General features: G+C 39.5%; 47 protein-coding genes and 6 pseudogenes (2 of these 53 running past the window's edge). 24 read left to right on the top strand and 29 right to left on the bottom strand.

All coding sequences use genetic code 11. The features are described 5' to 3' along the window. The 8 genes from gdhA to AWM76_RS05325 all read left to right on the top strand — a co-directional run. On the top strand, positions 1 to 794 hold the 3' portion of the coding sequence (gdhA, locus tag AWM76_RS05290; protein WP_003142687.1) for an NADP-specific glutamate dehydrogenase. It extends 550 nt beyond the left edge of the window; the window shows 794 of its 1,344 coding nt (coding positions 551–1,344); its start codon lies off the left edge, out of view; its stop codon occupies positions 792 to 794. A gap of 116 nt (positions 795 to 910) precedes the next feature. After that, positions 911 to 1,804: an NAD(P)H-hydrate dehydratase gene (locus AWM76_RS05295; RefSeq protein ID WP_003142685.1), complete on the top strand. Its 894-nt coding sequence runs from the start codon at positions 911 to 913 to the stop codon at positions 1,802 to 1,804. A gap of 25 nt (positions 1,805 to 1,829) precedes the next feature. After that, positions 1,830 to 2,300, top strand: a complete 471-nt coding sequence (locus tag AWM76_RS05300; RefSeq protein WP_003142683.1) for an NUDIX hydrolase — start codon at positions 1,830 to 1,832, stop codon at positions 2,298 to 2,300. A 172-nt stretch (positions 2,301 to 2,472) separates the two neighbouring features. Then, positions 2,473 to 3,243, top strand: a complete 771-nt coding sequence (locus AWM76_RS05305; RefSeq protein ID WP_003142681.1) for a DeoR/GlpR family DNA-binding transcription regulator — start codon at positions 2,473 to 2,475, stop codon at positions 3,241 to 3,243. After that, complete coding sequence (pfkB, locus tag AWM76_RS05310; protein ID WP_003142680.1) at positions 3,240 to 4,157, top strand: 1-phosphofructokinase; 918 nt, start codon at positions 3,240 to 3,242, stop codon at positions 4,155 to 4,157. The genes AWM76_RS05305 and pfkB overlap by 4 nt, the downstream gene beginning before the upstream one ends. A 30-nt stretch (positions 4,158 to 4,187) precedes the next feature. After that, positions 4,188 to 6,101 carry a PTS fructose transporter subunit IIABC gene (locus tag AWM76_RS05315; protein WP_039935692.1) on the top strand — a complete coding sequence of 638 codons (1,914 nt, stop codon included), beginning with the start codon at positions 4,188 to 4,190 and terminating at the stop codon, positions 6,099 to 6,101. 284 nt (positions 6,102 to 6,385) lie between these two features. After that, positions 6,386 to 8,095 carry an ABC transporter ATP-binding protein gene (locus AWM76_RS05320; protein ID WP_003142675.1) on the top strand — a complete coding sequence of 570 codons (1,710 nt, stop codon included), beginning with the start codon at positions 6,386 to 6,388 and terminating at the stop codon, positions 8,093 to 8,095. A gap of 3 nt (positions 8,096 to 8,098) precedes the next feature. Then, positions 8,099 to 9,838: an ABC transporter ATP-binding protein gene (locus tag AWM76_RS05325; RefSeq protein ID WP_003142674.1), complete on the top strand. Its 1,740-nt coding sequence runs from the start codon at positions 8,099 to 8,101 to the stop codon at positions 9,836 to 9,838. A 71-nt stretch (positions 9,839 to 9,909) separates the two neighbouring features. Here the strand turns inward: AWM76_RS05325 and AWM76_RS05330 are convergent, their stop codons facing one another. After that, positions 9,910 to 10,671 carry a CBS domain-containing protein gene (locus AWM76_RS05330; RefSeq protein ID WP_003142673.1) on the bottom strand — a complete coding sequence of 254 codons (762 nt, stop codon included), beginning with the start codon at positions 10,669 to 10,671 and terminating at the stop codon, positions 9,910 to 9,912. Between the two features lie 116 nt (positions 10,672 to 10,787). Here AWM76_RS05330 and AWM76_RS05335 point away from each other — a divergent pair. From AWM76_RS05335 to dexB, 6 genes and pseudogenes are all read left to right on the top strand, one after another. After that, a pseudogene (locus tag AWM76_RS05335) lies at positions 10,788 to 11,539 on the top strand (amino acid ABC transporter ATP-binding protein). Positions 11,540 to 11,717: 178 nt separating this feature from the next. Continuing rightward, positions 11,718 to 12,314, top strand: a complete 597-nt coding sequence (locus AWM76_RS05340) for a nitroreductase family protein (protein WP_003142669.1) — start codon at positions 11,718 to 11,720, stop codon at positions 12,312 to 12,314. A 68-nt stretch (positions 12,315 to 12,382) separates the two neighbouring features. Then, positions 12,383 to 12,562 (top strand): annotated as a pseudogene (locus AWM76_RS05345) (sugar ABC transporter substrate-binding protein); the annotation flags it as partial. A 55-nt stretch (positions 12,563 to 12,617) separates the two neighbouring features. Continuing rightward, a pseudogene (locus AWM76_RS10885) lies at positions 12,618 to 12,866 on the top strand (carbohydrate ABC transporter permease); the annotation flags it as partial. Between the two features lie 4 nt (positions 12,867 to 12,870). Then, a pseudogene (locus AWM76_RS10890) lies at positions 12,871 to 13,209 on the top strand (TOBE domain-containing protein); the annotation flags it as partial. 124 nt (positions 13,210 to 13,333) lie between these two features. Then, the gene (gene dexB, locus AWM76_RS05355; RefSeq protein WP_003142666.1) at positions 13,334 to 14,947 is read left to right on the top strand and encodes a glucan 1,6-alpha-glucosidase DexB; all 1,614 of its coding nucleotides are present in this window, start codon (positions 13,334 to 13,336) and stop codon (positions 14,945 to 14,947) included. Between the two features lie 56 nt (positions 14,948 to 15,003). On the opposite strand, the gene AWM76_RS05360 is transcribed toward dexB, so the two are convergent. Further along, positions 15,004 to 15,918: a substrate-binding domain-containing protein gene (locus AWM76_RS05360; protein ID WP_003142665.1), complete on the bottom strand. Its 915-nt coding sequence runs from the start codon at positions 15,916 to 15,918 to the stop codon at positions 15,004 to 15,006. Here AWM76_RS05360 and AWM76_RS05365 point away from each other — a divergent pair. The 3 genes and pseudogenes from AWM76_RS05365 to AWM76_RS05375 all read left to right on the top strand — a co-directional run. Beyond that, positions 15,855 to 16,205: pseudogene (locus AWM76_RS05365) on the top strand (galactokinase); the annotation flags it as partial. The gene AWM76_RS05360 and the pseudogene AWM76_RS05365 sit on opposite strands and share 64 nt — an antisense overlap. A 4-nt stretch (positions 16,206 to 16,209) precedes the next feature. After that, positions 16,210 to 17,677, top strand: a pseudogene (gene galT / locus AWM76_RS05370) (UDP-glucose--hexose-1-phosphate uridylyltransferase). A 109-nt stretch (positions 17,678 to 17,786) separates the two neighbouring features. After that, positions 17,787 to 18,704, top strand: a complete 918-nt coding sequence (locus tag AWM76_RS05375) for an alpha/beta hydrolase (protein ID WP_003142661.1) — start codon at positions 17,787 to 17,789, stop codon at positions 18,702 to 18,704. Positions 18,705 to 18,757: 53 nt separating this feature from the next. Here the strand turns inward: AWM76_RS05375 and AWM76_RS05380 are convergent, their stop codons facing one another. Then, a complete protein-coding gene (locus AWM76_RS05380; RefSeq protein WP_039935686.1) occupies positions 18,758 to 19,036 on the bottom strand; it encodes a chorismate mutase in 279 nt (92 codons plus the stop codon). Positions 19,037 to 19,362: 326 nt separating this feature from the next. Here AWM76_RS05380 and AWM76_RS05385 point away from each other — a divergent pair, with 326 nt between their 5' ends. Both AWM76_RS05385 and AWM76_RS05390 read left to right on the top strand, forming a co-directional pair. Continuing rightward, positions 19,363 to 20,715 (top strand): D-serine ammonia-lyase, encoded by a 1,353-nt coding sequence (locus tag AWM76_RS05385; RefSeq protein WP_003142658.1) that lies wholly within the window; start codon positions 19,363 to 19,365, stop codon positions 20,713 to 20,715. A 46-nt stretch (positions 20,716 to 20,761) separates the two neighbouring features. Further along, positions 20,762 to 21,259 (top strand): MFS transporter, encoded by a 498-nt coding sequence (locus tag AWM76_RS05390; RefSeq protein WP_003142656.1) that lies wholly within the window; start codon positions 20,762 to 20,764, stop codon positions 21,257 to 21,259. Positions 21,260 to 21,314: 55 nt separating this feature from the next. Here AWM76_RS05390 and AWM76_RS05395 read toward each other — a convergent pair whose 3' ends face one another. From AWM76_RS05395 to AWM76_RS05405, 3 genes are read right to left on the bottom strand one after another with little or no spacing between them, the layout of a single operon-like run. Further along, positions 21,315 to 21,902, bottom strand: coding sequence for a Crp/Fnr family transcriptional regulator (locus AWM76_RS05395; RefSeq protein WP_335338908.1), 588 nt, complete (start codon positions 21,900 to 21,902; stop codon positions 21,315 to 21,317). Then, the gene (locus AWM76_RS05400) at positions 21,868 to 22,200 is read right to left on the bottom strand and encodes a DUF3307 domain-containing protein (RefSeq protein WP_003142652.1); all 333 of its coding nucleotides are present in this window, start codon (positions 22,198 to 22,200) and stop codon (positions 21,868 to 21,870) included. The genes AWM76_RS05395 and AWM76_RS05400 overlap by 35 nt, the downstream gene beginning before the upstream one ends. Beyond that, positions 22,184 to 22,849, bottom strand: coding sequence for a SatD family protein (locus AWM76_RS05405; RefSeq protein ID WP_003142651.1), 666 nt, complete (start codon positions 22,847 to 22,849; stop codon positions 22,184 to 22,186). The genes AWM76_RS05400 and AWM76_RS05405 overlap by 17 nt, the downstream gene beginning before the upstream one ends. Before the next feature lie 307 nt (positions 22,850 to 23,156). Between AWM76_RS05405 and AWM76_RS05410 the strand changes: the two genes are divergently transcribed. Both AWM76_RS05410 and AWM76_RS05415 read left to right on the top strand, forming a co-directional pair. Beyond that, complete coding sequence (locus AWM76_RS05410) at positions 23,157 to 24,395, top strand: dicarboxylate/amino acid:cation symporter (RefSeq protein WP_039935682.1); 1,239 nt, start codon at positions 23,157 to 23,159, stop codon at positions 24,393 to 24,395. After that, positions 24,392 to 25,324, top strand: a complete 933-nt coding sequence (locus AWM76_RS05415) for an ATP-grasp domain-containing protein (RefSeq protein WP_003142648.1) — start codon at positions 24,392 to 24,394, stop codon at positions 25,322 to 25,324. The genes AWM76_RS05410 and AWM76_RS05415 overlap by 4 nt, the downstream gene beginning before the upstream one ends. Before the next feature lie 189 nt (positions 25,325 to 25,513). On the opposite strand, the gene AWM76_RS05420 is transcribed toward AWM76_RS05415, so the two are convergent. Continuing rightward, positions 25,514 to 26,584, bottom strand: coding sequence for a tyrosine-type recombinase/integrase (locus AWM76_RS05420; protein WP_003142647.1), 1,071 nt, complete (start codon positions 26,582 to 26,584; stop codon positions 25,514 to 25,516). A gap of 475 nt (positions 26,585 to 27,059) precedes the next feature. On the opposite strand from AWM76_RS05420, the gene AWM76_RS05425 reads away from it, so the two are divergent. Then, positions 27,060 to 27,620 carry a GNAT family N-acetyltransferase gene (locus AWM76_RS05425; RefSeq protein ID WP_003142645.1) on the top strand — a complete coding sequence of 187 codons (561 nt, stop codon included), beginning with the start codon at positions 27,060 to 27,062 and terminating at the stop codon, positions 27,618 to 27,620. 68 nt (positions 27,621 to 27,688) lie between these two features. On the opposite strand, the gene AWM76_RS05430 is transcribed toward AWM76_RS05425, so the two are convergent. The 8 genes from AWM76_RS05430 to AWM76_RS05465 all read right to left on the bottom strand — a co-directional run bounded on the left by AWM76_RS05430 (position 27,689) and on the right by AWM76_RS05465 (position 38,231). Then, positions 27,689 to 28,393 (bottom strand): MIP/aquaporin family protein, encoded by a 705-nt coding sequence (locus tag AWM76_RS05430; protein ID WP_003142643.1) that lies wholly within the window; start codon positions 28,391 to 28,393, stop codon positions 27,689 to 27,691. A 68-nt stretch (positions 28,394 to 28,461) separates the two neighbouring features. Then, positions 28,462 to 30,297, bottom strand: a complete 1,836-nt coding sequence (glpO, locus tag AWM76_RS05435; protein ID WP_003142642.1) for a type 1 glycerol-3-phosphate oxidase — start codon at positions 30,295 to 30,297, stop codon at positions 28,462 to 28,464. A gap of 21 nt (positions 30,298 to 30,318) precedes the next feature. Further along, positions 30,319 to 31,845 carry a glycerol kinase GlpK gene (glpK, locus tag AWM76_RS05440; RefSeq protein WP_003142641.1) on the bottom strand — a complete coding sequence of 509 codons (1,527 nt, stop codon included), beginning with the start codon at positions 31,843 to 31,845 and terminating at the stop codon, positions 30,319 to 30,321. A 238-nt stretch (positions 31,846 to 32,083) separates the two neighbouring features. Next, the gene (locus AWM76_RS05445; RefSeq protein WP_003142640.1) at positions 32,084 to 33,535 is read right to left on the bottom strand and encodes a TrkH family potassium uptake protein; all 1,452 of its coding nucleotides are present in this window, start codon (positions 33,533 to 33,535) and stop codon (positions 32,084 to 32,086) included. Further along, on the bottom strand, positions 33,532 to 34,911 hold the full coding sequence (gene trkA, locus AWM76_RS05450) for a Trk system potassium transporter TrkA (protein ID WP_003142639.1): 1,380 nt from the start codon (positions 34,909 to 34,911) through the stop codon (positions 33,532 to 33,534). Before trkA ends, AWM76_RS05445 begins: the two co-directional genes overlap by 4 nt. Positions 34,912 to 35,015: 104 nt before the next feature. Then, entirely contained in the window at positions 35,016 to 35,945 is a 930-nt protein-coding gene (locus AWM76_RS05455; protein ID WP_003142637.1) for a manganese-dependent inorganic pyrophosphatase, read from the bottom strand. A gap of 132 nt (positions 35,946 to 36,077) precedes the next feature. Further along, positions 36,078 to 36,929: an aldo/keto reductase gene (locus tag AWM76_RS05460; protein ID WP_003142636.1), complete on the bottom strand. Its 852-nt coding sequence runs from the start codon at positions 36,927 to 36,929 to the stop codon at positions 36,078 to 36,080. Positions 36,930 to 37,049: 120 nt separating this feature from the next. Then, positions 37,050 to 38,231 (bottom strand): acetyl-CoA C-acetyltransferase, encoded by a 1,182-nt coding sequence (locus AWM76_RS05465; protein WP_003142634.1) that lies wholly within the window; start codon positions 38,229 to 38,231, stop codon positions 37,050 to 37,052. A gap of 305 nt (positions 38,232 to 38,536) precedes the next feature. Between AWM76_RS05465 and AWM76_RS05470 the strand changes: the two genes are divergently transcribed. Then, positions 38,537 to 39,886: an ISL3 family transposase gene (locus AWM76_RS05470; RefSeq protein WP_060779354.1), complete on the top strand. Its 1,350-nt coding sequence runs from the start codon at positions 38,537 to 38,539 to the stop codon at positions 39,884 to 39,886. A 483-nt stretch (positions 39,887 to 40,369) separates the two neighbouring features. Here AWM76_RS05470 and AWM76_RS05475 read toward each other — a convergent pair whose 3' ends face one another. From AWM76_RS05475 to parE, 3 genes are all read right to left on the bottom strand, one after another. Beyond that, positions 40,370 to 41,689: an IS1380 family transposase gene (locus AWM76_RS05475; RefSeq protein WP_060779355.1), complete on the bottom strand. Its 1,320-nt coding sequence runs from the start codon at positions 41,687 to 41,689 to the stop codon at positions 40,370 to 40,372. 265 nt (positions 41,690 to 41,954) lie between these two features. Continuing rightward, positions 41,955 to 44,417: a DNA topoisomerase IV subunit A gene (gene parC, locus AWM76_RS05480; protein ID WP_003140851.1), complete on the bottom strand. Its 2,463-nt coding sequence runs from the start codon at positions 44,415 to 44,417 to the stop codon at positions 41,955 to 41,957. Further along, on the bottom strand, positions 44,417 to 46,540 hold the full coding sequence (parE, locus tag AWM76_RS05485) for a DNA topoisomerase IV subunit B (RefSeq protein ID WP_003140853.1): 2,124 nt from the start codon (positions 46,538 to 46,540) through the stop codon (positions 44,417 to 44,419). The genes parC and parE overlap by 1 nt, the downstream gene beginning before the upstream one ends. A 238-nt stretch (positions 46,541 to 46,778) precedes the next feature. Between parE and plsY the strand changes: the two genes are divergently transcribed. Next, entirely contained in the window at positions 46,779 to 47,381 is a 603-nt protein-coding gene (gene plsY / locus AWM76_RS05490) for a glycerol-3-phosphate 1-O-acyltransferase PlsY (protein WP_003140854.1), read from the top strand. A 53-nt stretch (positions 47,382 to 47,434) separates the two neighbouring features. Here the strand turns inward: plsY and xerC are convergent, their stop codons facing one another. The 11 genes from xerC to AWM76_RS05545 form a co-directional block, all read right to left on the bottom strand. After that, entirely contained in the window at positions 47,435 to 48,370 is a 936-nt protein-coding gene (gene xerC / locus AWM76_RS05495; RefSeq protein ID WP_003140855.1) for a tyrosine recombinase XerC, read from the bottom strand. An 83-nt stretch (positions 48,371 to 48,453) separates the two neighbouring features. Continuing rightward, the gene (topA, locus tag AWM76_RS05500) at positions 48,454 to 50,532 is read right to left on the bottom strand and encodes a type I DNA topoisomerase (protein ID WP_003140856.1); all 2,079 of its coding nucleotides are present in this window, start codon (positions 50,530 to 50,532) and stop codon (positions 48,454 to 48,456) included. A gap of 195 nt (positions 50,533 to 50,727) precedes the next feature. Beyond that, a complete protein-coding gene (gene dprA / locus AWM76_RS05505) occupies positions 50,728 to 51,648 on the bottom strand; it encodes a DNA-processing protein DprA (protein WP_106427257.1) in 921 nt (306 codons plus the stop codon). Positions 51,649 to 51,715: 67 nt separating this feature from the next. After that, complete coding sequence (locus tag AWM76_RS05510; RefSeq protein ID WP_003140860.1) at positions 51,716 to 52,525, bottom strand: ribonuclease HII; 810 nt, start codon at positions 52,523 to 52,525, stop codon at positions 51,716 to 51,718. Then, the gene (gene ylqF, locus AWM76_RS05515; protein ID WP_003140861.1) at positions 52,526 to 53,401 is read right to left on the bottom strand and encodes a ribosome biogenesis GTPase YlqF; all 876 of its coding nucleotides are present in this window, start codon (positions 53,399 to 53,401) and stop codon (positions 52,526 to 52,528) included. Between the two features lie 86 nt (positions 53,402 to 53,487). Further along, positions 53,488 to 54,048, bottom strand: coding sequence for a signal peptidase I (gene lepB / locus AWM76_RS05520; protein ID WP_003140863.1), 561 nt, complete (start codon positions 54,046 to 54,048; stop codon positions 53,488 to 53,490). Between the two features lie 94 nt (positions 54,049 to 54,142). Next, positions 54,143 to 55,714 (bottom strand): S41 family peptidase, encoded by a 1,572-nt coding sequence (locus AWM76_RS05525; RefSeq protein WP_003140864.1) that lies wholly within the window; start codon positions 55,712 to 55,714, stop codon positions 54,143 to 54,145. Positions 55,715 to 55,772: 58 nt separating this feature from the next. Continuing rightward, positions 55,773 to 56,006, bottom strand: a complete 234-nt coding sequence (locus AWM76_RS05530) for a YozE family protein (protein ID WP_003140866.1) — start codon at positions 56,004 to 56,006, stop codon at positions 55,773 to 55,775. 24 nt (positions 56,007 to 56,030) lie between these two features. Further along, positions 56,031 to 56,684 (bottom strand): DUF2140 family protein, encoded by a 654-nt coding sequence (locus AWM76_RS05535; RefSeq protein WP_106427258.1) that lies wholly within the window; start codon positions 56,682 to 56,684, stop codon positions 56,031 to 56,033. A gap of 17 nt (positions 56,685 to 56,701) precedes the next feature. Next, positions 56,702 to 57,205 carry a dihydrofolate reductase gene (locus tag AWM76_RS05540; RefSeq protein WP_003140871.1) on the bottom strand — a complete coding sequence of 168 codons (504 nt, stop codon included), beginning with the start codon at positions 57,203 to 57,205 and terminating at the stop codon, positions 56,702 to 56,704. Between the two features lie 55 nt (positions 57,206 to 57,260). Further along, positions 57,261 to 57,671 carry the end of a thymidylate synthase gene (locus tag AWM76_RS05545; RefSeq protein ID WP_003140872.1) on the bottom strand. It continues 543 nt past the right edge of the window, so 411 of the gene's 954 nt are visible here — the last part of the coding sequence; its start codon lies off the right edge, out of view; the stop codon is at positions 57,261 to 57,263.

The following is a 57,671-nucleotide window of genomic DNA, read 5'->3' on the forward strand; positions in this document are numbered from 1 at the left end:
AAAAATTACGTGGCTTTGAAAATGGTGTCTTAACTGGTAAACCATTATTATATGGTGGATCATTAGCACGTACTGAAGCAACTGGATACGGTGCTGTATACTTCTTAAACGAGATGTTACAAGCTAAAAACGATACAATTGAAGGTAAACGCGCGATTATTTCTGGTGCGGGTAACGTAGCTATCTACGCTGCTGAAAAACTTCAAGAACTTGGCGGTATAGCGATTTCAGTATCAGATTCAACAGGTTACATCATTGATGAAACTGGTATTGACGTAGCCCTTTTACGTGATGTAAAAGAAGTTCGTCGTGAGCGTTTAACTGCATATGCAGAAGCTAAATCTACAGCAAGCTACTTTGAAGGTTCTGTTTGGGACCACGAAATTGCAGCTGACTTAGCAATTCCTGCAGCAACACAAAATGAAGTGAAAAAAACACAAGCTGATCAATTAGTTAAAAATGGCGTGAAATTCATTTCTGAAGGTGCTAACATGCCTTTAGATGCACCAGCAACAGAAACATTATTAGCGAATGATGTTTACATTGGACCAGCGAAAGCTGCCAATGCCGGTGGTGTAGCAGTTTCTGCCCTAGAAATGGCACAAAATAGCCAACGTCAAAGCTGGACTTTTGAAGAAGTTGACGGCATGTTACAAGATATCATGAAAAATATCTTCAGCGAGTCTAAAGAAGCTGCAAGCACATACGGTAAAGAAGATAACTTAATTGCCGGTGCAAATATTGCTGGTTTCAAAAAAGTTGCAGATGCAATGATTTCTCAAGGTTTAGTATAATTCAAATACACTACACACGATGTGTAAGCAAGAGGTTGGCTAATATGGCCAACCTTTTTGTGTGTAAAGGGTTAGGCATATGCTTTTACAAGTGCTAGAATGAAAGAAAAGGGGTGATGGTTGTGACATTATCAAAGGTTGATTTGAATTTAACGGCTATTAAAAGTCTCATACCAGTTCGTGACAAGGACGCCTACAAGAACCTGTTTGGTCATGTCCTGATTATTGGAGGGAACCATGCCATGGGTGGAGCTACCCAAATGGCGACCATGGCTACAGTCAATTCGGGCGCAGGTTTAACCACAATTGCAACTGATTCAGCTAACTTGCCCGCTATCCATACTGTTTTGCCGGAAGCCATGATCATGGATTGGACGGATGTGTCAGCTATCCAGCAAATGATTGAAAAAGTGGAAGTGCTATTGGTTGGACCTGGATTCGGGATGGATAACCTGGACCTATGGCAGCTAATCAAAACCACAATTGCATCCTCTAAACACTCGTTGAGGATTATCTTAGACGCAGATGCTTTAAATCTACTAGCGGCAGATTTAGCAGAAGAAGACAAGACAATTCAAGAATTACTTTCCCCAGATAATCAACATGAAATCATTTTGACACCCCATCAAGGAGAATGGCGTAGGCTATCTGCAGGCAAAGTCCCGGCCGATGACCAAGCGAGGGTTCAAAATTGGGTAGACCAAGCGGGTGCTATCCTAATATTGAAAGGGTCATCAACAGAAATTTATGTGCCAAATGAGCTGGTCATTTACCGAAATCCTGGGGGTAATCCCGGCATGGCGACTGGCGGTATGGGGGATACGCTAGCGGGGATGATTGCTGGTTTAGCAGGTCAATTAAACAAAACGGCAGATGCTGTTAAGCTGGCAGTTTTCTTACATTCCTACATTGGTGACCAGCTGTATGAAGACCATTATGTGGTCCTACCTAGTCAAATTAGCAAACGAATTCCTTATACAATGAAAGAAATCTCAAAGAAAGAAATTTGAAAGCAGAATCAGAAAGTGTGATGAAATGGCAAGTGAAAAAATGCGATATACCAACCCCTCAGCGGGCATATTAATTTTAACCCGGAAATTGGATGGGCAAAAGCAAGTTCTGTTACAACAAAGAGGGCAAACGGAAATGTTAGCGAATAAGTGGGATTGTATATCTGGGCATGTTGAAGCACAGGAAACGGTACGCCAAGCCATGGTTCGAGAAGTATATGAAGAATTGGGCGTTTATATTCAGGCAGATGATTTAGCATTTGTGGGTTTAACCCACCTACGTTTAGACGATGAAACGACTTACTATAATATTTATTTGACGACCGATCGATTTGTAGGCACACCGCAAATTATGGAAACCGATAAACATGATGATTTAAAATGGGTGAACTTGACTGATTTACCAACCATGGCGAATGAAATCGTCCAAAATCGCTATGAAGCCATCCAACATTTGGGGCAACCACCATTTTATTCAGAAGAAGGATTTACGTAAAAAGGGGCAATCATAAGCACTTTATATGGAAAAAGGACATGAATTTAACTGTTCTATTTTTTTGAAAGAAAATGATTGATTCTGGATGTTTTTGCGTGTATAATGGTTGTGGTATCGAGTAAGCGTTTGCATTCCCTTTACAAAATATTTACGTGAAAGGAGTTCAAAAAAAGTGTTATTAGAAGAAAGAAAAACCATCATCTTAGATCACCTAAACCAGCATCATATGGTCGATTTGCAGACCTTAGTCACTATGACTGGTGCCAGCGAGTCAACCTTGCGTCGTGATTTAGATAGTATGGAAGATGAAGGACTCTTAATTCGCGTCCATGGTGGCGCGAAATTGAAGAAGGGTGCTAATCCTGTAATTGGAGAAGAACCCCGATTTAGTGATAAGGTACTCAATAATGCAAATGAGAAGCGAATCATTGCTCAACATGCAGTGGGTCTGATAGAAAAAGGCGAAACTATTTATCTAGATGCCGGTACAACGACCTTACTAATGCTTGACTTCATCACACCGGACATGCAATTAAACATCGTCACGAATGGTGTCGATCAAGCGATTGTTGCAGCTGGTAAAGGCTTGAATATCCAATTATTAGGGGGCACCTTACGGGCGAATACCCAAGCAATTGTTGGTCAAAGCGCTCATAAGCAATTAAAGAAATACCATTTTCACCATGTGTTTTTAGGGATGAATGGGATTGATTTAGATGATGGACTGACGACAACTGACGAAGCGGAAGCCTTTTTGAAAGAACAGGCAGCCAGTCAAAGTATAGACGTTCATGTCATGATTGACCAAAGTAAGTTTGAGAGAACTTATCCAATCACGGTTACCTTAGATTGTGAATTCCAAGTTGTTACAAATATTTTTAAAGACCGACATGCAAAAGAAGATTTTACTCAAGTATATAAAATAAAGGAGGTCAACAATTGATTTATACACTAACGTTAAATCCCTCAATCGATTACTTAATGTATATTGATGAGATCCAAGCAGGAAAGACGAATAGATCAACGCGTGAACAGATGTTACCAGGTGGGAAAGGGATTAATGTATCTCGAATCCTAAACCAATTTGAAGTACCCAATATTGCCTTAGGTTTTGTAGGTGGTTTCTCAGGGGACTTTATTCGCGAATGGTTGGAAAAAGAGGGGTCATCTACTCAATTTATAGAAATTTCTAGTCCAACACGTATCAATGTGAAGACAAAAGGAACGAGCGAAACAGAAATTAATGGTGCAGGGCCTGTCATTGATGAAGAAGCGATTAACCAATTGCGCCAACAAATTCAAATGATGACTTCAGAAGACTTGATAGTTCTATCAGGTAGTAAAGCACAAGGCTTACCGGAGGATTTCTATTTAAGCTTAATTAGCTTATTGAAAGAACGCGGTATTCCATTCATCTTCGATACAGCAAGCCAAGAATTGATCGAAGCCTTACCAATGGCACCACTTTTAGTCAAACCAAACCAGGATGAATTAGGTGACTTATTTGGTGTTGAAATTAATTCACTAGATGACGTTGTTTTATATGGTAAGAAGTTACAAGAATTAGGTGCAGAAAACGTCGTTGTATCACTAGGTGGTGACGGTGCCTTATTTATTGACAAAGACCGTATTGTTAAGGCTGATGCACCTCAAGGTAAAGTCATCAATACAGTTGGGTCTGGTGACTCAATGATTGCCGGATTTGTTGCTGGATTACAGCAAGGTTTACCAGCTTCTCAAGCTTTCGTGCTAGCGGTACAAAGTGGGAGTGCCACAGCATTTAAAGAAGACTTGGCGGAGAAAGAAGACATTGATGCCTTAAACGGGGCAGTCGGTCTATCATTTTTACATAAATAAAGTTTACAGTCGTAAATGAAGGAGATAGATATGAAAATTACGGATATTTTACGTGAAGAGTTAATGATTCTTGATGTGAAGGCAGATAACAAAGCTGCTATTTTAGACGAAATGGCGCAAAAATTAGTGGATACTGGTGCAGTGAGCGACTTTGATAGTTTCCGTTCAGACATCCAAAAACGTGAAGATACTATGAGTACTGGTCTAGGTAATGGTATCGCTATGCCTCACGCGAAAAATGAGGCAGTTACCAAAACTTCAGTTGTATTTGCTAAAAAACCAGGCGGTTTAGACTTCGAATCTTTAGATGGCCAACCAGCTGAATTGTTCTTTATGATCGCTGCTGAAGGTGGCTCTGCGGACACGCATTTACAAGTACTTGCTGAACTTTCTAAGTTACTAATGAACGAAGACTTCATTGCTGCTTTAAAAGGTGCCCAAGATACTGCAGCTGTTACAGGTATTTTAAACTTAGCACAAGCACAATTAGACGCAGAAAACAAAGAAGAAGAATCTTCTACTGATGTTTCTGCAGCTGACGTTGACGAAAAGCAACCATATATCATTGCGGTAACTGCTTGTCCAACTGGTATTGCCCACACCTATATGGCTGAAGATGCTTTGAAGAAAAAAGCAAAAGAACTAGGCGTACAAATTAAAGTTGAAACACGTGGATCTGAAGGCGTTAAACATGGTTTAACTAAAGAAGACATCGACAAAGCTGACGGAATCATTGTTGCGGTAAGTAAAAATGTCCCAATGGGTCGTTTTAACGGTAAAAAAGTGGTTGAACGTCCAGTTGCTGACGGTATCAACAAAACTGAAGAATTGATTAATTTAGCCTTATCTGGCGACGCTCCAGTTTACACGACTAATCGTCAAGATGAAGATGATGCTTCAAGTGAAGACGGTGCGGGTTCAGGTCGTTTCAACTTCAAGTCATTATACAAAGACTTAATGAACGGTATCTCAGCAATGTTACCATTTGTTATCGCTGGTGGTATCATTATTGCCATTTCATTCTTAATTGAACGATTTGCCGGTAGCGAATCTGCCTTATTCTTAGGGTTCAACGGTATCGGTTCTGCAGCCTTTGCTTTCTTAATTCCAGTATTAGCTGGTAATATCGCTAAATCTATCGGGGGTCAACCAGCCTTAGTAGCCGGATTCTCTGCTGGTGCTTTAGCCAATACTGCTGGTGCCGGATTCCTAGGTGGTTTAGTTGGTGGTTTCCTTGCTGGTTATGTGACAATCTTAGTCATTGAAATGCTTAAAGGGTTACCAAAATCACTTGCAGGTACTAGAACAATCTTATTCTACCCAGTACTTACGTTATTAATTACTGGTGTTATCATGTACTTTGTATTAGGGCCAATTTTTGCTGGTATCAATACCGGTATGTTGAACTTCCTTGAAAGTTTAGGTACTGCTAACTTAGTATTACTAGGTGGCTTACTTGGTGGTATGATGGCAATCGACATGGGTGGTCCATTCAATAAAGCAGCTTATGCCTTCTCTATCGGTATCTTTACAGATACTGGTGATGGTAAATTCATGGCGGCAGTTATGGCCGGTGGTATGGTGCCACCATTAGCAATCGCTTTGGCGTCCGTTTTATTTAAAAATAAATTTACTAAGACAGAAAAACAATCAGGTTTAACAAACTTTATTATGGGTCTAACATTCATCACAGAAGGTGCTATCCCATTTGCTGCTGCTGATCCATTACGTGTGATTACTTCTAGTGTCCTAGGTGCTGCTGTTGCTGGTGGTTTAACACAATTCTGGACAACTAATGTACCTGCACCACATGGTGGTATCATCACTATGGTGGCGTTAGGGAACCAACCATTACTGCTAATCTTAGCGGTCATTATCGGTTCAATTATCTCAGCCTTAGTTTTAGGTTTCTGGAAAAAACCAGTAGCTGAAGAAGACAGATAATCATTTAAAATAAAAAAATGCACGAAATTGCCGAAAGGTGAGTTTCGTGCATTTTTTTGCTTAATAATCTCATGTATTGCAAAATTAGAAAACGAATCTGCTATACGAGACTAAATCACATATCTTTTAAAGCAGTCCTAGTGATTATCCTGTTTTTGTATTTTTTTAAAATAAATCAGTAAAAAATTGTTTAAGAAAGTTGATGGTGGCTTAATTATGCCAACTAATCAAAAATTAATGGTAAGATATTTTAGAATGAAAATAATCGTGCTAGGAGAGAGTTTATGCGGGTTAAAGATATATTACTTAAAAATAAAGGCCAAGCCTTTTTGGCATTTATGGCTAAAGTAGCCGAAGCCATTTTAGAGTTATTAGTGCCTATCGTGATGGCTAGATTGATTAACATGGGGATTAATCAAGACAATCCATCAGTTATCATCAGACAAGGGATCTTGTTAGCAGTATTGCCTTTACTAGGTTATTTAACGGCCTTGGTTTGTCAATATTTGGCTTCTAAAGTTGCCCAGGATATTGGGACTGAAGTGCGGCTAGAAATGTTTAAAACATTAAACCGTATGGATAGAAAGCAATTGGATAGTATTACAGCTTCGTCAGTGGTTCTAAGAATCGAAAACGATACACAAAACTTACAATTGGCCATTGCCTTAATGATTCGACTGGGTTCTCGTGTGCCAGTTTTATTAATCGGTTCAATTGTGATGGCCTTTTATGTGAGTCCAACCTTGGCGCCTATATTTATCATCGGTGGATTGGTCATTGGTGCTATTTTGATATACATTAATATTTTTACCAATAAACAAAATGGCCAAATCCAACGTCGTATGGATCAATTATCACGTATCGTGCGTGAAAACTTTTCAGGCATCCGGGACATTCGTGCTTTCGCCAACGAAAAACATGAAGTCAATCGTTTCGAAAAACAAAACCTGACTTTAAGAGGCGAGCAATTAACCATGGGCGCCTTCCAAGCGCTGGCTAACCCCTCAAGTCTTTTCTTAGTCAACTTAGCCATTGCTTTTATCTTGTTCTTCGGAGGTAGACTGGTAAATAATGGTCAGTTTATGCAAGGGGATGTGGTTGCCTTGGTTCAATATATGAATAATATCCTCTTGGCTTTAAATGTACTGGTGAATATCTTACTTGTATTTAGTCGCGGGATTGCTGGGATTAACCGAATTGATGAGGTTTTATCCATTCAACCAGAAATCTTAAGTGGTCAGGACAAACTTTCTGGAGATGAACCCTTGGCCATCCAATTTGATGATGTAACTTTTGGATATGGAGAGCGTAATACCGTTGAAAATATCACAGCTGATATCAAACCTGGTTCTTTCTTTGGGATTATCGGGGGGACGGCATCCGGTAAATCGACCTTAGTTAACTTATTGTTACGTAATGATGATGTCAACCAGGGGAAAATTATCATTAATGATAACTTGATTCAAAACTTAGACCTGAATGCTTACCGCAAAAAAATCGGACTAGTCCCTCAATCCGCATCCCTATTTACGGGGACCCTTAGAGATAATCTATTGATGGGCAAAAAGGGTATCAGTGACCAAGACTTGTGGCAAGCTTTAGAGATTGCGCAAGCCAAGGACTTTGTCGCTCAAAATGATCTGGGCTTAGACATGCCCGTTCGACAAGGTGGTAAAAATTTTTCAGGTGGACAAAAGCAAAGGCTAACGATTGCCCGTGCCTTAGTTGGCCAACCGCAAGTTTTAATACTAGATGATTCGTCAAGTGCCTTAGACTTCGCCACTGAATCGAAATTACGCCAAGCATTAAGCAAATTAAATACCACTATTATCATGATTTCACAGCGTGTATCTTCAGTACAACAGGCTGATCAAATTTTAGTCATGAATAATGGACGCAGTGCTGGTGTTGGTAGTCACGATGACTTACTAGCATCCAGTGATATATATCAAGCGATTGTTGCTTCGCAAATGCAAGAAGAAAAGGAGGATTAGCAGATGGATAAAACAACATTCTCATGGCTGATGGATTACATTAAACGTTACCGTTGGACAACAATCGGCTTATTCCTGTTTTCGACGATTACCGTCCTTTTTCAAGTTTTAATACCCATTCAAATCGGACAGGCAGTGAATGAAATCGTTGGCCTGGACCAAGTGGATTATAAAGCTCTGTGGCAGGCCATTATCTGGCTGGGTGTGTTCGCCTTAATTGCAGCCCTAGCTCAGTATATACAAAACCAGATGTCTAACCGATTAACCTACCATATTATTGCGGACTTACATAGAGACGCCTTTAATAAAATCCAAAAACTCCCTTTATCATACGTGGATAATCATTCTTTAGGGGACCTTGTTTCTCGTGTCATTAATGATGTCGATTTAGTTGGTAATGGTTTATTACAGAGTTTCAATAGCTTATTCTCTGGCGTGATTTTAATTGTCGGGGTTATCGTGATGATGTTATCCCTAGACGTTAAAATCGGACTGATCGTCATTATTTTGACACCCATTTCTGTGGTTGTATCATATATTATTGCCACTAGAACCTACCACCGCTTTACTGAACAGGTCAATTTACGTGGCAAACTCGGTGGATACGTAGATGAAATGGCTCAAGGGCAAATGATTGTCCGTGCCTTTACCTTTGAAGATGACGCCATTGAACAATTTACAAGTATTAACCAAAAAGTGCATGAGTCAGGTCTGTGGTCACAATTTTATGGGGCTTTAATTAACCCAACGTCGCGTGTTTTAAACTCCATTGTTTATGCTGTTGTGGGCGTAGTCGGTGCCTTTACTGTATTATCTGGCCAATTGAGTGTGGGGATTTTCTCTTCATTCTTAACTTATGCCAACCAATATAATAAGCCATTTAATGATATTTCTTCTATCATTAATGAAATGCAAACATCTTTAGCTGCGGCTGCTCGCGTCCATGAACTGATGGTGGCTGAGGAAGAAACGCCTTCACGTGACCAAGCAGAACTTACAACGGTTGAAGGTGCAGTTGATTTTAAAGACCTAACCTTCTATTACGATAGCCAGCGACCTTTAATTGAAGACTTAAACGTCCAAGTCAAGGCTGGGGATACGGTGGCCATTGTAGGTCCTACTGGGGCTGGGAAAACGACCCTTATCAACCTTCTGATGCGGTTTTATGACCCAGTAGCCGGCGGTATTTATATTGACGGTGTCAACACCTTAGATATGCAACGTAGCTATCTAAGACAAAACTTTGGGATGGTTTTACAGGATTCTTGGATTTTTGAAGGAACCATCTTCGATAATATTGCATACGGTAAGTCGGACTCAACCATGGAAGAAGTGGTTGCTGTGGCTAAAAAAGCCCAGATCCATGACATGATCATGCAAATGGACCAAGATTACCAGTTTAAATTAAGTGAGAACGGGGCCAACATTTCTAAAGGGCAACAACAATTAATTTGTATTGCGCGCATTATGCTGACTGACCCAGACATGTTGATATTGGATGAGGCGACATCTTCAATTGATACGATGACGGAGAAGGCGATTCAAGAAACCTTTGATGCAATGATGGTCAACCATACAACCTTTATCGTAGCCCACCGATTGTCAACGATTGAAAATGCCGACCAAATCTTATACATGGAAAACGGCCATGTCTTAGAACAAGGCAGCCATCAAAGTTTATTAGAAAAAGAGGGTAAGTACTTCAATCTATACCAATCGCAATTTGATCATCAAGCTGAATAAGTCCTTGTTGAAGAAGGCACACATCAAAAAGCTAGCGGCAATTTTCGCTAGCTTTTTTGTCTACCCTCATCTTATAAATAGTTTAGAATCGTCGTAATATCCCGTTGAGTGACAATTCCAATAATATCTTTAGGTTTTCGGACATCGTCTTCTTCCGAAATCAATAAGACTTCATTTCGGTTGTTGCGCATCAAGTCGACCATTAAATCATCTAATTCAAAAATTGGGGTATCGGGTGAGATGATTTGTTTACTGGTAATTTTCTTATGATGGCTATGATTGATGATTTGCCTTACTTGATATTTGGAGAAGTCCATATAGAACCAAGCATTTTTGGTAATTTCATCCGCAATAAATTTGGTGATGAGTTCTGCAGAAATAACGGATACCAAGCGTTCCTTATTGAAGACGGGTAATTGGGATACTTGATGGTGGTGTAAATCAGTCAAGGCTTTTTCTAGACTATCATCCATATTAATGGCAAAAACTGGTTTGATAAATTTTCTAGTTGACGGTATTTCTGTCAGTAATTTGTTGATTTCAAAGAGTTGTTGATTGGTTTCTTCAGAAGGATAAGCCAGGTTTACTTCAACCTCTGTCTTGTGGTGGGTCAACAAGTTGCGTAACTGGCGAATCTGGTCTAAAAATTGATGGTTACGTTTGATTACTTGGTTTGTTTTGGCCAATTCTTCTACACATTGGAAGAAAGTAGCATCATCATCCGCTAATAATCTCTTCATGGTTTGGTGTAAGGCGTTAAAGTGGCTAATAAAGGCGACTGTTACTGAATAGGGTTTATCCCTAGTAAATTCTTCAGAATAATGACTGGTCATCTTGGCAACCTCCTTCTATCTACTACTTTAATTATAACAAAAAGATGATGGAATAATGAATTGCAATACTCTTGAGCAAATAAATTACAACCTTAGGTGTGCTAGCTGATTCTGACATCCAAGCGATTGAAGACTTGGAAGGGAAAAAATTTGGTGATAACACTGTATTGAAGGGGATTGACTTTCAAGTGAACGAAGGGAAGTTGTCGCGATTATTGGGCCGTCAGGTTCAGGGAAATCGACCTTTTTGCGGAGTTTAAACTTACTGGAATCACCTGAATCAGGAACCATTGAAATCAACGGGGTTAAAGTCACAGCACCGGATATCAAAAAGCAAGATGCCTTTGACTTTAGACAGCAAACTGCCATGGTATTCCAACACTATAACTTGTTCAGAAATAAGACAGTATTAGAGAACGTAACTTTATCTTTAATTTCAAATAATGTCATGAAAAAAGATGAAGCTGCTGAATTTGGCGAAAAATTATTGAATCAAGTGGGCTTGTCGAAACAAAAAGACCAGTACCCAGTGACTTTATCAGGTGGACAACAACGGGTAAGTATTGCCCGGGCTCTTGCTGTACAACTTAAAGCAATTCTACTAGATGAGCCAACGTCTGCCTTAGACCCATAATTAGTGAATGAGGTACTAGAAACTATCGAACAATTGACAAAAGGACACACAACACTTGTTATCGTGACGCACGAAATGAATTTTGCCCGCAAAGTGGCAGACCGGGTTGTCTTTATGAATGATGGGGTGGTCGTTGAATCTGGACGGCCGGATGAAATCTTCACTAATCCAAAAGAAGAGAGAACCAAGCAATTCCTAAAAGAATATATTGGGGCCAATGAGTACGTTATCTAAATTGTCCTGATATGGTACCAAAATCGTACTAAATAAAGTCTTTTGATAACTTAAAAGTAGAAGATTGTACATTGATGAACTTGATAATTGACTTTTAAAAAGTAAGCATGTAGACTATAAATAGTTCTAAATGGAACTAGTCATTTAAAAAATTGAAATTTAAAGGAGTATTTAATTTATGTCACAATTTAAAGAATTATTAACTAAACGTCGTTCTCACTACGCTATCGGTGCTAACACTGATGTGACTGCTTCAGATGTAGCTGCCGCTTTAAAAGAAGTGATCTCAACTGTACCAAGTGCCTTCAACTCACAAGGTGTTCGTGTTGTTGTCGTTTCTGGTGAAAATAACCAAAAACTTTGGGACTTAATCAAAGGTGTACAAACACAAGTATTAGACGAAGGTACCTTAAACTACATGACACCAATCATGGACGGTGCGCGTGAAGCAGTTGGAACAATCTTATTCTTCGAAGACCGTGATGCTGTTGAAGCAGGTATCCCTGGTAACCCAGAACGTCGTTCAGTTTATAAAAACCACGAATCAGCAAATGCGCAATTAACAGCTTGGTTAGCATTAACTGAATTAGGTTTAGGTGCAAACTTACAACATTTCAACATTGGCTACGAGCAAGGATTTGACCGTGCTATCCGTGAATTGTTAGATTTACCTGAAGCTTGGGAATTAGTTGCTGAAATGCCATTTGGTTCTATTGAAGCACCAGCTGCAGAAAAAGAAGTTATTGCTGCTGAAGAACAAGTTATCTTAAAATAATCACGTCATATTAGACGTTAACAAAAAGGATCATTTACCTCATGGTAAGTGATCCTTTTTGTGTTCATTTAAAAGCCTTAAATGAACTAGCCTTCACTGACAAACATTATGTATGGATGGCGCAACATTGGACGAGTGAAGATGATTTCTTCACCGCAACAGCCAACTACTTAATGAGGCAAGATATAGAAGCTTTAGCGGATGAACTGAATGCCTTCTTCAATCCAATGAAAGCAGACCTAGACTAGGGGGAAAAATCACATGAAAAAAATAATTAATAAATATTGGGGTTGGGCCTTTTTAATTGCCCGGTTGTTAAATTCAAAAATCAAGGGATGCACCTTTTTTAGAGCCTAGTATTTCTTTTCAGCAGTGCTCTCCGGATTGACCGTATCGTTAATTTGTAAACAGGTATTTAACTATGGTTTACCGGCTATTGGTCAAGCATTGAATATTGGCTGGTTACAAGAGTCTCTACTAGGTTCAACTAGTGGCGCCGTATTTGCAGCTATCTTTGTCCTTTTATGGCAAGGTGTGGCTATGCCAATTATCACTTCAAGATGGTTTGGACATTGCTATACCAGAAGGCCAAGCTAAAATCTTACGTGACCGTGGTTACCTGGGTAAAGAAGTCATTTTCGGTATTCGTCCAGAAGATATTTTGGATACTAACATTGCCATTGAAGCCTACCCAGAGGATACCGTGACAGGTGAGATAGTCGTTTCTGAATTACTTGGACCTGAAACCATGTTATACCTAAAATTAGGTCAAGCTGAATACGTTGCACGTGTATCTGCTCGTGACACATTTGAAGCGGGTGACAAAGTTGCCCTAACCTTTAACATTACGAAGGGACATTTCTTCGACTTGGCAACAGAACAAGCAATTCGTTAATATGCGAAGCATATCTTAGCTGGGGACAAAACTTCCCAGCTATTTTTGATATTATTAATGCAAGCGCTTGCACAAACTGGTAGAATGGACTTAACAACATAAAACATCATAAGGAGTGCGTGAAATGGAAAAACATTGGTGGCACAAAGCAACTATCTATCAAATCTATCCTAAATCCTTTGCAGATGCGAATGGCGATGGTATTGGGGATTTAAAGGGCATTACCAGCAAATTAGACTACTTGCAAGAATTGGGCATAACTGCCATCTGGTTATCACCAGTTTATGATAGCCCTATGGACGATAACGGTTATGATATTGCGAATTATGAAGCGATAGCAGACATGTTTGGTGACATGAATGATATGGATTTGTTACTAGCCGAAGCCAATCAACGTGGTATTCGTATTATCATGGACCTCGTCGTAAACCATACATCAGATGAACATGCCTGGTTCGTGGAAGCCCGCGACAATCCGACAAGCCCAGAACGTGATTATTATATTTGGCGTGACGAACCCAATGACCTAACCTCAATATTTAGTGGCTCAGCATGGGAAAAAGATGAAGCATCTGGTCAATATTACCTGCACTTCTTCAGCAAAAGGCAACCTGATTTAAACTGGGAGAACGCCTCTTTACGTCAAAAAATTTATGATATGATGAACTTTTGGATCGATAAAGGTATCGGTGGGTTCCGTATGGATGTTATAGACATGATTGGTAAAGTTCCTGATCAAGGGATTGTCAATAATGGCCCTAAATTACACGATTACATCAAGGAAATGAATACTGCTTCCTTTGGTAAACATGATTTATTAACTGTAGGTGAGACATGGGGTGCTACGCCGGAAATTGCCCAATTATACTCAAATCCTGACAGTCATGAACTATCTATGGTATTTCAGTTCGAGCATATTGGTCTGCAACATAAGCCGGATGCAGCTAAATGGGATTTTGAAGACGAACTAGATGTACCTGCATTAAAAAAGATTTTTAATAAATGGCAGACAGAATTAGGGCTTGGTCAAGGTTGGAACTCTTTATTCTGGAACAACCATGATTTACCACGTGTCCTTTCTATTTGGGGCTCAACTGGCCCAAACCGAGTGAAATCAGCCAAGGCATTAGCCATTCTCCTACATCTGATGCGAGGTACACCTTATATTTACCAAGGTGAAGAAATAGGAATGACCAATTATCCTTTTAACAATTTAGATGAAATTGATGATATTGAATCCTTAAACTATGCACGAGAAGCTACGGCAAATGGTCAATCTATGGGACAAGTCATGGACAGTATCCGCATGATTGGTCGAGACAATGCTCGGACACCTATGCAGTGGGATGAAACGAAACATGCCGGATTCTCAAGTGGAGACACAACCTGGCTACCAGTAAATCCAAATTATCATGAAATTAACGTCAAAAACGCCTTAGCTGATCAGAACAGTATTTTTTATACTTATCAAAAATTGGTTCAATTACGCCAAACTGCAGACTGGTTAATCGATGGCGATTTTGAGCTATTAGATACTAGCGATAAAGTATTTGCCTACATCCGAAGAACACCAAGTGAAGCATACTTAGTAGTCGTGAATGTATCTGATGTAGCACAAACATTTAGTTTTAATGGTACATATGAAACAATTATTATCAGCAATCATGTGGTGCCAACCGATTTACAACAAATTACCTTGGATGCTTGGGATGCATTTTGTGTTAAGCTGACAAAATAAAAAAATAATATCAAAAAGGGTAACCGCAATCGTTTGTGGTTACCTTTTTTTGATATTTATACACTAGAATCACGTATTGTTAACCGAGTGGCAAGTCTAGTCATAGTAGGTACTACTTCCGGGTTTATCAATTGACGATTCAGGGTATCCACAGCAATTCGACCCATTTCCTCGGTAAAAACGGTCACACTGGATAGGGCGGGGAAAATCTGTTTCGTCAACGGAGTATCATTAAATGAAATAAGGCTCACCCGTTCAGGGACAGCAATACGTGCCTCCTGAAGGGCACGTAAAGCACCAATAGCTAATGTATCATTAGCTACAAAGAGAGCCTGTGGAAGGGCTTCTCCATGTTCAGTGATGGCCTGTTTCATCAAATCATACCCAGCTTGTGCTGAAAAATCACCAATATACGTATATTTTGTATGGTAAACACCAAGTTCAGATGCATAGTTTCGGAAAGTTCTGAATCGTTGATCAATTAACTGTTCCTTACCATCTGTCGTTTTCTCTTCACCGGCAATCATACCTATTGATGTTAACCCATGCTGCATAAAATAATCTAATACTTGAATCACGGCATTATTAAAATCAGTTGACACACAGGGATGACCAGCATTTAAGGTATCTGAATCCACAAAAACCAATTTGCGATTATAGGACTCTAACCGTTTAATTTGTTGATTAGAAAATTTACCGATGGCAATAATTCCAGCAATATCATCAGCAATTTGAATAATTTGATTATTGAAATAACGGACAATATCATAGGTTAAATCTTCGGCACGTTTTTCTATCCCAATCCGAATAGCGTAATAATATAAATCATTTAATTCTTCTTGCTCACTATACCATTGGACAACAGCAATTTTTTGTCGCTGTTTTGGTATATTCGTCGTCTTTTGATGTTTGGGAAAACCAACGAACGTCACTTGCACGACAAGCATTGCAAACTGGGGATCTATTAGCATTTGGTCGCTTAATGAATGCCTCCCATGTATCATTAGAACACGATTATGAAGTTACCGGAATCGAGCTAGATACCTTGGTCCATACAGCATGGGCACAGGAGGGGGTATTAGGCGCGCGTATGACGGGCGCAGGCTTTGGAGGATGTGGCATTGCCATCGTCGCAAAAGACAAGGTGGATGCTTTTAAAGAGCAAATAGGGTGTGTATATACTGAAACAATCGGCTATCCACCACAATTTTATATCGCAGAAATCTCAAGTGGCGCGCGTGTACTAACAAGGAGATGATGACATGGCAAAACTAATTGATGCCTTTGTTACACAGGTTATTGAAAATAGTGATTATACAATAGACGATCATTTTTATTTACGCAATCGAATCTTAGCATTAACTGGTGAGGCAGGTGCCAATCAAGAAACAACTAGAACCACCCTTATTTCCTTACGTGATGCCTTAGTAGATGTTGCTGTTGACAACGGAAAAGTAGGGGATTTAACAGAAGAGCGAGATACTTTAGGCGCTGCATTAATGGATTTTATCACGCCAGCCCCTAGTGTTTTAAATCAACACTTTTGGGATACCTATCAAATTTCTCCAGAAGAGGCCATCCAGGAATTTTATGCGCTGAGTCAACGTAATGACTATATTAAAGTAGGGGCCATTGCTAAGAACATTGCGTATACAAGTCAAACGGCCTATGGACCAGTGGAAATTACCATTAACCTATCAAAACCTGAAAAAGATCCCAAGGCAATCGCTGCCGCCAAAAAAGCGCAATCTTCTAGTTATCCTCTTTGCCAGCTATGCATGGAAAATGAAGGATATCAAGGCAGAATCAACCATCCGGCGCGCGCTAACCACAGAATTATTCGTCTTCAATTAGGGGTTCCAATATTCACCATATGCCTATTTCAATGAGCATAGTATTGTATTAAACACACAGCATGTCCCCATGGTCATTTCAAAACAAACATTTGAACAATTATTAGACATTGTAGCTATTTTTCCTGGATATTTTGCTGGATCTAATGCCGATTTGCCGATTGTAGGAGGTTCAATTCTAACGCATAATCATTATCAAACGGGACGTCATGATTTCCCTATGGCTAAGGCGCCCTTTGAAAGTCAATTCACGTTTGAAGGTTACCCAAACATCCAAGCTGGGATTGTCAAATGGCCCATGTCTGTGATAAGTCTACAAGGAAAAGAGCGGGGAGATTTGGTGACCCTGGCCGATAAAATCCGACTGGCTTGGCAAACATATGAAGATCCAAATCTAGATGTAATTGCATATACAGGGGACGAAGCTCATCATACAATTACACCTATCGCCCGCAAAAATGGGGACAAATTCGAACTAGATTTGGTTTTACGTGATAATCATACTTCATCACAATATCCAGATGGCGTTTATCATCCACATCAAGATGTGCAACATATTAAACAGGAAAATATCGGTTTAATTGAAGTAATGGGCTTAGCTATATTACCACCACGCTTAAAAGATGAAATCTCGGCAGTTGCTGACTATCTATTAGATAAAGAAAATAATATTGCAGCTTACCATTTAACATGGGCACAAGAATTAAAGCAAAATTATCACCATACTTTTACTCCAGATACAGTGCATACTATTTTAAAAGATGAAATTGCAAATGTTTTTGTACGCGTCTTAGAAGATGCTGGTGTGTATAAAGATACACCAGCAGGAAAAGATGGCTTTAATCGATTTATTCAATCGGTAGGTATCGTTTCTTAAACTTTTCATGCCCCCGTTTCTTGCTATTTGGAGACGGGGGTTTTCTTTTTCTCTAATGAAAATCAAATGCTATAATGGCATTAATGAAATTTAGAGGAGAGAACGTCTGATGCAAAAAGAAGTAATAAAGCTATATAATGATCGTGATGATGTGACCTTAACTAGCTACGTGATTGATCCAATCCGCACAAGTAATGTGAATATTGAACGACCGGCCGTGATTATCTGTCCCGGTGGTTCATATATGTACTGTTCAGATAGAGAAGCTGAACCAGTGGCATTGGCATTTAATGCTATGGGCTTTCACGCATTTGTCTTGCGATATTCGGTCTATGGGCAAGGGAAAACAACTGCAGAAATCATTGCAGAAGGGCAATTTCCGGTTAAACCTGATGTTATTTTCCCCCATGCGCTACAAGAAACTGCTAAGGCATTTGAAATTTTGCATCAACATGCGACTGAGTGGCGCATTGATACTGATAAGATTGGCCTAGCAGGATTTTCTGCTGGTGGTCACAATACCGGGATGTACAGTAATGTATGGCATGAAGATGTGATTCAAAATGCAACAAATTTGAAGGGCAAAGCCTTGAAACCAGCATTTAATATTTCTGCCTACGCCCTAACTGATATTGCCTATTATTATCACCAAAACATTGCCAATCCTGACCCAAATATCAAGGCCTATGCAACAGCTATATCTTTAGCTTGCTTTGGAAAACCACTACCTAGTGAAGCAGAAATTGAACGTTATTCTGTCCCAGCTACTGTGAATGAACATACTGCACCAACTTTTATTTGGGCAACACGTGAAGATGATGTTGTTAATGTACGTGATTCCTTATCACTAGCCTTAGCATTAGAAGAAAATCAAATTCCGTTTGAAATGCATATCTTCCAAGAAGGACCACACGGCCTTTCAGTGGCTAACGAGCTTTCTGCAACCACGCCCAATCAAGTGAATAAAACTGCCGCGCAATGGATACCTTTGGCAGAAGCTTGGTTAAAAGAATTGATTTTAAAATAAAACAAAAACGGCAACTCCAGCTCATTATGAAAGTTGCCGTTTTTATTTTACGATTATTTTTCTGCTTGTTTGGCCATCCAGGTTTGCTGATGACCGCGAGAAATACGCATGATTTCAGTATATAAATCAGCTAATTCTTCTTTTAGTTCAGGGTTTTCTAAGTAGCCTTGAACTCTCTCAATGACTAACGCTTCACGACCAGCATCCAAAATATCTTTATTATTGGCTAGCTTAACTTCAGCTACCTTTTCAACCAATTTCGTTCTCTCTTCAAATAATTTCACGATTTCTCGGTCAAGGCGGTCAATCTCAATACGTTCGTTTTCTAACATGTCTTTCTCCTTTAGTGGATCATTTAATTTTGTGATTTTTTGTAAGTTTAAAATGTTATATTGGGAGACGGACAACGGCTAAGTCAATATACTGGCTAGCTTGTCCCAACAGTCCGCTTTATCTAAGATATTTATTTTTCATGATATTGAATTAAACATCACTACTTCGTCTAATCCATTATAAATAAGGACCAAATCAAAAGCAATTCCAAATGAGGATTGTCTAAACTATCTGGATTTATTGACGAACGTGGAAAATATCGTTATAATTTTCGAGTTGAAAATTGTGCATTATACAAAATGAATAATATGAAGGGTGGATAGATATGTCAACAGAATCTATATATGAAACAAGAGAACAAGTGAATCAAAGAACATTAGGTGATATTCGTGACCGTAAACCGGTTTTCTGGGAGAATGATAGCCATGTACCTTTCAAGAATTTAAAGGGGCAGCTGGATGTATCAGTCCTAGAGATTAAAGACGCAGAAGCTCGATTAAAAAGATTTGCACCATTTATCAAATCCGTCTTCGAAGATACGGTTGCTTTAGATGGTCTGATTGAATCACCAATTTCTGACATTGACCAATTCAAGACAGCGTTAGAAACCAATTATGATTTTTCGTTTCCGGGTCAAATGCTCCTAAAACGAGATGACTTATTACCGATTGCCGGTACCATTAAGGCTCGCGGTGCTATTTATGAAGTCTTACGTCACGCTGAAGCATTAGCCTTTGAAGAGAAATTATTATCAGGTTATGACGATGACTATTCGAAATTTGCGACTAAGACATTCCAAGATTTCTTTAAACAGTACACTGTAGTTGTTGGGACTACAGGTAACTTAGGGATTTCTTCAGGTGTGATGTCTGCCAAAATCGGCTTCAAAGTCCAAGTCCATATGTCTCATGAAGCCAAACAATGGAAGAAAGACTACTTAAGAAGTCACGGTGTCCAAGTAATCGAACATAAGACCAACTTCACAGAAGCCGTAGACCAAGGGCGTCAATCAGCTCAATCAGATCCCTATGCTTATTTTATTGATGACGAACATTCAATTCAATTGTTCTTAGGTTATACAACTGCAGCGTCAAGACTAGAAAAACAGTTAGCTGATCAAGGAATCGTTGTCGATGAAGACCATCCACTTATGGTGTATCTACCATGTGGTGTGGGTGGTAGTCCAGGTGGTATTACTTATGGTTTGAAACAAATTTACGGGGATCATGTTCACTGCTTCTTTGCTCAACCAACTCATGTACCATCTATGTTACTAGGATTAATCTCTAAGAAATTTGCAGATATCTCAGTCTATGACTTTGGGATTGATGGCTTAACCGTTATGGACGGTCTAGCAGTACCTAGAACCTCTCAAATCGTGGCTAAATTAATGTCAGGTATCTTTGATGGTGGTTATACATTGACTGACAAAGAGTCTAATCGCCTATTAACAACACTGAAAGATGTAGAAGATATTTTTGTAGAGCCAGCAGCCACAGCAGGATTAGTTGGTCCACAAAGACTCTTCACTACTGAAGCAGGGCAAAACTATCTGCATCATAAGAACTTAACAGATAAAGTAGCTAACATGACCCATATCGCATGGGCAACTGGTGGGTCAATGGTACCAGCAGATGAGCAAGTGTTATTCTACGAAAATGGTAAAGCCAATCAATAATGTGAAACGATAAATCGAAATCACTATAGAAGAAAAGGGTAATTGAGTGTCAAAGCTCACTTACTCTTTTTATTTTGCCCAATTTTTAGCAACAATTGCCACTGCAGGTATGACTTTTAGTGCCTTATTCATCGCATCATTTGTAAGTTCAATTACGAAAAAATTTGGTAAAAAAGAAGCCGGATCATTCGCACTAATCGGTGCAGGCTTCATCTATGTCCTTGCTTTCGTATTAAGCATTCAAAATCCATTAGTATTTGCCATCTTACTTATCGTTGCGGGTATAGTTATGGGTTACTACACTATATCAATGCACGCTTACGTAACAGACGTTATTGATGACTTCTACTTCAAACGTGGTACACGTAAAGATGGTACAATCTACTCAGTTTACTCATTTACACGCAAAGTAGGTCAAGCGATTGCTGGTTTCTTAGCCGGTGCTTTACTAACACAAATTGGTTATTTTTCAGGTGCTGAACAACAAACTGCTGAAGTAGCGAATAGCATCTACTTGCAAAAAGCATCGAACCTTTCCAACTAAAGTGAAGGTTCGATGCTTATAGACGTTTATGAAGTTGAATTTAACTCAATACTTCTCAACAAAAGACTTCAATCTGATGGTTATGCCGTTCTTTAATCTTGCCTTCATCAGCTAATTGATGCAGGGACCGGCTAAGTGTTTCAGATGACATGCCTAAAAATCCTGCTAAAAACCGCTTCGTTTCCTCGTGATAGAATATTTGGTGGCCATTCACCAACTCGGCTTCCTTACAAATGAAATTGAATAACCGGTCTTTTGCGGTACAAGTAGATAACAACATGGATTGCTCTTCTGAAGCGTGTAGGCGCTGAGACAGGGCTTCAATCATCTTAAGGGATAATTGCGGGTAGTCCACCAGCAGTTGTTTAAATTGTTGATTTTCAATCAGGTAAATTTCACTTTTAACCATAGCTACGGCATGCGCCTTGCGGATACCTTCAAATAGGGCTAGTTCACCAGTAAATTCCATCGGTGCAATCATCCGGATGATTTGTTCGTTTCCCAACTCTGATAATCTAAAGATCTTTACTTTACCAGTTAATACAAAGAGAAAATAGCGGGCTTCTGTATTGGTTGCGTAGACCACTTCATTTCGTTTGTACAAGCGTTTAGTAAAATAATGAAATATGTAGCAATTGATCAATCAGATAAATATAAGGAATCGGTTCTGCCTGGAATATCCACTTCCGCTGTAGGGTCACCTTCAGTAAATCAATGATGATATGTCCTAGCCATACAGCTGAAAATAAGAGAATCATATTCGACTGCCAAGTGAGTAACCATGATATAAACAAAAGTAATCCATGGATAGCTAGGTGTCTAGCAAGAGCGGCGTGACTCTTTCTCTTGGCTTCTGACAGTTTCTCACTTTGAAAATGGTAATCACCTAGAAAGTGGGCAATTAATAATACGAGTGTGATGGCATTATGAATCAGTATCATCGACCTCCTGAATGAAACGTGCCAGCTGTTCTTTTCCAGCTAGATAGATTTTAATATTGGCTGAATTTAGTCGTTTACTTAAAGCTGAGGGTGATAATTCTAATTTTTTAGCAAGTGCTTTTTGATTAAATGATTGCTGGTAAATCCCCGTCTCTAAAAGTCCATTGAAGACATATAGCTGGGTTTTAGTCCAACTTGACCGGATAGTATCCGTCAGTAAGAGCAGGGTATTGATGGTGTCATCTTTTCCCTCTAGACCAGTAAAGACTTGACGTAAATTACCGCTGTAATCGTGTTGCTTGACTGATTCAATGGCGCTTCTAGCGTGCCAGTATGCAGGGCCATCTGCGCCTATACTGACTTCAGGATCAATCTCTGTGGCTATTGACCCGTAACCAATCCCAAAGCGAATGGGGTGGGGAATGAGTCGTTGGATGTCATCTATCATTTGAAACACTTGGTGATGAGGTTTAATCAACACTTGAAATTCATCACCTAAGGTTATCGTTAATTTTGAAGCGATGATGGCACCGTAGTTTTGGTTAATTGTAGCAAAACTTTCTAATAAGTTTTCTTGTAAGCTTTCTCGGTCAGCTGATTTTTTTGAATCAATTAAGTCACCGATAATCGCTATATAGTTTTTAGACATGAGGCACCTCCTTGATATCCATTATAACGGAAATTATATTTAATTGCCAATATTACAGAAACTAAAACGATTAAAATATCCGTTATTTAGGAAATTTATAAAAATTGTCTTTATTTCCGCCATACTTCACAATGTATGCACTACATCACATCTGTTCGGTAATTAATATGTTTCAATTTTAGACCAATAATGACCGATATTCGATTATTTACTATAAAATCTTGAGTGCTATACTACGAGACAAGCTATTAGAGACCTATTGCTAACAAACTAAAGTAGGTCTTGATAAATGATTGGAGGAATATGTATGTTTAAAAAACCTAATTTATTGGTACAGATACTCATAGTTGCCATTTTAGGTATCGCCGTTGGGTACTTTTTCCCAGGCATCAGTGGTCATTTTGGTATTCTGGGGGAACTCTTTATGAACCTCATCCAAATGCTCGTCGTGCCACTCGTTTTCCCATTAATTGTCTTATCAGTGGTAGAAATCGGTGGTGGGAATCAACTAGGGAAGGTCATCTTTAAGGCAATTGGCTACTTTTTCCTCGTAACCACCTTTTTGATCGGCTTGACCTTGGTATTTGGTAGACTAGTGAATGTTGGTGGTGATGTAGCACTTGGTGAAATCTCTACCGAATCACTTGATGGGATTGCGACTGGGATTAACTTACAAGATTTCGTCTTGAGTATTATCCCAAGCAATATCTTTCAAACTTTAGCTGATGGTAGCTTATTGCCAATCATTTTCTTTGCTATTTTCCTCGGTATAGGCCTAATCGCAATTGGTGATGAAGCAAAGCCAGTTATCGCTTTCTTTAATTCTTGGAAAACGGCCATCTTTAAAATGGTTGACTATGCCATACAATTTGCACCAATCGGGGTTTTCGGATTCCTAGCCTATGACGTTGCAATATATGGAATTTCAGGTATTTCTTCTGTATTCAGTTTCCTATTTTGGCTATACATCGCATACCTAACAGCCGCCTTAGTAATCTATCCCATCATTGCTTACTGTTTCGGGGTATCCTATATTTCATTATTTAAATCCATCTCTGACTTGAGTTTTATCGCCTTTTTTACAGGCGGTTCAAGCGTGGTATTACCTTCACTTATCGAACGTTTAGAAGAAAATAAAGTCCCAAAAGTGATCTCATCTGGCGTAACGAGCCTAGGCTACACACTAAATCTAGGTGGTGCAGCTATCTATGTATCTTTGGCTATTTCCTTTATAATGAACATATATGATGCTTCATTAACAATTTCTGATTTTGTCGTTTTAGTAGTATTTCTTACTTTTATTACTAAAACAATCGCTACAGTACCATCAGGGGCCATTGTCGTGCTTCTTGCTACGGCAAACCAATTAGGCTTACCATCTGAAGCAGTTGCCTTACTGGTATCCATTGATTTCTTCGCAAATGCAGGTAGAACAGCCTTAAATGTGGTTGGAAATGCTTTAGCAGCGACTATTATTGCCAAAACAGAAGACGCACAATTGTCAGAATTCACTAAAATTAAAAAGAAAGAAGGCGCAAAAATTTGACCGATAAGAAAGTATATATCATCCACGAAAACGATGATTGGACAAAACATTTAACTAAACGACTAGACCAACTGTCTATTCCTTATGACACTTGGTTTCTAGACACAGGGATAGTGGACATTCAAGAGACACCACCAGTAGGCGTTTTCTATAATCGGATTTCTGCTTCGTCACACACAAGAGACCACCGCTATGCACCTGAATTAACTAGTCAAGTTTTACCATGGTTAGAAAGCCATCAGGCCACAGTGGTGAACGGTAGTCGCGCAATTGAACTTGAAGTCAGCAAGATTAAGCAGTATTTAGCCTTACAAAAAGCAGGTATCCAAACGCCTAAAACGATTGCTGCAGTTGGTAAAGAAGAAATTATCCAAGCAGCTAAAAAACTCGATACTTTCCCATTTATTATTAAACACAACCGGGCAGGTAAAGGGCTTGGGGTAAACCTATTTGACCGAATTGAAGAGCTAGAAGACTATGTTAATAGTGATTTTTTTGAAGATTCAGTTGATGGGATTAGTTTACTTCAAGCCTACGTTAAGCCAGTAAATGGTAGGGTGTACCGGTCAGAATTTATTGGTGGTAAATTTCATTATGTTGTCAGCATCGATTCTTCAGATGGTTTTGAATTGTGCCCAGCAGATAATTGCCAAATTCCAAGTGAAGGGCAGGTCCAATCTACACCAGATAAATTCCAAATTGTTGAGGGGGTATTAAGCAAAGAAGAAATTCATAAAATTGAAAGCTTCCTAAAAGCAGAAAATATCCAGGTAGCAGCAGTAGAATTTATTGTAACGGCAGATGGACAAAAATGGGCTTACGACGTTAACACCAATACAAATTATAATGCAGACGCAGAAGAAGTTGCACAAAAATTTGGCATGTTAGCACTAGCTGAATATCTAGGCGACTTATTAGCGAAAATATAAACAAAGAATATAGCAAATGAATATACTTTCTATGTCTGCTAATTACCCTTAGCGGACATAGAAGAGGAATTAAAATAGCAAACGTATGCCCTAGCTATTTATAAAAAGTCATTCCATCATTTATTCAATATCTTCAGTAAGTGCCCCCCAATTCTATTATTAAGAGAGGGGGGCTTTTGTGGTTACTGATTAGGGATTTCGCAAATTGTTATCTTTACTTTTATCTTCTAAATCTTTGAGAATTCTTGATTGGTCAATAAGATCTTCAATCAACTGACTAGAAGTATTCAAGTCTTCATTTAAATCTTGGGCATAGATTTCGGTCGTTCGAACACTAGAATGTCGTAGCAATTTTTGCGTTTCCCGTAAGTTACCGCCGTTAATTAAACTTAAGGTTGCAGCGGTATGTCTCAGTGAATGTGGCGTAATTTTAGATGAATGAATCCCAACAGCTTCATAAGCATTCGCGATCACTCTAGAAATTGACCGAGCTGACATACGACCACTTTTATTACGATTACCGTGTGAAGCAAATAATGGCGCTAAGTCGGTATTAATCATGATACCTTGGTCCTCACGGAAGCGTGTATAATCTCTTACAACTTCCTTGGTTTTACGGGGAATTATGACGAATTCATCTTTTTCACGGCGACCTTTACCTTGTACATAGATTACAGTGTTCAAACCGCGGCGTTGCACGTCTTCAAAATTGGCTCTACTGAGTTCAATGGTCCTTAACCCAGTAGTGACAGCAAGTAATATAAGTGCATAATTACGTTTGCCGATTAGTGTATCAGTGGTTGATTTAAGGTAATCTAGCAACTTTTCAACGTCCTCAATATCTAGTGCATCCTTAGCGTGTCCGTGTGGTACAGGGATATTATTATTGGCTCTAGCCACAATATTCTCATATAGATTTTCCCGTTCTAACCATTTAAAGAACTGGTTGAGCATGTTACGGTATGACTTAATGGTCCGATCTTTATAGCGAAACTGGTCCAGTGCACGACGTTGCTCCTCAGAGACCTCATCATAATCTATATCATTGATTAAGATATAGGTCTTACTTGGATGATTGATTAAATCATCAAAATAGCGTTCAATGTCATGATAAGTTGGATGCACGATCGCTTGTTTTTCCAGATAAATAAAGAATGGTTTGATATTCTTCAAATAGCTTTCCTTAGTGCTGGATTGCTTCTGTGATAGATAGTCGGCGTATAGTTCGTAGAAAGATTCCTTATCAAAGTAATTGTCCATATATAAAACTCCTTCAAATACTACAAATAAGTATACCAAACATACGTTCTAAATCATAGATTGATAGCACCGAATAGATAAAGAAGTTGATTAGAATTGCTGAAAATCAATTAAATCGAGAACTTTAACGCTATAAAGTATCGTAATTGAAGTGAATAGCACAAAAATAAAAACATGCTTTGTTGGAAAGCTGATGGTAAATCTAAAACAGTCTATGACAGTGATCCATATAAACAAAGCTAAAATGCGTCAGAAATCGTCTGTGTAGCCATGAGTATCCCTGTAGATATTTGTTTACATATTTTAGTTTACATAACATATATTATTTAAAGTAACATGCATTTTAAATACCAAATCTCTATGTCCAATTTATGATGTGTTCTACCTATCATCCGTTGACAATATTTTGTATTAGCCTCATTTAATCTCTAGTGATATGATGGTATTAAACTAAAAAAGTTAGGAAGATCTTTTTATGACAGACCCTTTATCTTATACTGAAACGACTATAGATACTATAGAAAATGATCAAGTGCTCATCCGTCCTGCTGAACTTGCTGATGCAGCTCAGTTAACGGCTATCTACAATTATTACATTCAAAATACTACCATTTCTTTTAGAATCGCCCTAACTGACGTTTCCTTAAAGGAACAACAAATTACTGAACGTATTGGGATCAATCCCTTTCTAGTGGCTGATTATGAGGGCCAAGTCATCGGTTTTGCTTACACCTCTGACGCTGGTGCCTATGAAGGCTACCGACCTTCTAAAGAGATTTCTATCTATCTAGATGCTCATGTTAAGGCTAAAGGCATTGGTAGTCGCTTATATCAAGCGCTAGAACAAGAAGTCATCGACAATTACCCTGATATCTATAAACTCGTGTCACAAGTCACAGGAACCAACGAATCATCGTTAAAATTCCACAAGAAACACGGCTTTGAACAATTCGGTGTCTGTAAGAACATGGGCTACAAATTCGATCAATGGCTAGACGTCGTCTACCTGGAAAAAGACATTCGCCCTCTTGATTAAAATGTAAAAATAACCAAACAAAAAATCCAGAACAAACGTTCTGGATTTTTTCTATACTTGAAATTTTATTATAATACCAAGTTATATACTAAGGCTGCAATGATTGCACCAATGATAGGACCTACAATTGGAACCCAAGCGTAGCCCCAGTTAGAACCACCCTTACCTGAAATTGGTAAGAAGGCATGGGCAATACGAGGGCCTAAGTCACGTGCTGGGTTGATGGCGTATCCTGTAGGACCACCTAGTGATAGACCTACCGCCCCTACTATGATACCAACAATCATCGGGTTTAAACCGTCTGAAATTTGGTTTGCACCTAAGGCCATAACACCGATCACTAATACTGCAGTACCGATGATTTCAGTCATCAAGTTCCATACAGGACTTTCAACTTGCGGACCAGTTGCGAAGGTACCTAAGATTGAACCTTCTTCGTTAGTTGCTTCAAATTGCTCGTGGTAAGCTAACCAAACTGTCACAGCACCTAAAATTGCCCCAATCATTTGACCAGCGATATAAGGCACAACTTCAGCCCAAGCAAATGAACCATTTACGGCAAATGCGATTGTAACGGCTGGGTTTAAGTGGGCCGCTGATAAGAAACCAGAAGCGTATACACCGATTGTAACGGCTAAAGCCCAACCCATAGTAATGACAATCCATCCACTTTCTTTGGAATTCGATTTGTTTAAGTTTACACCAGCATTAACCCCACACCCTAATAAGATCAGTAAAAAAGTACCAATTAATTCACCAATAAATCCATCCATATTAAAACCTCCTGTGTTTTTATTAATAATAATATATTATTTATAGAATATTTGCAATAAAATATAAATTATTTTAAGTACTGTAATTCAGCCTTAGCAATTTCTTCATCTAGTGCTGTTTTCTGTTGATCCGCAGTGGCTTGATCTAAACCAAAGTAATCGACAATCGTTTGGCTAACCGCCTCTTTAACTGCAAGCATTTTGTCATGTTGGAACAGCATGAAGGTTGTACGACGAGCGAAGAAGTCTAATGGTGTGTATACCCCTTCTTCCTCTAAGGCATAAATTAGACTGACAGCAATATCAACTGGATAGTCATATTTAGCTGCATATTCTTTGGCTACTGGTAGGTATGAAATCACACGGTTCATATTTGAACCATATAACTTAGCTAAATTAAGTGATTGACCATAAGTTAAACCACGAGCTACTCCCACATTTGCAAATTTTTCCATAGCAGTTTCATAGCTATTTGGATCAAATTGACCACCAGATATAGGGTAAGTTGATGACTGAACCAATTCGTAAGATTTACCTGTGATGTCAGTTACAACAGGTATAATTCTTTCCATTGCCCCTTTAGCCATTTTTCGGTAGTCAGTAATTTTACCACCAGCAAGAGTGAATAGACCTGATGGAGCTACTGATAAATCAGATCCTCGAGATACGCTTGATGGACTGCCATCACCACGTTCTGATGTATTAGAACCTAAATCTTGCAACTTATCTTCAACAGTACTACGTTCAACTTTATCTTTGCTGTAGTCATCGAATAAAGCCACTAATTCGTCAAATGTACGTTCTGATAAACGACCAGCGTCACCACCATTGTAGTCAGAGGCGTTATTAGAATCGATTAAGGGACGTAAGCCTGCCCAGGAAGCTTCAATATCATTGATAGATAAGTTGGCATTTGGGAAGCGGTGGTTAACAACACGTAATAGGTAATCAACGTCTTCTTGAGTCACTGTTGGGTGTTCAAAGTCACCTGTGTAGTCAGTATCTGTTGTACCAAAGTAGGTTTTATTTTCACGAGGTAAAACAAAGACCATACGGCCATCTTGTTCGCCTGTATCAAAGTAAATTGGTTGCGATACTGTTAATTTAGATTTATCTACGACAAAATGCACACCTTTTGTTGGACGCATTTGCGCTGGTTTCTTATCAGACCCGTCTAATTGACGGATTGTATCTGACCAAGGACCAGTCGTGTTAATCACAACATGAGATTTCACTGTAAATGTCTCACCAGATAGTAAATCTTCAACTTTAACAGCAACTATTTTGTCATTTTCATATTCGAAACCAACAACCTTTGCGTGGCTTAATAAATCAGCGCCATCATCATTTGCTTGTTTGATATTTTCAATCACTAAACGTGAGTCATTGTTGTTGAAATCTAGGTATTTACCACCACCGATTAAACCTTCAGCCATTAAGTCTGGTTGACGGCTCAATACTTCATCTTTAGACAACATTTCGTTGGCGTATTGTGAATCTTTTACACCAGCTAGTGAGTCATAGATATCCATAGCGATTTGTAAGCGTAATGGATTGAAAGTCACTTTTGGTTCGTCATATAAAGGCATTAACATTGGATCTGGTTGCGGGATATGTGGTGCAATGTTATGTACAGTTGCACGCTCAGTTACTGTATCTGAAACCACTTCTAGGTCGAAGTTTTTCAAGTAACGGATACCACCGTGTACTAATTTAGTTGAACGACTTGAAGTTCCTTCAGAGAAGTCTTGCATGTCCACTAAGGCCGTTTTTAGGCCTGATGCAGCGGCTTGAATCGCTACACCTGCACCTGTGATACCGCCTCCAATAATGAATAAATCATATTGGTTTTCTTTTAATTGTTCGACTGTTTCTTTTCTATACTTAAATGATAATTTAGACATTTAAACTATACCTCCTATGTATTAGTCGTTTGCTTCTTCTTTAAAGTATTGTGAGTAAGCACGTGTTGCACGGACTGCGTTAGTCCAACCCGCATATAAATCTTCTTTATGTGAATTGTTCATCTTAGGTTCGAAAGTTTGTCCTGGTTGAGTAAACGATTTCAATTCATCAATGTCTTTCCAGTAACCAACAGCTAAACCAGCTAGATAAGCAGCACCTAAGGCTGTTGTCTCAAGGTTAGCAGCACGAGCAATCTCAATACCAGTAATGTCTGATTGGAACTGCATCAAGTAACCATTCATCGCTGCGCCACCATCAACTTTTAGCAATGGAATATCGATACCAGTATCCTTATTCATTGTATCAGTAATGTCGCGAACTTGGTATGCAATTGATTGTAAAGTCGCTTTTACAAAGTCAGCTTTTGTTGTCCCGCGTGTGATACCAAAGGCACCACCACGTGCATCAGAATCCCAGTATGGTGCACCTAAACCAGTAAAGGCTGGAACTAAGTATACCTCATCTTCATTTGTAGATTGGTTAGCTAAAGCTTCAGTTTCAGAAGCGTTATCAATTAACTCTAAACCATCGCGGATCCATTGAATAGCTGAACCAGCCACGAATACAGACCCTTCTAAGGCGTAAGTTACCTTGTCACCAATCACGAAACCTACTGTTGTTAAAAGGTTATTTTGAGATAATTTTAACTCACTACCAGCATTCATGACAATGAAGGCACCAGTACCGTAAGTTGATTTCACTGTACCCTCTTCAGTTGCTAATTGACCAAATAATGCCCCTTGTTGGTCCCCTACCATACCAGAAATTGGTACTTCGTAGCCATAGAAATGGAAGCCAACAGTATGTCCGTAAACCTCTGAGTTTGAGCGAATTTCTGGCATCATGGCTTTTGGAATGTCTAACATAGCTAACATTTCATCGTCCCACTCCAGCTTTTCAATGTTCATTAGCATCGTACGAGAAGCATTTGAGTAGTCAGTAGCGTGAACTTCTCCATTAGTTAATTTCCAAAGCAACCAAGTATCGATTGTACCAAATAGCAATTCACCTTTTTCAGCACGCTCTTGGGCACCTTCAACGTGGTCTAAAATCCAACGAATCTTAGTAGCAGAGAAATAAGCGTCAACCACTAGACCAGTATGTTGTTGAATTTTGTCTTTTAACCCTTGCTCAATTAAGTTATCACTAATTGGCGCGGACTGACGAGACTGCCAAACAATTGCATTATATATTGGTCGACCGGTATCCTTTTCCCATACAACTGTGGTTTCACGTTGATTAGTGATACCAATACCAGCGATTTGATCAGGACGTAAACCACCATCAATAAATGCACCAGCGATTACTGCCTGTACTGAGTTCCAAATTTCAATCGCATTGTGTTCTACCCAACCAGATTTAGGGAAAATTTGCTCAAACTCTTTCTGACTTGAAGCAATAGGTTCGGCCTTATGGTTGTAGATTACTGCACGTGATGAAGTTGTCCCTTGGTCAATCGCCATGATATATTTTTCTTGTTCACTCATTATAATTCCTCCTACTTAATAAAAAATTGCTAAATAAGCGCTTTCATTACAAAGTGAGTATACGCTATGTAAATAAAAAATGCTAGAGATTGGTCAATAAAAATACAAATGTGCATTGCAAAAAATTGACGTCAAGTCCCAAAAGTGGCGATAAACCTATAAAAAAGGGATGCGCTTAAATAGCGCAACCCCGTTTGTTTTAACCAGATTAAAACAAAATTGTATATACAAGTGGTGGTTAGAATTTTCGCCAAGTGGATCTGGATAATAAAATGACCACTGGATAAATTTCTAGACGGCCGATAATCATCCCTACTGACATGACGATTTTTGAAAAATCAGACAAGGACGCATAATCTTGTGACGGCCCTAGTAAATCAAGGGAGCCACCGATATTTGAGATAGTGGCAATAGTCGCTGAGAATGCGGATGAAAAATTCTGTGCATCAAATGACAGGACCACCAGGATTAAAACGAATACGGCTAGATAGGTCATCAGATAGTAAACAATTCCGTAGTGGACATTTTTCTCGATACGTTTGCCGTTATAGGTCATAGGAATCACCCTATTTGGTGCAAGTAAATGCTGGATTTCACGTTTAATAGACCGCAAATAAATGCCTATACGGATAACTTTAAGACCGGACGCTGTAGACCCTGACATGCCACCGACAAACATCAACAATAGAATGGTGGTATGGGCAGCTGTCGGCCATTGCAAGATATCTACGGTGGTATAAGCAGTAGTTGACATGATGGACACGATATTAAAGAGCACATCGTGTATCATACGGAAGAAGTTATCGTAATAAGGGATTAAGGCAAAGGAAATAATGGCTAAGGCCCCTAAAATGATATAAATATACCATTTCAACTCTTCGTCTTTAAGGATTTCCTTCCAACGCCTTTCGTAAGCAAGGTAGAAGAAGTTGAAATTTAAACCAAAGGTAAACATGGCGACCAACAAAATCGTTTCAACAGCCCTTGAATCGTAATGAGCGATGGAGCTAGGATAGATGTTAAAGCCCCCTGTTCCGGCCGTACCCATAGACAGTAGCATGGATTCAAACCATGGTACACCGGCCATCCAAAGTAAGACCGCGAATACGACCGTTAGAAATAGATAAATAAAGTATAAGATATAAATCGATGAAGAGACCCTAGATTCAAGCTTACCTGTCGTTGGTCCCGGTAACTCCGCTCGCATGACGTATACCCCTTTTGCTCCCATATTTGGGACGATATAAAGGAGGAAAATCAACATCCCCATACCCCCTACCAGTAAGGTAAAGGACCGCCAGAACATCAAGGATTCGGGTAATACATCAAGTGTGTCGACTAGGACACTGGCCCCAGTGGTGGTAAAACCGGATACCGCTTCAAATAAGGCGTCGACAAAGGAATAGACAGCGCCTGACAAATAGAATGGTAAGGCCCCAAACAAGGAAATCAAAAACCAAGATAAGGAGACTAATACGAAACCTTCTCGGGCAAAGAACACGTCTTTCTCTGGTTGTCTAAAGGACATGACTTTACCGACAATAAAGGTAATGACCATGGAGATGACAAAGGATAAGATCACTTTGATACCGTTTTGGTAGATGACAGCTACTAATAATGATGGCAGCATCAATAGCGACAAGACCATGAGTAGCCGGCCAATTAAATATTGAATGTAGGGCCAATTCATTCGCTATCTCTCCTATTCTTGTTTACCACGATGTCATTAAAGTTCCGAATTTGGTCTTCGGTATCGATAACTAGGACATGGTCACCAGGAATAAAGGTATCGTCCCCACTTGGAATAACCATTTCCTTGTTGCGGACGATTAAACCAATCATCAAACCTGGTCTAAAAGTCATATCTTTGATCGGTGTGCCAAGGATTTTACAATCTGGGCTCAACACGAATTCTAGGACGGCTGTTTTATTGTCTGATAAACGGGCATAGTGCTCTAACTTATCGGATTGAGTAGAGGCAATTGAGCGAACATGACGGGTTACCGCATCTACAATTGCCTTTCTAGGAGATAAAATCACGTCTAGTTTACTATCATCAATCAACCGGATTAACCCTGGACGGTTGACCTTGGTAATGGTTTTGCGAACGCCGGCATTTTTCCCGTATAAAGACACCATCAAGTTCTCTTCGTCTGAGTTGGTTAGGGTCAGCAAGAGGTCAAAATTTTCTACTCGCTGTTCATTTAAGACATACTGGTCAGTTCCATCATCATAGATAACTTCTGTATTAGTAAATTGATTAGCTAATTCAGAAGCCCGGTTCTTATCCAGCTCGATCAAACGGGTATGAATCCCCCTAGCATGGAGTACTGGAATCAGATAGTGGTTAATCCGGCTTCCCCCAACAATTAGGGCGGATCGATATCGTTTGACTTTCTTATGGCCAGCAGCAACGAAAAAGTCCTGTAAAGCTTTACGTTTGGCGAAAATCTCTACAAAGTCCCCTGATAATAAGATTGAATTTCCATCTGGAATAAGGGTTTCCCCGTTACGTTCAACTGCCACCACAATCACTTCTGGAATAAAACGACGAATGTCTCGAATATACTGGTTGACGATTCGTGACTTCTCCATAATCCGCACTTTAATCAGGTGCATACGGTCATGGTAGAAAGGCTCCACAAAGGTTGCTGACGGGTAATCGATGACTTGAATAATATCATTTGCTGCAGCCCTATCCTGGTTAATCAGGTAATCAATGCCAAGGTTGGATTGGATAAAACCTTGTTGCGCTGTAAAGGCCTGGTTACGCACGCGGACAATTAAAAACTCTGCTCCCAAAGTTTTGGCAATCATGGCAGAAATAATATTGACCTCATCATGAGGAGAAGCCGCAATAAACACTTGGGCGTTTTGAACATTGGCTTGACGTTGGACTTCAACGTCAACACCGTTACCCACTACCCCCTTGATATCCACCTCATCTATTAAATCATCAATGACCCTCGGATCGTTATCAATTAAGGTCAGGTTGTGACCTTCTTTAATTAACCCATGAAGGATATCCTCCCCGAGTTTTCCCCCTCCTACAACGACAATATCCATATGTCCTCCTAAAACTTGCGATAAAAGTTATGGTGAGAATGCACAAAATGCCTCCTAAACATATTGTTTGGAAGGCACTTCGCGATTTTACCTAAAAATCTTAATTAAAATGTTGCTTCTAATGGTGGTACAACTTGTTTTTTTCGAGATACAACGCCTGGTAAAGAAATTTGGTTGTCATTCACTTGACCGCCAAAGGCTTGTTCAGCATGTTTCATAAAGTCTTCAGAACCTACTAAAAGACCTTCTGAATCACTTGTTAAAATGTTTGTCACCACTAATAAGAATGCAGCATATTCGTTTTCAGATACTAAGTCTTTCATTGCTGAAATCACTTCGTCTTTACGTTTCAAGACATCGTCAACATCGACAACATTGATTTGACCAATACGTACTGGTTTACCGTCCATTTCAAACGATTTGGCATCGCCATCAGCAATTTCACTTGCAGATTTAGCGTCTACGTTTGTACCTGATTTCAATAAAGCTAAACCGTAAGCTTCAACATCGACGCCAGCAATCTCAGCTAAAGCTAAACCAACTTTCTTATCTTTTTCAGTTGTTGTTGGTGATTTGAATAATAAAGTATCAGAGATGATAGCCGATAGCATTAAACCAGCGATTTCTTTAGGGATTTCGATGCCTTTTTCTTGGAACAATTCGAAAATAATTGTTTGAGAACAACCGTATGGTTTTGCAATGAAAGTTAATGGTGCGGCACTTGTGAAATCACCGATTTTGTGGTGGTCAACAACTGAATGCACTTCAACTTCTGCTAAGTCGGCAACTGATTGTTGCGACTCGTTGTGGTCTACTAAAGCAACTGTACCTGTTTGCGTTCCAATAGATTCAATTACACGTGGTGCCTCTTGACCAAATTCATTCAAGGCATAGGCAGTTTCTTCGTTAACTTGTCCTAAGGCAACCGCTTCTGCTTCAAGTCCTTGTTTGTTTAATAAATAAGCATATGAAATAGCAGATGTAATGGCATCTGTATCTGGATTTTGATGTCCGAAAACTAAAATTTTATTCACGTTTATTGCTCCTTTTTGAATTCAATGATAATCACATTTTAACATAGATTAATTCGAAAAAAGGAACTTTTCGAAAAATCCGAAAAATTCCTTTTAAGTTGATTTTTTGACTATATTTCAGGTCATACTTGCCTAAAATTCTTGGTACACCGCTGGATCTTGGTTGGCTGCGCGGCCATCTGGCTTATCTAAACGGTCAAATACGGCCAAGTCTTCTTCATCCAGTTTGAAGTCAAAGAAGTCTAAGTTTTCAATTTGACGCGCTTTCTTGCTTGATTTAGGGATTGGCATAGCCCCTAATTGCGTTTGCCAACGTAAAATTGTTTGACCAGCCGACTTACCGTATTTAGCACCAACTGCTTTGATGTCTTCATTTTCTAAAACTGATTCATCAATTTTTTCATTTGCCCGAACAAAAGGTGACCAAGATTGAGTAATAATGCCCTTCTCCTCATGGTAAGCGCGTTGTGCTTTTTGTTGGAAGTAAGGGTGCATTTCTACTTGGTTAACCACTGGTAAGACGCCAGTTTCACGCTCAATGCGGTCAATATGTTCTGGTAAGAAGTTGCTGACACCTAGATTTTTGATGTAGCCACGACTTTGGGCTTCAATCAGTGCTTGCCAAGCTTCAACATAGTGGTCTTCTTTTGGATTTGGCCAGTGAATCAAGTAAAAATCATAGTGGTCTAAGTTAGCCCGCATTAATGATTCTTGAATAGTCACTAGGGCATCATCGTATTTGTGGTAACGACCAGGTAATTTTGAAGCCACTTGAATCTCGTCTCTTGGAATACCAGATCGGCGAATAGCTTCACCTACTGTTGCTTCATTTTCATAGTTGTAGGCTGAATCTAGGTAACGGTACCCTGCTTCTAAGGCTGACTGGATAGATTCTACCCCATCATATCCTTTAAGTTTGTAGGTACCAAAACCGATTTGTGGGACTTTGGTCCCATCATGCGCTGTATAAGTTGGTATTGTCATCGAATAGCTCCCTTCAAATTCTAAGTTATAATCTTAGTTTACCATGGACTCATTTGAGACCAAATCATTTGCTTGTGCAGGACTTTAAAGGTTGAAAAAGGTGCAAGTGCACACTACTTGTTAAACTTCTTGTTTTACAATGACGGATACCCCTTGACCGCCGCCCACACATAGGGTCGCTAAACCATAAACTGACTGACGTTTTTGCATTTCATGGATCAAAGTTACCAAGATACGGGCGCCTGACGCACCAATCGGATGACCAAGAGCAATTGCCCCACCGTTCACGTTAACCTTTTCAGCTGGCAATTCTAGGCTTGTGGTTACACATAAAGCTTGGGATGCAAAGGCTTCATTGGCCTCAATTAAATCTAGGTCTCCTGCTGTAATATTGGCCTTTTCTAAGGCCTTGATCGTTGTTGGGATTGGGCCTGTCCCCATAATAGAAGGATCTACCCCACCCGTTGCGTAAGAAGCAATAGATACCATGGGTTTAAGCCCTAGTTCATCAGCCTTACGCTTAGACATCAAGACAAGCATTGCTGCTCCATCATTGATACTTGATGAATTACCTGCTGTCACTGTTCCCTCCTCTTTAAAGGCTGGTTGCAATTTACCCAAACGTTTTGCTGTAATACCCGAACGTGGCCCTTCATCTTCAGCCACCACTTGCGTGCCATTTTTTTGTTGGATAGTCACTGGGACAATTTCTTCTGCAAAACGATCAGCCTCTTTCGCTGCTACAGCCTTGACTTGGCTAGCGGCTGCAAATTCATCTTGGGCTTCACGGGAAATCCCGTACTGGTCCGCAATATTTTCTGCTGTAATCCCCATCGCATCGTTTGAGAAGGCATCAGTTAGCCCATCGTGTAGCATAGTGTCAATCATTTGACCGTTACCCATACGCTGACCCCAACGAGCGGAATCAACCACGTATGGTGCGCGAGTCATATTTTCCGTACCACCTGCGACAACAATATCAGCGTCACCAAGCATGATAGCTTGTGCGCCCATCATGACAGTACGCAATCCTGAACCACAAACTTGGTTAATGGTTACGGCAGTTGATTCATTAGACAAACCTGATTTTAGGGCGACTTGGCGCGCAACATTTTGGCCAAGTCCTGCACTTAATACATTCCCCAAGATCACTTGTTCAACTTTTGTTGGGTCTAAGTCAATTGAAGCGAGTGTTTCTTTTAATACTTCTACCCCTAATTCAACTGCTGAGATGCCTTTAAATTGGCCACCAAATTTTCCAATTGCAGAACGTTTCGCTGCAACAATGACTACTTCTTCCATAAAACTCTCCTTTATCAACTATTCATTTTCTTGATCGAGATACGCGAATAAATGTTCATATCTTTCATTATAGCGAAGACTGCTACTAATATCTAGTTATGAATACTAAATTAAGTAATTATCGTTTTTCTCTAAGCTCAGCCTATAACAAAACGCCTACCAAAACAATAAAAATTGGTTCTATAATAAATAGTGTTGGTGAGATTTCATGTTGAATCTCATTGACACTATTTTTGTGTACGCAAAAAGGACATGATATCCTTAATGCATGTAAACTACGACGAATACAGAAAGAAGGAAAGATCATGTCCCATACATCTATTATAAAACAACTCTGCGGTATTTTCGACAATAATATCGATATTACAATACCAAAATCTATGCATCTGTTGCCACTTGAAAAGTATCATGAAATAAATCATTTCGTTTTACATGGGGTTCTTACGTACAAGCCTAAGGCTTGTATGCACTGTGGTGTAAAGAATACTGGTAATCAAGATATCATCAAACATGGCTTTAAACCAGCTATCATTAGATTACCGAACACAGCTACTAATCCTGTTTTACTTAAATTACAGAAGCAACGCTTTTATTGTAAACACTGTGCACAAACTTTTATCGCTGAAACACCATTAGTTGAAAAATTTTGCTGTATTTCTAAAACCATTAAAAGTCAAATTAGCTCCGAATTGATTGAAACGCAATCTATGCGGTTAATCGCTAAACGTTATCATGTCTCTTCTCCAACAGTGGCCAGAACTTTAATGAAAGCAAGTATGGGACTATCACCTAAGGGAAATTATCTCCCGAATCACCTCGGTGTAGATGAGTTTAAATCGACTAATCGTGTAGCCAATGCAATGAGTGCTGTCCTTGTGGACACGCATAATAGAAGGCTAATTGATATTGTCGTTGATAGAAAACAAGCGTCGCTCATCGATTACTTTTCTTCTTTTACCTGGACTGCCCGAAACAGCGTGAAGACAGTTTCGATTGATTTATATACACCTTATCTAGAGGTCATTCGCACATGTTTCCCTAATGCGAAGATTGTCATTGATCGATTCCATATAGTAAAGCTGTTGAATGAAACAATCAATTCTATTCGTATTAAAGTGATGAATGCTATCAAAACAAGCCGTCCATCGGACTACAAAAAACTCAAAAAACTCAAAAAACAATGGAAATTGTTGTTAAAGAATGCTGAAGATTTAAATTTCACGGATACACATTATGTTCGTCAATTTGGTGAAGCAATATCAGAACAACGTATTGTTGATTATCTTTTGAGTATCTCACACGAACTTTTAGTTACTTATACCCTGATGAATGAATTAAAATATGCCATTTCAACTCATGATATCAATATTTTTAATGAAATCTTACATGGGACTAAGAACCACACTTTGCCAAGTCGTACGAGAAGAACCATCAAAACATTAGTCAAATTCTTGCCTTATATACACAACGCCTTAAAATATACTGTATCAAATGGTCCTACCGAAGGTATTAACAATAAAATTAAATTAATTAAACGAACAGGTTTTGGATATTCGAACTTCCATCATTTACGTGCAAGAATTTTAGTCCAATTCAAATTAAATTACAAACCATCCAATCCTAAACCATATACATTTGAGGGGATAGCAAGTTAACCCAGGGATAGTGGTATATTTTTGAATAAAGAGAATAAAGAGGACTGAAAGTATACGTCCTTAGCCGTGAACAAGCATGAAATCGAGACTAAGGCTCGATTTCAAAGTAGAGAGACCTTGGCTCTCATTGGTGCCACGGCTTTTAAGGAACGTACACTGAAGGATAAAACACCATTTGTTAGAAATGTTATCTCATTGGTCACTTCCCTTGCCTAAAGGCAAGTAAAAAGCCAAACACATCACAGCGTGCATGGCTTTAACTTTATTGATTTCTTAATTATTCCTGAATAATTCATAGCTCTAAATTTAAGCTATTTTTTTGAACAAAGTGCCTATATTTAAATTAGGCTGATACATTCTTCCAAAATAATGTGTTTTCGAACAGGATATCTACGGAAGAAGGCTATAATAAAAATTATTTGTCTATTTAAGGGCAGACTGACCCCTTGGAAAAATAGATTAAAAATTTTTACGATAACTAGCCTAAATCCATTGCCTAAATCGCCGTAGGCGTTCAAAAACCTTATAAAATTCAGTTTGATACACATGATAACTCGACAGTTTGAGATAGACTTGTCTACCTGTTTTAATGAGTTTTCCGGCAACTTTAAGCAATGTTAGTCGGATGGAATGAATAGTCATCCCTTGGTTCTTTTTATCAAAGCCGATAGTCTTTAGACAGTTGATGAGGTTGTATGCAAGCAGACTAATCATCATTCTGACATGATTTTCTAAGAAGCGTGGACTATCTGTTTTATCGAAATAAAAGCCACCTTTCGCTTCTTTGATGAAATTCTCCATTGTCCCTCGCTTGCCGTAAAGAGAGAATATGACTTCAGGTGAGACATTATCGGATAGATTAGTCACAATGAATGCGTGTTGAAAGAGGAGTTCTCCTGCTTCACGGATTGATCGAATACAGACACGACGGGGGTTCGACCATGATTGTGCTTGATAAGGCATTGAAAAATACTGAACTTCCCGATCTTCCCATTTTTGGTTATCCCCGTAAAGAACGGATTGCTCAGCTAATTGACTTAACCTCCGATTGTTCTTTAATCGGATCACATACTGACTTTCATTTTCTTCACAAGACTCATACACCTCTGGTGTTGCGAAGCCGCTGTCTCCACGAACCAATATGTCACTATTCGGTATGGATTCATTGTAGTGGTGTAACAATGGGTCGATAAAGGCTTTCACCCCTTTAGATGTGTACTGATTACCTGAACGCAGTTCAGCTTTTAAGAAATCTCCAGTCAGTCCGTCAAAGGCAACTAATGGGTGGTAGCCGTAGGTTTGATAATGTGCATTATAATCTGTTTGTTCTTGATGGCCAAAGGTATCTGAATGAGTGGAATCGAGATCAATGATTAACTCGGTGTCATTGCGAATCAAACGCGCTTTATCAATGAGCGACTGATTTAATGATTGTAATTGACCCACATTTTCTGTGGTGAAACGATCCAGAAACCGTGAAATTGACGATTGTGAGGCTAATTGTTTTCTGCCTAACACCATTTGAAAGACTGGATCATGTCGTAACAGATTAGCTGACGAGTCTGCCGAATAACCAGCAATCAGTTGCATAATGAGCTGTTCTAATATCGCTAAATTATCATGCGTGTAGTAAGCACGGTTGTCTTTAATGTCCAGAAGTGATTTTGCCAAATCAGAAAACTTGAAGGTATCCATTACTTCTTTAACTAAGACTAAACCCGAATCACTCGATAAACGACCACCTGTATGCGAAATGATTATGTTTGAATTGAATTTTACCTGGTTTTTGTGTAAGCTAATCATGAAGAGAACTCCTTTCTTATGGTTGGTTTAGACACCTTTACCATATCAGAATGGGGTTCTTTTTTCATCACTTAATAGGTGAAAATGAAAAAGTAAATTTAAGCTGCCGTTAGGCAGTTGGCACATGTTTTCAACGAAAAGTATGAATTGTTCAGGTTATTATTAAAAACTAAAAAACGTATTCGTGTGCTTTGAAATTATTTACCAACACTATTTGTAAAAGAACCTAAAAATTTGGCAGGCGTTCGGATTCTTAATTGAAAATTTATTTTTCCGGATCAAAAGACGTGAAGTCGATTAACGGTGTTACTAAGCTAATTTGACCATGGTCTTTCTCATCTACAAGCATAGATCCGTTTGAATAACGGTTGGCAATTGCCACGTCACCAGCTCTAAACATTTCTCGATGAGATTGACTTGTAACAACTTCAAATATTTGATTAGTATCAATGACTTCAAAGGCAGCAACAAAACGATGCGGGTTTGATTTCAATTCTTTTAAGGCCACTAAACCACGCTTAGCACGACCAAGAACGTTAATTTCAGCCCATTTCAATCGTTTCATATGCCCTCTCTGGGTCACCATCATCAATTGCAAGTTATCATCTGGAACGGCTGCGTATGACAATCCAACCACATAATCATCTTGTTTCAGGTTAATGGATTTAACACCTTTAGCACGCACACCAATAATTGAAATTTCATCAATGCTGTATCTTAAGGTAAAACCAAAATGCGTCACTAAAATGACTTGGGCTTGGCTTTGGTCAGTTGCGCCGTCAATACGGTAGACACCAATTACTTGGTCAGTGTCAGAAGATAAATTCATCGCTAAAGATGATTTGTTTTTATAACCGCGGAATTCTTTGAATTCTGACAAGGCCGTTTGTTTAATCATACCAGCCGCTGATGCGAGCAAGAGGTTATCTTTGCTGTTTTCATCGTATTTAAAGACACCGATAATTGATTCGTCACTCGCAAAAGCAATTCTTTGCGAAACATGCTCCCCTAAGTCTTTCCAACGGATGTCTTGTAATTCATAAACTGGTTGGAAGATGTAGTTCCCTTTATTGGTTATGAATACTAATTGGTCCAAAGTAGACATTTTTTCAAGGAATTGGACATGGTCTCCGTCTCGTAAACCAACTTCTTCAATACCAGAAGCTTTAAACGACCGCAGACTAGATCGTTTGATATAACCACCACGGGTTACAACAACGACAACATCCTCCTCAGGAATTAATAATTGTTTCTTAACGATGACTTCTTGGATTTCATCTTGAATCTCGGTACGACGTTCAGAAGCGTAAGCTTTCTTAATCGCTTTGAGTTCAGACTTCATTCGGCCATATAGGACTTTGTCGTCAGATAAGATTGCTTGGTAAGCAGCAATATCCTCATTTAATTGCAGTCGTTCATTCTCCAAGGCAGTAACGTCTGTATTGGTTAAACGGTACAATTGTAGGCTTACGATGGCTTCTGCTTGGGCTTCTGAAAAATCAAAAGCTTCAATCAAGTTGTATCTAGAGTCTGATTTGTTCTTAGAGTTTCTAATCGTCGCAATCACTTGGTCTAAAATAGACATGGCTTTGACCAATCCGTCTACGATATGTAAACGACGTTGGGCCTTGTTTAAATCAAAGGTTGTCCGGCGACGAATAATTTCATACCGGTGGCCGATATAAGCATTTAAAGCTTCTCTAATCCCGACTAATTCAGGACGTTGGTCATTAATGGCCACCATGTTGAAGTTATAGTTAATTTGCAGATCAGAATTTTTGTAGAAGTAGTTTAGGATGGCATCAGAACTCGCATCCTTTTTCAATTCAATCACGATTTGTAGGCCGTTACGATCTGTTTCATCGCGGACTTCTTGAATACCGTCAATTGACCGGTTCAACCGTAACTCATCCATCCGGCGCACTAGGTTAGCCTTATTCACTTCATATGGAATTTCCGTGATCACGATTTTCTCTTTACCACCGCGGTCTGTTTCAATATGGTGTTTAGACCGAACAACGACTTTCCCGCGTCCAGAAGTATAAGCTTTCTTCAACTCTTCTTTCCCTTGGATAATAGCCCCTGTTGGGAAATCTGGTCCAGGAACAAAGTCCATCAACTTGTTGATTGTGGCATTTGGATGGTCGATTAAATAAGTTGTTGCATCAATAATTTCACCTAGATTATGCGGCGGAATTTCAGTGGCGTAACCCGCTGAAATACCAGTTGCCCCGTTAACCAAAAGGTTTGGGAAACCTGCCGGTAAAACAGTTGGTTCTTCAGCCGTGTCATCAAAGTTTAGGATCATTTCGACCGTGTCTTTATCAAGATCACGCAATAATTCATCAGCAATCTTCGATAAACGGGCTTCTGTATACCGCATGGCAGCTGCAGAGTCACCGTCCATAGACCCGTTATTCCCGTGCATTTCTACTAAAACTTCACGGTTCTTCCAGTCTTGAGACATACGGACCATGGCTTCATAAACTGATGAATCACCGTGTGGGTGGTAGTTACCAATTACATTACCGACTGTTTTGGCCGATTTACGGAAGTTTGAAGAAGAAGTATTCCCCTCTTGAAACATCGCGAATAAAATCCGGCGTTGAACTGGTTTTAATCCATCCCGAATATCAGGTAGCGCCCGGTCTTGGATGATGTATTTAGAATACCTTCCAAAACGGTCACCCATTACCTCTTCTAATGTTAATTTTTGAATTTCAACCATTAATAATCACCATCTTCATCAAATAAATTAATTTGCCCACCAGCTAAGTCATCCACATCTTCATTAGCAGTGACACTGGTTTGATTTTGGTTTTCTAAAATCTCGACAACTTCCTCCTTGTCGCCAGCATCATTATCTGAGGCATTTTCAAGTAGGGTATCTTCTTCATCCATGGTGAAGGCCACATTGTCTTCAATCCATTTCCGTCTAGGTTCAACCTTATTCCCCATTAAAACAGATACCCGTTTTTCAGCTAGGGATAAATCGTCAATTGTTACCCGGACTAGGGTACGTGTTTCAGGATCCATAGTCGTTTCCCATAATTGGTCCGCATTCATCTCACCCAAACCTTTGTAACGTTGTAAGATATAGCCTTTGCCGACTTTATCAGTCACAGCTTTTAACTCGTCATCCGTCCAAGCGTATTCAGTGATCTCGTTTTTCCCTTTACCCTTAGACACCTTATACAAGGGTGGCATAGCAAGATAGACTTTGCCCGCCTCTACTAAAGGTTTCATATAGCGGAAGAAAAAGGTCAACAGTAGCACCTGGATATGGGCCCCATCGGTATCGGCATCGGTCATGATGATGACTTTATCGTAGTTGGCATCCTCAACCTCAAATTCAGCCCCTACACCTGCACCAATGGTATAGATAATGGTGTTCAACTCTTCATTTTTTAAAATATCTTGTATGCTGGCTTTTTCAGTGTTTAATACCTTACCACGTAATGGCAAGATCGCCTGGAATTTACGGTCCCGCCCTTGTTTAGCCGAACCGCCGGCAGAATCCCCCTCCACTAGGAACAGTTCATTCTTCTTGGCATTACGGCCCTGTGCCGGCGTTAATTTACCAGATAATAGGACTTCCTTACGTTTCCCCTTAGCGCCACGTGACGCTTCACGGGCTTTACGGGCAGCATCTCTCGCTTCACGTGCTTTTAAAGCTTTGCGGACCAGCATTTGTGCTGTTTCCCCGTTTTCAATTAGGTAAACCGCTAAGTTTTCAGATACGATTTTATCAGAAGCTGAACGCGCTTGTGGTGTCCCTAATTTAGACTTGGTTTGCCCTTCAAACTGCAAGATTTCTTCAGGAACCCGTAGCGATAAGACAGCTGTATACCCTTCTCGTACGTCAGATCCTTCAAGGTTCTTTTCTTTAGTCTTCAACAAGTCCACCTTACGGGCGTATTCATTGAAAGACTTAGTTAAACCTGTTCGCATCCCCGATTCATGGGTCCCGCCATCTGCAGTTCTTACGTTATTGACGAATGATAAGACTGTTTCCGAATAACCATCGTTATATTGGAAGGCCAATTCGATTTCAATCCCGTTTTCAACCCCTTGGAAAAAGACGACATCATGTAAAACGTCCTTGTCTTCATTTAAGTAATCGACAAAGGCCTTAATCCCTTCTGCATAATGGAAGGTTTCCTCAGTTTCGTTGATTTCATCAATAAAGTCGATACGTAAGTCTTTTAATAAAAAGGCTGATTCCCGTAAGTGTTCCCGAATAGTTGACGGGTCAAATTTAATATTGCCAAAAATTTCAGCATCCGGATAAAATTGGATTTTAGTGCCGGTGTTTTTGCTTTTAAAGGCTTTTGTTTTGGGTTTGCCTGGTTTACCACCATTGGTAAATTCCTGGTAGTATTCCTTGCCGTCCCGGTGAACTGTGGCAATAAATTTGCTGGACAAGGCATTTACTACAGATGAACCTACACCGTGTAGACCCCCTGAAGTTTTATAGCCTGAACCACCGAATTTACCACCCGCATGAAGGACCGTTAAGATGACCTCAACAGTCGGCTTACCGCTAGTATGTTTACCAATCGGCATCCCACGTCCATTATCGGTAACAATTGCTGAACCGTCTTTAGCAAGGGTTACTGTAATATGGTCAGCATATCCACTAAAGGCCTCGTCAATTGAGTTATCGACAATCTCATACACTAAATGGTGTAAACCACGTGCATCTGTTGACCCGATATACATACCAGGACGTTTTCTAACTGCTTCCAGGCCTTCTAATACCTGGATCGAACTTTCATCATAAGTTGATTTATTATTTTGGTTTGTTGGTTTGGCCAAATCGTTTACCCCACTTTCAATCTTTTTCATCATATATTAAAACCGCTGATTTGCCAAATAGAATCAATATCAATAGGCCCATTTATTTGCGGGTAACTCATCCATTATAGCCTAAAATATTCGAAAGAAAGAAAATATTCTTGGGAAAATTTTGATTTTCATAACTAGCTAATTAGGTTTGCAATATTTAAATTTGTCTCATATAACTGTATTCTTTCCAATTAATGATATAATGTAAGGAGTCCATAGATTTATTGAAAGGAATTAAATCATGTTAACGATTCTATTACTAGTCATCGCTTACCTATTGGGATCTATTCCCTTTGGTTTAGTTATCGGCAAACTCATCTATAAAAAAGATATTCGCCAATTCGGCTCAGGAAATATCGGTACGACAAATGCCTTCCGAGCTTTTGGGACCACTGGAGGCGTCCTTGTTTTCATCTGTGATATGGTAAAAGGGGCAATACCCGTCTTACTAGCCATCCGGTTGAATCTTGGCTTACACCCTTTACTATTTGGTGGTATGGCCATCGTTGGTCACTCATTCCCACTATTCCTGAAATTTAATGGTGGTAAAGCAGTAGCAACCTCATTTGGTGTAGTTTTAGCCTATCATCCGGTATTTGCCTTGATTTCAATCGCATCATTCTTTGTATCCTTATTCATCACGAGTATGGTAAGCTTCTCCTCTATCTTTGCGGTGATTTTTGCAACGATTTTAAGCTTATTCTACCAAGACTTGGGTTTAACAATTGCGGCTGTTTTAGTCTTAATCCTGGTTGTTGTCCGTCATAAAGATAACATTAAACGGATTCGTCAAGGGACAGAGTCAAAAGTGCCCTTTGGTTTAAACAAAGCCAAGAAAAAATAAATGAATCAAAATCAATAAAATAAAGAGCGATCCCAGATTAGCACTTCAACAAGCTAATCTTTGGGGTGCTCTTTTTTCTGCTTGGCATGAGGATGAAACTGTAGGTAATTATCCCGCAATTTTTCCTTAGATAAATGGGTGTAGATTTGTGTCGTGGATAAGGAAGCATGGCCTAGTAGCTCTTGAACAGTTCTTATATCCGCCCCATTGTTGAGTAAATGAGTGGCAAATGAATGCCTTAATTTATGGGGATGGATGGACAAAGTGGTGGCTGAATTTTTGACAATTTGGTCTAAAATGTAAGCAATCCCCTGGCTAGTCAACTGTTCGCCCTTGTAATTGACGAACAAAAACACATGTTCGTTATCCTCGTAATGGCCCTTAGCCATGAGCTGGCTTCTACCATTTTCCAGGTAATCTACTAAGGCGTCGTGGCAAAATGATCCAATTGGTACATATCGGTCTTTGTTGCCTTTCCCACGCAAGAGGACCATATCGGCTGTTAAGTCTACTTGATTGATGGCTAAGTCTCTTACTTCAGAAACCCGGGCTCCTGTCCCATACAAGAATTCTAACAAGGCACGGTTTCTAAGGGCAATTGGATCGCTTCCTTGGACAGAATCAAATAATGACTGAATTTCTGATTCGTAGAAAAAATCAGGCAATTTAAGGCCAGTTTTAGCAGTTTTTACATAATTAAATGGGTTTTCACTGACCAATTCACGATCAAGCAGCAAATTGTAGGCAGAACGCAAACTGGATAGGTGGCGGGAAATAGATTTCCTTGACAGACCACCCCGCTGCAAATTACCTAGGTAGATCCGGATATCCCTGTAAGCCACTTGGTCTAATTGGGCTATACCCGCATCCTTCATAAATGCCTGAAAGTTGTCTAAATCAGCCATGTAAGCCTTGATGGTTTCTGGTGAATATTGTTTTTCATGGGTTAAATAGTCGCTGAATAAATTTTTAATGTCATCTTTTGGCATAAAAAAACACCCTCTCTATTAGTGGCTAAAATATACCACAACAAAAAGGATGTTTTCAAATTTTGACATTATTTTTAGAAGGCTTACGCTTCTACTGCTTCACCTTTTTGCACGTCTTCTTCGTAGTCACCGTTTGGACAAACGATTTGTTTACCACCACGGATTTTCTTCTCAACCAAGTAATGGTCACATTTTGGACATGCACGACCGATTGGTTTGTTCCAGTCAGTGAAGTCACAGTCTGGGTATCTAGAGCAACCGTAAAAGATACGATTTTTCTTCGATTTACGTTCAACTACTTGACCTTCATGACATTTCGGACAAGTTACACCTATCTCTTTCACAATAGCTTCGGTGTGGCGACAGTCTGGGAAGTTGGCACAAGCATAGAATTTCCCAAAACGACCCATTTTAATGACCATTTCACCGCCATCAACTGGACATTTAAAGCCAGCTGGTTCATCTTTGATTTCAATTTTTTCCATTTCCACTTCTGCTTTTTCAAGCTCTTTTTGGAATGGTTTAAAGAAAGAATCGATGACTTCAACCCATTCTTTTTGGTCTGTTTCAATTTCATCTAATTCTTTTTCAAGATCAGCTGTAAATGATGTATCCACGATTTCTGGGAAGAATTCAGCGATCATCTTATCGACAATTTCACCTAGTTCAGTTGGTTCAAATCGTTTGGCTTCTAATTTTACGTAGTAGCGCTTGATCAGTGTTTCGATGGTTGGTGAGTATGTTGACGGACGGCCAACACCATCTTCTTCTAGTTTTTTGATTAAAGAAGCCTCAGTATAGCGAGCTGGTGGTTGGGTGAAGTGTTGACTTGGTTCTAAGTCTTTAGACTTCACTGTTTCACCGTTGACTAATTCTGGTAATATATTGTCTTTGTTGTTAGCTTCTGTATAAACTTTTTGATAACCTTCAAACTTAATTTTAGAACCATTTGCTCTAAAAGTCGCTTGATTTTGTACCAAATCAGCAGATACAGTGTCATAGATAGCTGGTGCCATTAGACTGGCCATAAAACGAGACCAAATCAATGAATACAAACGGAATTGATCACGAGACAAGTAATCTTTAACAGCATCCGGTGTCCGGTCAGCTGATGAAGGACGAATCGCTTCATGGGCATCTTGTGACCCTTGGGCTTGCTTACTTGCTGCTTGGTAACCTAAGTATTCCTTACCATAAGTATTGGTAATATATGATGTTGCACCGGCTTTAGCTGAATCAGAGATACGGGTTGAATCGGTACGCATATAAGTAATCAAACCAACTGGCGCTCCGCTACCTAGTTTGATCCCTTCATATAGTTGTTGGGCTACCATCATAGTTTTACGGGTCCGGAAGTTTAATTTTTTTGCCGCTTCTTGCTGCATTGATGAGGTGGTAAAAGGTTTTTGCGGATTACGCTTACGTTCTTTTTCCGTCACGTTTTCAACTGTGAAGTCTTGGGTTTTAATTTCCGCCATGAACGCTTTTACATCCGCTTCGTTTTTCAAATCAAGTTTTTTTCCCTTGAATTTTGAAGCATTAGCTTTAAATGTCTTACGGTCTTTAATAAATGACCCTTCAACTGTCCAATACTCTTCAGGTTTGAAGGCACGAATTTCATTTTCCCGGTTTATAATCATATGTAAAGCAACGGATTGTACCCGACCAGCGGATAACCCTTTCTTTACTTTCTTCCATAACATCGGGGATAAATTGTAACCTACTAAACGGTCTAACACACGGCGAGCTTGTTGAGCGTCTACAAGGTCCATATTAATTGGACGTGGGTTTGCGATTGCCTCTTTAACAGCTTCTTTGGTTACCTCATTATAGGTTACACGGATTGGGTCTTCAGGGTTTAAGCCTAAGATGTGGGCTAAATGGAAGGCAATTGCTTCCCCTTCACGGTCCGGGTCACTCGCAAGAAAGACTTTTTCAGCTTTCTTTGCATCTTTGCGTAACTCTTTAATCAAAGGGCCCTTACCACGGATATTGATGTAGTCTGGTTGATATTCATTTTCAATATCAATACCCATACGCGATTTTGGTAAATCACGTAAATGACCTTTGCTAGCTACAACTCTATAATTTCTACCTAAATACTTATCTATAGTTTTGGCTTTCGTCGGAGATTCTACGATTACTAAATATTTATATGCCAACGACAAGCTCCTTTCTGATATCCATTTCTAAATCGCTTTACATATTATGCTAGAAGATTAGCATTTGTCAAATACGAAAATTAATAGCTACAAATGAATATATAACCTAAAGATAAAATAAGCAAGCAATATATGCACATTTCATATAGAAGAAAGTTATTTGTTGACAAATTGAAAGGCAAAAATTAAGTTTTTCTATACATTGAAAAACAAGTCGCGCAAAATTTCTGAAGCTTTTAATGCCGGCGTTGCGCCGTAGTAAATTAATTGGTTGGTACCCACAGATAAAGCATTCGAAATAGGCCCTGGTACGGCAAAAACTAGTCTATTTTCTTGTAAGGCATAATTAGCCGTAATCAACGAACCAGATTTTTCTGCCGCCTCAATGACCATAGTTGCTTGACTGAGTCCTGCAATAGCTAGATTTCGGTAAGGGAAATGCCAGCGTTGAATTTTAGCGTGGTTGGGTAGTGGTGAAACGAGCAAATGGTCTTGGGCAATTACTGCCTGCAACTTATAGTGGTCACTTGGGTATGAAGTCAACAAGCCCGTGCCAATAATGGCAATAGTATCTCCATGTGCCATCGCTTGTTTGTGGGTATAGGCGTCCACCCCTTTAGCTAAGCCAGAGACAATGACTACTGCTTCACTTAATTCAGGGATTAATTGGTCAATAGCTGATTTACCGTAAGCAGTCATTTGTCTAGACCCCACAACAGCCATAGCAGTTTTTTGAAAAAGAGCTAAATTCCCCTGACAAAATAAAACTAAATTAGGTTGGTAGGTTTGCAGTAAGGCCTTCGGATATGTTAGCGTATCAAGGATGGTCACCGGATGAATATGGTAGCGCGTGTACAATTTTCTAAAATAAGCAAGTGAATACTTTTGCTTGAATCGTCCCCAAGCCTTTGATTTCTGTGTATCTTGAAGACCTTGTATATGCCTGTCTAATTCTTCAAGTGTTGTCACTTGGGCTTGAATAATATCGGCCAATTCCCGGTAGGTAAATATACCAGATTCAAAGGCATAAACCAGCATAGATTCCGTCATAGCTAAGACATCTTCCTCGTTTTTTAACATCATATCAATATACGGATTTTCAATTTCAAATAACAAAAAACCACCCCTTTACATGTATATACGTAGGAGGTGGTTGAATTTGACTAATTAGATTGACTGATCTTTATAAATAATTTTTAACTGGGGCAAAAGTCTTGCGATGAATGGGACTTGGACCGTATTTTTTTAAACCGTCTAGATGTTGTTTAGTACCGTACCCAGCATTGGCTTCAAAACCGTATCCTGGATATAGGTCTGCATATTCCGCCATCAAGTTATCCCGGTATTCTTTGGCATAAATGGACGCTGCTGCAATGGCATAAACCGTCGCATCTCCCTTAATAATAGCTTCTTGAGGTGCCTTCTTGTAGTCATTCAAATGGACCGCGTCGATTAAGACATAATCAGGTGCCGGATGCAATTGGTTTAAAGCAGACATCATGGCTTGCTTTGTGGCAATTAAAATATTGCTTTGGTCAATGTCTTCAGCCGTTTGGATCCCGATTGTTTTTGCGATAGCATATTTTTCAATGTCTGCCACCAAAGCTTGGCGTTTTGTATGAGATAACTGTTTAGAGTCATTAAAGTAGACAGGCGGCATGTCACTAGGCAAAATAACGGCACTAGTGACAACCGGACCTGCTAAGGGACCACGTCCAACTTCATCCACCCCAGCAATCAATTGGTAGCCTTGTTGACGTAATTCGTTTTCTCGCGTTTTTAGCTGTTCAATCTGGTCTAAGATCGCTTGTTGCTTAAGTAAGGCTTTGTCATAGCGTAATAAGGCATTTTGCACTCCTTTACGGCTATCTTCTCGTAAAGCTTGTACGTAGACTGGGTCAACTTCATTTGAGGCCAAGTAGGTTTGAATTTGACCGATTTTTAAATCACCTAAGTCTGCGAGGTTAAAAGCTCTCTTTTTCTCGTCAGTCATTTAATCACTTACCTCAATATTTTCTGAAATTTGATATTCTTCAATCCGGTCTAGGGTCATACGACCCAATTTACCGTCTCTGTAGTCACGGATAATCTTGTCTGATGCCCGGTCGTAGTCTTCTAACATGCCCATACGCTTGGTTAAGGCCATCAATAGGTCTGGATACGGTGGGTGGACGTCCTCAGCCTTGATTGGGTAGTGGTTGCTGATGGCATCCGGGTAATAATGTAGGAAGAATTCTAGGGCGAATAAAGCGACGTCATCCTTGTAGAAATGGGTGTCTTTAATGCCACCAGTTAGGGCCAATTTATCGGCAACTTCCTGGTCTTCAAATTTCGGCCATAAGATACCTGGCGTGTCCAATAGTTCAAAATCTTTATCGATTTTAATCCATTGTTGGCCTTTTGTAACCCCTGGTTTATTCCCTACTTGGGCTTTCTTTTGCTTGGTGAACTGGTTGATAAAGGTTGACTTACCAACGTTTGGAATCCCAATAACCATTACCCGGATTGACTTGTGTAGAATGCCCTTGTTGCGCCATTTGTCTTGGATGTCTTGGGTAAAATCTTTTAATGCTTGGCGGAAAATTTTCATATCGCCTAGTTTTTTAGAATCCAAAGCGATAGCTAATTTGTTTTCGCCGCTAAGGGCTTTGACCCATTCTTTGGTTTGTTGGGGGTCGGCCAAATCTTGTTTATTTAAAACAATCATGTGGCGTTTATTTTTAATAATTTCATCTAACATGGGATTCATACTAGCTGTTGGAATACGGGCGTCCCTAATTTCAAGGACGATATCCACTGCGTTAAGTTGACTTTGAACCTCTTTTTTCGCCTTAGCCATATGGCCAGGATACCATTGAATATGTGCCATGGTTAAGCTCCTTTCATTTAAAAAAGTTGGCTAAGTGCGCCAACTTTTTAATGCATATTTGTGACTGTTTTTATACCTACCTATTACTATTGTACACTACCGAAGTCGGAAAATGGCCAATATCTAAAGTGCGTTGTTCCTTCCACGCTGTCAGCATCAATAAAACCGAAGTAACGAGAGTCATGAGACACTTCCCGGTTGTCTCCTAATACGAAGTACATGCCTTCTGGAACAGTTGTTTCGCCGGTAATTTCTTCAAGGGTGAAGTCATTGGTAAAAGTTGTATCATCTGGGAATCGTTCAAAGTAGTCTTCTTTAATAGAATCTAAATAAGGCTCATCAATTGCTTCGTCGTTGATATATAAAACATCATCTTTGTATTCAATTGTGTCACCTGGAACCCCGATAATCCGTTTCACATACTCGTCGCCAGACCCATCTGGTGCAGGGAAAACGACAATATCTGATTGGTCAATTTCATCTGTTAAACTTAGGACAAACCGGTCCCCATCTATCATTGTGTTGGCCATTGAATCGCCGTCTACTCTAAAGGGATAGAAGAAATATGTTCTAACCACCCAGAAGATAACAAGCGCGATCACAACTGAAATCACAACTGAAAATACTTCATCAAAAAACTTTTTCATAAGGTCAATCCTTTTCACTGGGTTCTATTACCCATTCTTTTAGCATATTTATTTATATCTATAGCACCCTACCATTTTGCCGCTTTTGTTTTTATTATTCCAGAACTTCTACTGCTTTGTCTAGTTGGGTGTCATTAGAAGCGATCAATGCTTGGATAGCCGAAATCATGGCACTCGCTGTTTCCGTATCAATCACACCTGTTTCAGGAAGTCCTTGGTCCGCTTGTAAAGCTAGTACAGCACTGGTTGTATCCTCTGCAAAAACAGCATCCGCTTCGCTATCTTGGTAACCTAAGGCCACTAGGATCGCTTCAATATTTTTAATTGCTCCTGAAGCATCGCCTTCTTGGTAGGTTTGACTCGTATCAATTAAAGTTAAAGAAGCATAATCCGGTAAGTTGGCTTCAACATCCGGCGTTACCCCTGTTTCATTGATCCAAGTACCATTTGGTGTTAACCATTTAGCAATAGTAATTTTCAGTTCAGAATCAGATTCAAGAGAGAATATATTTTGCACAGTCCCCTTACCAAAGGTTTGGCTACCAACAACTGGTATGCCTGCAGATTCTTGTAGGGCTGCAGCTAGGATTTCTGAAGCTGAAGCAGACCCTTCATTTACTAATAAGACCACGTCTTCATCGACTTGGAAGTCGCCGTAATCCGCGTCTGACGCTTCATATACATAAGGATCCGCATCTTTTTCTTGAACTTGCATGATGGTATCTCCATCATTTAAGAACATATTGGCGATCTGTAAGGCAGAAGTTAATAAACCACCTGGGTTGCCGCGAACGTCTAAGACAAATTTCTCCGCCCTTTGTGATCTTAAGTCTTCAATAGCTGCAACCAATTCGTCGTAAGTTGGGGTTGAAAAACTCGTGATTTGAACATAACCAGTACTTTCTTGTCCTTCTAACATTTCGTAATAAACGGTTTGAATTGGAACGGTATCTCTTGTGACAGTCACATCAAAAGTATCTTCACCACGTTGAATCGTTAAAACGACATCACTGCCCGCTTCACCGCGGATTAAAGCGACTGCCTCCGTTGCGGAATAGCCTTGAATAGACTCTCCGTCAACGGCTTTGATGATATCATTGGCCATTAGGCCGGCTTCTTCAGCAGGAGACTCTTTAATTGGGCTGATAATTTGAATGTAGTCATCTTTTTCCATGATTTCAGCCCCGATACCTTCAAATGACCCTTCGATGGTTTCATCCAATTGTTGGGCTGATTGGTCGGTTAAATACTGAGAATATGGATCTTCTAGAACTTCTGTCATACCGGATACAGCCCCGTCAACCACCGCATCACGGTCCACATCTTCCACGTAGTCGCCCAAAATGGTGGAGAATGCAGCTTGAATTTTTTTGATTTCACTGGTGGTTAAAGCCGTACTTGAAGACCCTGTGATAATACTTTGACCAGGTAAACGGCCAGTTAAGACGTAAGATGTCCCAACAAACGTTACCCCACCAACGATAAGGATGGTCAGGATATAAACTAGCCAAGAAACGCCGCGTTTTTTAGGTTTTTGGTCATTATCAAGCTCATATCCGTCTAGACCATTTGAATGGATTTCTTCCTCAGTAACTGCTCTGTTATGTAATTCTTCAGCACTATTTTTGTTATCTTCTTTATTTTTTAAATCTTCATTTTCTGACATATGATTCACTACTTTCTGATAGACATGTTGGTCTCAAATATTTACCCAATATTTCCTCCTACACTTGGTATTTATCGGCATAGGATTGCCAAACTTCATCAAATGTCGATACGTAGTCAGAATAGCGTTGGTTTAATTCAATATAATTGCTAATTGTTTCAAAGTCGCTAGCTGATTTCGGAAAATCGCCATCTAAAAAGACCAGCTCAGCAAACTGCGCCTGCTGGTCACTCTCTAGTAAATCGGCATTTCTAAATATTTGTACATAATGATAAAAGGACTGCGTAATCATCACTCTTTCTAATTGTTGACTATCTTACTGGTTACCTTTCGCCCCTGTCTCGATTTGTTTCTCGATATAGTTCAATGGCACATCCAGTAAGATGTTGATTTCATCGTTAGCTAAGTCAATATCACTGGCCCGAATAGCGAAATCCATGTTTTCAGACACTTGGTCCAATCGGATAATAATTTGCGCATCAGCGGATAATACTTGTAGGGGTAAATCGGTAGGTAGGGTCAATTGGAAAATAGCCAATACTGTTGAGGTCGGCAATTGTAAGCCCGCTAATTCAATATTGGTCACGTCAAGGGCGATATTCCCATCTTCCATGACTGACGGCTGCCCTTGCATGGTATAAGCCACTTCAGTCCCCAATGCGTCTATTAGACCAGCAAATGACACCTGGTCATCTACCGTTAACTGATAAGGCACATCATCCCCACCGATCACTGCTGATACTAGTCGGTTGAAGGAAACAGTCGACAGGTTGGCTTCTGCTGTGATTGTTTCATCATTCACTTCTCCTGTCGTTACTGGTTCACCCAAACTGTTAGTTTCTTGATCTGTTGTTTGAATATACAGATAAAAAGCAACTACAGGTAGCAAAATTGCCAATAGTAATAACCAAAAAGCCCACTTCCAAGGATTTAATGGTTTCTTCGTATTCATATTCGTTTGTTTAGCCAAATAACCTACTCCTCCTTCTAATCCTCATCCACTTTTCGGTAGAATACGAATTTGTGTGGATAGGCATTCTTCTCATCCACGACCCCTTCAATCACCTCATACGCTTCGAAGTCATCTAGGTTCGGGTCAAAATGGACATCCCCATCAAATTCATGGTGAATTGTTGTCACACGTAATTCAGAAATATAAGGCCAAAATAGGCGGTAAATAGAATGGCCACCCATAATGATCACGTCTTCTTTTTCAGCTAGCGCCAAGATGTTATCGATAGAATCGGTTAATTCAACATCCGTTTGGTCATAGTCTGATTCAAAAGGTGATTTCTGGCGAGTAATGATAATATTGTGACGATTTGGTAATGGTTTATAATCCAAACCTGCGTATGTCTTACGCCCCATCACAACAGTCTTACCAACTGTTTGGTCTTTAAAGAACTTCAAGTCATTTGGTAAGTGCCAAGGTAGTTTGCCACCTTTTCCGATTAAATGGTTGATATCTTGTGCCCAGATTGCAATTAACATAGTAATTCCTCCTTATCAACTTGTGACAGAAATAGGTCTTGATTATTATCTATTATTAAACCGCTACTGGTGCCTTAATGGCATCATGAGCTTTATAACCTTTAACTTTAATATCATCTTTTTCTAGATCAAAGATTGATTTGCCTTCGCCACCAATTTCTAAAGTCGGTAGGTCAAGTGGTTGACGGCTTAATTGTTCATATACTTGGTTAAAATGGTTGTTGTAAATATGCGCATCGCCAAAGGTATGAACATAGTCACCAACCTCTAAACCTGCCTCACGTGCCAATAAATGTGTCAATAAAGCATAAGAGGCAATATTAAATGGTACACCTAGGAAGGCATCGCCAGAACGTTGGTAGAGTTGGCAAGATAACTTCCCATCTTGAACGTAGAATTGACTCATTGTATGACAAGGTGGTAAAGCCATATCTGGCACATCTTCTGGATTCCAAGCTGAAAGTAT

It is taken from the genome of Aerococcus viridans (assembly GCF_001543285.1).
Lineage (GTDB): Bacteria > Bacillota > Bacilli > Lactobacillales > Aerococcaceae > Aerococcus > Aerococcus viridans.

Excerpts from the sequence above, each read along its gene's own strand:
- AWM76_RS05295 (WP_003142685.1), top strand. The coding sequence starts at position 911 with ATGGTTGTGACATTATCAAAGGTTGATTTGAATTTAACGGCTATTAAA.
- AWM76_RS05300 (WP_003142683.1), top strand. The coding sequence starts at position 1,830 with ATGGCAAGTGAAAAAATGCGATATACCAACCCCTCAGCGGGCATATTA.
- AWM76_RS05315 (WP_039935692.1), top strand. The coding sequence starts at position 4,188 with ATGAAAATTACGGATATTTTACGTGAAGAGTTAATGATTCTTGATGTG.
- AWM76_RS05320 (WP_003142675.1), top strand. The coding sequence starts at position 6,386 with ATGCGGGTTAAAGATATATTACTTAAAAATAAAGGCCAAGCCTTTTTG.
- AWM76_RS05325 (WP_003142674.1), top strand. The coding sequence starts at position 8,099 with ATGGATAAAACAACATTCTCATGGCTGATGGATTACATTAAACGTTAC.
- AWM76_RS05330 (WP_003142673.1), bottom strand. The coding sequence starts at position 10,671 with ATGACCAGTCATTATTCTGAAGAATTTACTAGGGATAAACCCTATTCA.
- AWM76_RS05340 (WP_003142669.1), top strand. The coding sequence starts at position 11,718 with ATGTCACAATTTAAAGAATTATTAACTAAACGTCGTTCTCACTACGCT.
- dexB (WP_003142666.1), top strand. The coding sequence starts at position 13,334 with ATGGAAAAACATTGGTGGCACAAAGCAACTATCTATCAAATCTATCCT.
- AWM76_RS05360 (WP_003142665.1), bottom strand. The coding sequence starts at position 15,918 with ATGCTAATAGATCCCCAGTTTGCAATGCTTGTCGTGCAAGTGACGTTC.
- AWM76_RS05375 (WP_003142661.1), top strand. The coding sequence starts at position 17,787 with ATGCAAAAAGAAGTAATAAAGCTATATAATGATCGTGATGATGTGACC.
- AWM76_RS05380 (WP_039935686.1), bottom strand. The coding sequence starts at position 19,036 with ATGTTAGAAAACGAACGTATTGAGATTGACCGCCTTGACCGAGAAATC.
- AWM76_RS05385 (WP_003142658.1), top strand. The coding sequence starts at position 19,363 with ATGTCAACAGAATCTATATATGAAACAAGAGAACAAGTGAATCAAAGA.
- AWM76_RS05400 (WP_003142652.1), bottom strand. The coding sequence starts at position 22,200 with ATGATACTGATTCATAATGCCATCACACTCGTATTATTAATTGCCCAC.
- AWM76_RS05405 (WP_003142651.1), bottom strand. The coding sequence starts at position 22,849 with ATGTCTAAAAACTATATAGCGATTATCGGTGACTTAATTGATTCAAAA.
- AWM76_RS05410 (WP_039935682.1), top strand. The coding sequence starts at position 23,157 with ATGTTTAAAAAACCTAATTTATTGGTACAGATACTCATAGTTGCCATT.
- AWM76_RS05420 (WP_003142647.1), bottom strand. The coding sequence starts at position 26,584 with ATGGACAATTACTTTGATAAGGAATCTTTCTACGAACTATACGCCGAC.
- AWM76_RS05425 (WP_003142645.1), top strand. The coding sequence starts at position 27,060 with ATGACAGACCCTTTATCTTATACTGAAACGACTATAGATACTATAGAA.
- AWM76_RS05430 (WP_003142643.1), bottom strand. The coding sequence starts at position 28,393 with ATGGATGGATTTATTGGTGAATTAATTGGTACTTTTTTACTGATCTTA.
- glpO (WP_003142642.1), bottom strand. The coding sequence starts at position 30,297 with ATGTCTAAATTATCATTTAAGTATAGAAAAGAAACAGTCGAACAATTA.
- glpK (WP_003142641.1), bottom strand. The coding sequence starts at position 31,845 with ATGAGTGAACAAGAAAAATATATCATGGCGATTGACCAAGGGACAACT.
- AWM76_RS05445 (WP_003142640.1), bottom strand. The coding sequence starts at position 33,535 with ATGAATTGGCCCTACATTCAATATTTAATTGGCCGGCTACTCATGGTC.
- trkA (WP_003142639.1), bottom strand. The coding sequence starts at position 34,911 with ATGGATATTGTCGTTGTAGGAGGGGGAAAACTCGGGGAGGATATCCTT.
- AWM76_RS05460 (WP_003142636.1), bottom strand. The coding sequence starts at position 36,929 with ATGACAATACCAACTTATACAGCGCATGATGGGACCAAAGTCCCACAA.
- AWM76_RS05465 (WP_003142634.1), bottom strand. The coding sequence starts at position 38,231 with ATGGAAGAAGTAGTCATTGTTGCAGCGAAACGTTCTGCAATTGGAAAA.
- AWM76_RS05470 (WP_060779354.1), top strand. The coding sequence starts at position 38,537 with ATGTCCCATACATCTATTATAAAACAACTCTGCGGTATTTTCGACAAT.
- AWM76_RS05475 (WP_060779355.1), bottom strand. The coding sequence starts at position 41,689 with ATGATTAGCTTACACAAAAACCAGGTAAAATTCAATTCAAACATAATC.
- parC (WP_003140851.1), bottom strand. The coding sequence starts at position 44,417 with ATGGTTGAAATTCAAAAATTAACATTAGAAGAGGTAATGGGTGACCGT.
- parE (WP_003140853.1), bottom strand. The coding sequence starts at position 46,540 with ATGATGAAAAAGATTGAAAGTGGGGTAAACGATTTGGCCAAACCAACA.
- plsY (WP_003140854.1), top strand. The coding sequence starts at position 46,779 with ATGTTAACGATTCTATTACTAGTCATCGCTTACCTATTGGGATCTATT.
- xerC (WP_003140855.1), bottom strand. The coding sequence starts at position 48,370 with ATGCCAAAAGATGACATTAAAAATTTATTCAGCGACTATTTAACCCAT.
- AWM76_RS05510 (WP_003140860.1), bottom strand. The coding sequence starts at position 52,525 with ATGACTGACGAGAAAAAGAGAGCTTTTAACCTCGCAGACTTAGGTGAT.
- ylqF (WP_003140861.1), bottom strand. The coding sequence starts at position 53,401 with ATGGCACATATTCAATGGTATCCTGGCCATATGGCTAAGGCGAAAAAA.
- lepB (WP_003140863.1), bottom strand. The coding sequence starts at position 54,048 with ATGAAAAAGTTTTTTGATGAAGTATTTTCAGTTGTGATTTCAGTTGTG.
- AWM76_RS05525 (WP_003140864.1), bottom strand. The coding sequence starts at position 55,714 with ATGTCAGAAAATGAAGATTTAAAAAATAAAGAAGATAACAAAAATAGT.
- AWM76_RS05530 (WP_003140866.1), bottom strand. The coding sequence starts at position 56,006 with ATGATTACGCAGTCCTTTTATCATTATGTACAAATATTTAGAAATGCC.
- AWM76_RS05540 (WP_003140871.1), bottom strand. The coding sequence starts at position 57,205 with ATGTTAATTGCAATCTGGGCACAAGATATCAACCATTTAATCGGAAAA.